The organism is Streptomyces sp. NPDC000594 (assembly GCF_040299965.1).
In the GTDB taxonomy this organism is placed as follows: Bacteria; Actinomycetota; Actinomycetes; order Streptomycetales; family Streptomycetaceae; genus Streptomyces.
In genome coordinates this window covers 57,380-103,791 of record NZ_JBEPCY010000028.1, presented here as the reverse complement: position 1 = coordinate 103,791, position 46,412 = coordinate 57,380, and the positions used below count along the sequence as shown (strand labels likewise).

General features: G+C 71.2%; 40 protein-coding genes (1 of these 40 cut by a window edge). 29 read left to right on the top strand and 11 right to left on the bottom strand.

Features of this window, described 5'->3' with window-relative positions:
- Positions 1–61: 61 nt before the first annotated feature.
- Positions 62–1,492 carry a PAC2 family protein gene (locus tag ABT354_RS28910; RefSeq protein WP_351499072.1) on the bottom strand — a complete coding sequence of 477 codons (1,431 nt, stop codon included), beginning with the start codon at positions 1,490–1,492 and terminating at the stop codon, positions 62–64.
- Positions 1,493–1,788: 296 nt separating this feature from the next.
- On the opposite strand from ABT354_RS28910, the gene ABT354_RS28905 reads away from it, so the two are divergent.
- From ABT354_RS28905 to ABT354_RS28885, 5 genes are all read left to right on the top strand, one after another.
- A complete protein-coding gene (locus ABT354_RS28905) occupies positions 1,789–3,108 on the top strand; it encodes an enolase C-terminal domain-like protein (protein ID WP_351499070.1) in 1,320 nt (439 codons plus the stop codon).
- A complete protein-coding gene (locus tag ABT354_RS28900; protein ID WP_351499068.1) occupies positions 3,105–3,881 on the top strand; it encodes an SDR family NAD(P)-dependent oxidoreductase in 777 nt (258 codons plus the stop codon). The genes ABT354_RS28905 and ABT354_RS28900 overlap by 4 nt, the downstream gene beginning before the upstream one ends.
- A gap of 101 nt (positions 3,882–3,982) precedes the next feature.
- Positions 3,983–5,029: a sugar ABC transporter substrate-binding protein gene (locus ABT354_RS28895; RefSeq protein ID WP_351499066.1), complete on the top strand. Its 1,047-nt coding sequence runs from the start codon at positions 3,983–3,985 to the stop codon at positions 5,027–5,029.
- A complete protein-coding gene (locus ABT354_RS28890) occupies positions 5,026–6,711 on the top strand; it encodes a sugar ABC transporter ATP-binding protein (protein ID WP_351499064.1) in 1,686 nt (561 codons plus the stop codon). Before ABT354_RS28895 ends, ABT354_RS28890 begins: the two co-directional genes overlap by 4 nt.
- A complete protein-coding gene (locus ABT354_RS28885) occupies positions 6,708–7,727 on the top strand; it encodes an ABC transporter permease (protein WP_351499062.1) in 1,020 nt (339 codons plus the stop codon). The genes ABT354_RS28890 and ABT354_RS28885 overlap by 4 nt, the downstream gene beginning before the upstream one ends.
- A gap of 63 nt (positions 7,728–7,790) precedes the next feature.
- Here the strand turns inward: ABT354_RS28885 and ABT354_RS28880 are convergent, their stop codons facing one another.
- From ABT354_RS28880 to ABT354_RS28860, 5 genes are all read right to left on the bottom strand, one after another.
- On the bottom strand, positions 7,791–8,462 hold the full coding sequence (locus ABT354_RS28880; protein WP_351499060.1) for a FadR/GntR family transcriptional regulator: 672 nt from the start codon (positions 8,460–8,462) through the stop codon (positions 7,791–7,793).
- 113 nt (positions 8,463–8,575) lie between these two features.
- Complete coding sequence (locus tag ABT354_RS28875) at positions 8,576–10,186, bottom strand: glycerol-3-phosphate dehydrogenase/oxidase (RefSeq protein WP_351499058.1); 1,611 nt, start codon at positions 10,184–10,186, stop codon at positions 8,576–8,578.
- A 15-nt stretch (positions 10,187–10,201) separates the two neighbouring features.
- On the bottom strand, positions 10,202–11,743 hold the full coding sequence (glpK, locus tag ABT354_RS28870) for a glycerol kinase GlpK (protein WP_351499056.1): 1,542 nt from the start codon (positions 11,741–11,743) through the stop codon (positions 10,202–10,204).
- 62 nt (positions 11,744–11,805) lie between these two features.
- Positions 11,806–12,588, bottom strand: coding sequence for an MIP/aquaporin family protein (locus ABT354_RS28865; protein WP_351499054.1), 783 nt, complete (start codon positions 12,586–12,588; stop codon positions 11,806–11,808).
- A 375-nt stretch (positions 12,589–12,963) separates the two neighbouring features.
- Positions 12,964–13,728 carry an IclR family transcriptional regulator gene (locus ABT354_RS28860; RefSeq protein WP_351499052.1) on the bottom strand — a complete coding sequence of 255 codons (765 nt, stop codon included), beginning with the start codon at positions 13,726–13,728 and terminating at the stop codon, positions 12,964–12,966.
- Positions 13,729–13,968: 240 nt separating this feature from the next.
- Here ABT354_RS28860 and metH point away from each other — a divergent pair, with 240 nt between their 5' ends.
- The 3 genes from metH to ABT354_RS28845 all read left to right on the top strand — a co-directional run bounded on the left by metH (position 13,969) and on the right by ABT354_RS28845 (position 20,563).
- Complete coding sequence (gene metH, locus ABT354_RS28855) at positions 13,969–17,499, top strand: methionine synthase (protein WP_351499050.1); 3,531 nt, start codon at positions 13,969–13,971, stop codon at positions 17,497–17,499.
- A gap of 233 nt (positions 17,500–17,732) precedes the next feature.
- A complete protein-coding gene (locus ABT354_RS28850) occupies positions 17,733–18,470 on the top strand; it encodes an HAD family hydrolase (RefSeq protein WP_351499048.1) in 738 nt (245 codons plus the stop codon).
- 503 nt (positions 18,471–18,973) lie between these two features.
- A complete protein-coding gene (locus ABT354_RS28845) occupies positions 18,974–20,563 on the top strand; it encodes an ABC transporter substrate-binding protein (RefSeq protein ID WP_351499046.1) in 1,590 nt (529 codons plus the stop codon).
- Between the two features lie 97 nt (positions 20,564–20,660).
- Here ABT354_RS28845 and ABT354_RS28840 read toward each other — a convergent pair whose 3' ends face one another.
- Together ABT354_RS28840 and ABT354_RS28835 are read right to left on the bottom strand one after the other, a co-directional pair.
- The gene (locus ABT354_RS28840; protein WP_351499044.1) at positions 20,661–21,335 is read right to left on the bottom strand and encodes a response regulator; all 675 of its coding nucleotides are present in this window, start codon (positions 21,333–21,335) and stop codon (positions 20,661–20,663) included.
- 80 nt (positions 21,336–21,415) lie between these two features.
- Positions 21,416–22,348: a RecB family exonuclease gene (locus ABT354_RS28835; RefSeq protein ID WP_502983519.1), complete on the bottom strand. Its 933-nt coding sequence runs from the start codon at positions 22,346–22,348 to the stop codon at positions 21,416–21,418.
- Positions 22,349–22,392: 44 nt separating this feature from the next.
- Here ABT354_RS28835 and ABT354_RS28830 point away from each other — a divergent pair, with 44 nt between their 5' ends.
- From ABT354_RS28830 to ABT354_RS28820, 3 genes are all read left to right on the top strand, one after another.
- Positions 22,393–23,649 (top strand): site-2 protease family protein, encoded by a 1,257-nt coding sequence (locus ABT354_RS28830; RefSeq protein ID WP_351499040.1) that lies wholly within the window; start codon positions 22,393–22,395, stop codon positions 23,647–23,649.
- 119 nt (positions 23,650–23,768) lie between these two features.
- Complete coding sequence (locus ABT354_RS28825) at positions 23,769–24,659, top strand: tRNA (adenine-N1)-methyltransferase (protein ID WP_351499038.1); 891 nt, start codon at positions 23,769–23,771, stop codon at positions 24,657–24,659.
- A gap of 267 nt (positions 24,660–24,926) precedes the next feature.
- A complete protein-coding gene (locus tag ABT354_RS28820) occupies positions 24,927–25,493 on the top strand; it encodes a hypothetical protein (protein WP_351499036.1) in 567 nt (188 codons plus the stop codon).
- Positions 25,494–25,534: 41 nt separating this feature from the next.
- Here the strand turns inward: ABT354_RS28820 and ABT354_RS28815 are convergent, their stop codons facing one another.
- Positions 25,535–25,846: a ferredoxin gene (locus tag ABT354_RS28815; RefSeq protein ID WP_351499034.1), complete on the bottom strand. Its 312-nt coding sequence runs from the start codon at positions 25,844–25,846 to the stop codon at positions 25,535–25,537.
- 264 nt (positions 25,847–26,110) lie between these two features.
- Between ABT354_RS28815 and arc the strand changes: the two genes are divergently transcribed.
- From arc to prcA, 6 genes are all read left to right on the top strand, one after another.
- Positions 26,111–27,877: a proteasome ATPase gene (gene arc / locus ABT354_RS28810; RefSeq protein ID WP_351499032.1), complete on the top strand. Its 1,767-nt coding sequence runs from the start codon at positions 26,111–26,113 to the stop codon at positions 27,875–27,877.
- A gap of 261 nt (positions 27,878–28,138) precedes the next feature.
- Positions 28,139–29,650 carry a depupylase/deamidase Dop gene (gene dop, locus ABT354_RS28805; protein ID WP_351499030.1) on the top strand — a complete coding sequence of 504 codons (1,512 nt, stop codon included), beginning with the start codon at positions 28,139–28,141 and terminating at the stop codon, positions 29,648–29,650.
- A gap of 179 nt (positions 29,651–29,829) precedes the next feature.
- Entirely contained in the window at positions 29,830–30,048 is a 219-nt protein-coding gene (locus ABT354_RS28800) for a ubiquitin-like protein Pup (RefSeq protein WP_351499028.1), read from the top strand.
- 31 nt (positions 30,049–30,079) lie between these two features.
- On the top strand, positions 30,080–30,355 hold the full coding sequence (locus ABT354_RS28795; RefSeq protein ID WP_351499026.1) for an endonuclease domain-containing protein: 276 nt from the start codon (positions 30,080–30,082) through the stop codon (positions 30,353–30,355).
- Complete coding sequence (prcB, locus tag ABT354_RS28790) at positions 30,307–31,152, top strand: proteasome subunit beta (RefSeq protein ID WP_351499024.1); 846 nt, start codon at positions 30,307–30,309, stop codon at positions 31,150–31,152. The genes ABT354_RS28795 and prcB overlap by 49 nt, the downstream gene beginning before the upstream one ends.
- Before the next feature lie 48 nt (positions 31,153–31,200).
- Positions 31,201–31,986, top strand: coding sequence for a proteasome subunit alpha (gene prcA, locus ABT354_RS28785; RefSeq protein ID WP_351499022.1), 786 nt, complete (start codon positions 31,201–31,203; stop codon positions 31,984–31,986).
- Positions 31,987–32,159: 173 nt separating this feature from the next.
- Here the strand turns inward: prcA and ABT354_RS28780 are convergent, their stop codons facing one another.
- Positions 32,160–33,230, bottom strand: coding sequence for a LacI family DNA-binding transcriptional regulator (locus tag ABT354_RS28780; protein ID WP_351499020.1), 1,071 nt, complete (start codon positions 33,228–33,230; stop codon positions 32,160–32,162).
- Between the two features lie 116 nt (positions 33,231–33,346).
- Here ABT354_RS28780 and ABT354_RS28775 point away from each other — a divergent pair, with 116 nt between their 5' ends.
- The 12 genes from ABT354_RS28775 (at position 33,347) to ABT354_RS28720 (ending at position 45,898) form a co-directional block, all read left to right on the top strand.
- Positions 33,347–34,657, top strand: coding sequence for an MFS transporter (locus tag ABT354_RS28775; RefSeq protein ID WP_351499018.1), 1,311 nt, complete (start codon positions 33,347–33,349; stop codon positions 34,655–34,657).
- A 9-nt stretch (positions 34,658–34,666) separates the two neighbouring features.
- Positions 34,667–36,028 (top strand): Pup--protein ligase, encoded by a 1,362-nt coding sequence (gene pafA / locus ABT354_RS28770; protein ID WP_351499016.1) that lies wholly within the window; start codon positions 34,667–34,669, stop codon positions 36,026–36,028.
- 199 nt (positions 36,029–36,227) lie between these two features.
- Complete coding sequence (locus tag ABT354_RS28765) at positions 36,228–37,187, top strand: FKBP-type peptidyl-prolyl cis-trans isomerase (RefSeq protein WP_351499015.1); 960 nt, start codon at positions 36,228–36,230, stop codon at positions 37,185–37,187.
- Positions 37,188–37,286: 99 nt separating this feature from the next.
- Positions 37,287–37,658, top strand: coding sequence for an FKBP-type peptidyl-prolyl cis-trans isomerase (locus tag ABT354_RS28760; protein ID WP_351499013.1), 372 nt, complete (start codon positions 37,287–37,289; stop codon positions 37,656–37,658).
- Positions 37,659–37,837: 179 nt separating this feature from the next.
- Entirely contained in the window at positions 37,838–38,794 is a 957-nt protein-coding gene (locus tag ABT354_RS28755) for a helix-turn-helix transcriptional regulator (RefSeq protein ID WP_351499011.1), read from the top strand.
- 14 nt (positions 38,795–38,808) lie between these two features.
- On the top strand, positions 38,809–39,810 hold the full coding sequence (locus ABT354_RS28750) for a helix-turn-helix transcriptional regulator (protein WP_351499009.1): 1,002 nt from the start codon (positions 38,809–38,811) through the stop codon (positions 39,808–39,810).
- Between the two features lie 5 nt (positions 39,811–39,815).
- Positions 39,816–40,097: a hypothetical protein gene (locus ABT354_RS28745; protein WP_502983520.1), complete on the top strand. Its 282-nt coding sequence runs from the start codon at positions 39,816–39,818 to the stop codon at positions 40,095–40,097.
- Between the two features lie 9 nt (positions 40,098–40,106).
- Positions 40,107–40,337, top strand: coding sequence for a hypothetical protein (locus tag ABT354_RS28740; protein ID WP_351499007.1), 231 nt, complete (start codon positions 40,107–40,109; stop codon positions 40,335–40,337).
- Positions 40,338–40,656: 319 nt separating this feature from the next.
- The gene (gene tatA / locus ABT354_RS28735; RefSeq protein ID WP_351499005.1) at positions 40,657–40,950 is read left to right on the top strand and encodes a Sec-independent protein translocase subunit TatA; all 294 of its coding nucleotides are present in this window, start codon (positions 40,657–40,659) and stop codon (positions 40,948–40,950) included.
- 61 nt (positions 40,951–41,011) lie between these two features.
- Positions 41,012–41,974 carry a twin-arginine translocase subunit TatC gene (gene tatC, locus ABT354_RS28730; protein ID WP_351499003.1) on the top strand — a complete coding sequence of 321 codons (963 nt, stop codon included), beginning with the start codon at positions 41,012–41,014 and terminating at the stop codon, positions 41,972–41,974.
- Between the two features lie 109 nt (positions 41,975–42,083).
- Positions 42,084–43,025 (top strand): diacylglycerol kinase, encoded by a 942-nt coding sequence (locus tag ABT354_RS28725; protein WP_351499001.1) that lies wholly within the window; start codon positions 42,084–42,086, stop codon positions 43,023–43,025.
- Positions 43,026–43,069: 44 nt separating this feature from the next.
- Positions 43,070–45,898 (top strand): DEAD/DEAH box helicase, encoded by a 2,829-nt coding sequence (locus tag ABT354_RS28720; protein WP_351498999.1) that lies wholly within the window; start codon positions 43,070–43,072, stop codon positions 45,896–45,898.
- A 110-nt stretch (positions 45,899–46,008) separates the two neighbouring features.
- Here the strand turns inward: ABT354_RS28720 and ABT354_RS28715 are convergent, their stop codons facing one another.
- Positions 46,009–46,412 carry the end of a cryptochrome/photolyase family protein gene (locus ABT354_RS28715; RefSeq protein WP_351499080.1) on the bottom strand. Its footprint extends 958 nt past the window's final position, so only the last 404 of its 1,362 coding nucleotides appear in the window; the start codon falls outside the window, past its right edge — the gene reads right to left on this strand; its stop codon occupies positions 46,009–46,011.

Sequence of the window (46,412 nt, the reverse complement as noted above, 5' to 3'; positions counted from 1 at the left end):
GGGGGGGGGGGGGGGGGCGCCCGCCCCCCCCCCCCCCACCACCGCGTTCACCCCCGGGCGGTCAGCCGGCCGGACCGTCCCCGGGGTCCTCGTCCTTCTCCTTGGCCTTGCCGCTCTTCCCGGTGCCCCGGCGCTTCGGCCGGGGTTTGGCGGACTCGGCCGAGTCGGCGGAGGCTGAGGGATCTGCGGGGCCCTTGGCCCCGGTGTCCTGGGCTTCCGGGTCCCGGGCCGGACGGCCCTTGCCGGAGGCACCACCTGCCGGGCCCGCGCCACCTGCCGGGCCCGCGCCACCTGCCGGGCCTGCGCCATCGGTCGGGCCCTGGGCATCGGCCGTGTCGGCGGTGCCGGACGCTTCCGGGACACCCGACGTATCGGGCGCCTGCGGGGCATCGGACCCGTCGGGGACGGGCCCCGGGTCCTGCCCGGCCCCGTCGTCCGCGCGCTGCTCCGGACGGGAGGGCCTGGGCCGCCCCGTACCGCCGTCGCGCAGAAAACCTCCGCCGTCCGTGCCGTCCGTGGCGACCACCGGCCCTGGGCCCGCGCCGCCGCCCGTACCAGGACCGCCCGTACCAGGACCCCCCGTGCCGGGACCGCCCGGACCGAGGCCGCTTCCCCCCGGACCGCCGCCGCCCGGACCTCCCGTACCGGGGCCGCCGTCCCGCCGGCGCAGATACCGCTCGAACTCGCGGGCGATGGCCTCTCCCGACGCCTCGGGCAGCTCCGCGGTGTCCCGCGCCTCCTCCAGCGTCTGGACGTACTCCGCCACCTCGCTGTCCTCCGCCGCCAGCTGGTCCACACCCAGCTGCCAGGCCCGCGCGTCCTCGGGCAGTTCGCCCAGCGGGATCCGCAGTCCGATCAGGTCCTCCAGCCGGTTGAGCAGCGCCAGTGTCGCCTTCGGGTTCGGCGGCTGCGACACATAGTGCGGCACCGCCGCCCACAGGCTCACCGCGGGCACCCCGGCGTGGGTGCACGCCTCCTGGAGGATGCCGACGATCCCGGTCGGACCCTCGTACCGGGTCTCCTCCAGATCCATCGTCCTGGCGAGATCCGGGTCCGAGGTGATCCCGCTGACCGGCACCGGCCGGGTGTGCGGGGTGTCCCCGAGCAGCGCGCCCAGGATCACCACCATCTCCACGCCCAGTTCATGGGCGAACCCCAGGATCTCGTTGCAGAACGAGCGCCAGCGCATGGAGGGCTCTATGCCGCGTACCAGCACCAGATCACGTGGCGAGTCACCGCCCACCCGGACCACGGAGAGCCGGGTCGTGGGCCAGGTGATCTTCCGTACCCCGCCGTCCAGCCACACCGTCGGCCGGTTGACCTGGAAGTCGTAGTAGTCCTCGGCGTCCAGTGCCGCGAACACCTCGCCCTTCCACTCCCGTTCCAGGTGCGCGACCGCCGTGGACGCCGCGTCGCCGGCGTCGTTCCAGCCCTCGAACGCGGCCACCATGACCGGGTCGATCAGCTCGGGTACCCCCGCGAGCTCGATCACCCAGTGCCTCCTTCCGACGTTCCCTCTCGTACGTCCCAACCTTACGGCTTACCAGGCACATCACCGCAGCCCTCGTGCACGGGCGGGTGAACGCCCCGGCCCGGGGCGAGCTGCGGAGCCCTCACGAGTCTCCCCCGCGCGGCGCTGAGGATTCATCCGAGCTGTATACGGAAAGTTCGGGCAAGACCCTGGACCGACTCCCGAGAACGGCGCTATACATCGGATGACCAAAGGTCGGCGAACTTTCACGAAGTGGTCGGATGTTCCTTCCCTCGGAGCCCTTCGGGAGCGAGCGCATGAGTCCCACCGTCACCGGGTTCGAGGTCCACGACATCCGATTCCCCACCTCCGAACAGCTCGACGGCTCGGACGCGATGAACCCGGACCCCGACTACTCGGCCGCCTATGTGGTGATCCGTACCGATGAGGGCTCGGAGGGCCATGGGCTGTGCTTCACCATCGGCCGTGGCAACGATGTCACCGCCGCCGCCATCGCCGCCCTGCGCCCCTATGTCATCGGCCGGGCCGCCCCCATCGCACCCGCCGGTCTCGCCGCCCTCCACCACGACCTCACCCATGACTCCCAACTCCGCTGGCTCGGGCCCGAGAAAGGCGTGATCCACATGGCGGCGGGCGCCGTCGTCAACGCCGCCTGGGACCTCGCCGCCCGCCACGCCGGGCTGCCCGTCTGGGAGTTCCTCGCCGCGATGGAGCCCGAGGAACTGGTCTCCCTGGTCGACTTCCGCTATCTCACCGATGCCCTCACCCGCGACGAGGCCCTCGCCATCCTGCGCGCCGCCCAGCCGGGCCGGGCCGAGCGCGCCGCCCGGCTGCGCGCCCACGGATACCCCGCCTACACCACATCCCCCGGCTGGATCGGCTACAGCGACGAGAAGCTCGTACGCCTCTCCAAGGAGGCCGTCGCCGAGGGATTCGACCAGATCAAGCTGAAGGTCGGCGGCGACATCGACGACGACGTCCGGCGGCTGCGGCTCGCCCGGGACGCCGTCGGACCCACCGTCCGGATCGCCGTCGACGCCAATCAGCGCTGGGACGTGGCGGACGCCGTCCGCTGGATGACCGCCCTCGCCCCGTACCGGCCGCACTGGATCGAGGAGCCCACCAGCCCCGACGACATCCTCGGCCATGCCGCCGTCCGCCGCGGCCAGCCCGTGAAGGTCGCCACCGGCGAACACATCGCCAACCGGGTCGTCTTCAAACAGCTCCTCCAGGCCGGGGCGGTCGACTTCGTCCAGATCGACGCCGCCCGGGTCGCCGGGGTCAACGAGAATCTGGCGATCCTGCTGCTCGCCGCCAAGTACGGCGTACCGGTCTGTCCGCACGCGGGCGGGGTCGGCCTCTGCGAACTCGTCCAGCACCTCGCGATGTTCGACTATGTCGCCGTCTCCGGCAGCTGGGAGGACCGGGTCATCGAGTACGTCGACCATCTCCATGAGCACTTCACCGACCCGGTGGTCCTCACCCGGGGCCGCTATGTCGCCCCCCGGGCCCCCGGCTTCTCCGCCCGGATGCTCCCCGAGTCGATCGCCGCCCACCGCTTCCCCGAAGGGCCCGTCTGGCGGGCCCGCCGGGCCGCGAAGGAGGTCGCCCCATGACGGGCACCCAGGATCTCACCGGACTCGCCGCCCTGGTCACCGGAGGGGCCTCCGGGATCGGCGCGGCCGTCGCCCGGCTGCTCACCCGGTCCGGGGCCCGGGTCGCCGTCCTGGACCGGGACATCTCCGGCGCCCCGGACGGCACCCTCGCCCTCACCGCCGATGTCACCGACGACGACGCCGTCCGGATCGCCGTGGACCGTACCGCCGCCGCCTTCGGGGGGCTGCACACCGTGGTCTCCAACGCGGGGGTCGGCGCCATCGGCACCGTCGCCGACAACGACGACGAGGAGTGGCGGCGGGTCCTCGACATCAATCTGCTGGGCATGGTACGGGTCGCTCGGCACGCCCTGCCGCATCTGCGGGCCGCCGCGACCGAGCGCCCCGGCGCGGTCTCCATCACCCACACCTGCTCCATCGCCGCCACCGCCGGACTGCCGCAGCGGGCCCTCTACAGCGCCAGCAAGGGGGCGGTGCTGGCGCTCACCCTCGCCATGGCCGCCGACCATGTCCACGAGGGCATCCGGGTCAACTGCGTCAACCCCGGCACCGCGGACACCCCGTGGATCGCCCGGCTGCTCGACGCGGCCGACGACCCCGCCGCCGAACGGGCCGCGCTGGAGGCCCGCCAGCCCACCGGGCGGCTGGTCCGCGCGGAGGAGGTGGCGGCGGCCGTCGTCTATCTGGCGGGACCCGCCGCGGCGGCCGTCACCGGCACCGCCCTCGCGGTCGACGGCGGCATGCAGGGGCTGCGGGTCCGGCGCCCTGCCTGAGCGCCTGAGCGCCTGAGCGCCCGAGCCCCGGCATCCGTGCAGGCGTACAGAGCCCGTACGGCCCACCGCACACCGCATCCGATGAGACAAGGACGGGACAGATGAGAGTGCGTACGACCATGGCCGCCGGCTGCGCCGTGCTCCTCGCGGCCACCGTCCTCACCGGCTGCAACCGGGAGTCCGGCGACGGCGGGGACGGGGCGGCCCGGGTGGGCATCGACCTCCCGCGCAGCGACAGCGACTTCTGGAACTCGTACCAGCAGTACATCGAGAAGGGTGTCCGGGACGACGGACCCGCCGCGCTGCCCCTGACCAACTCCCAGAACGACATCTCCCGGCTGGTCGCCCATGTCCGGGCCTTCACCGACCAGGGCGCCCGGGCCGTGGTGATGGCCCCGCAGGACACCGGGGCCGTCGCCGAGTCGCTGCGCACCCTGGAGGAGCGGAAGATCCCCGTGGTCAGTGTGGACACCCGCCCCGACCGGGGGAAGGTCTATATGGTCGTCCGCGCCGACAACCGCGCCTACGGGGAGAAGGCCTGCCGGTTCCTCGGCGAGCGGCTCGGCGGCAGGGGCAAGGTCGCCGAGCTCCAGGGCGATCTCTCCTCCATCAACGGACGCGACCGCTCCGAGGCGTTCAAGCAGTGCATGACCGAGAGGTACCCCCGGATCCGGGTCTTCGAGCTGGCCACCGACTGGAAGGGCGATGTGGCCTCCGCCAAGCTCCAGGCCACCCTCGCCGCCCATCCGGACCTCGACGGTGTCTATATGCAGGCGGGCGGGGTCTTCCTCCAGCCCACCCTGGCCCTCCTCGAACGGAAGGGGCTGATCGAGCCGCCCGGTTCCGCCGGTCACATCACCATCGTCTCCAACGACGGCATCCCCGAGGAGCTGGACGCCATCCGCTCCGGGAAGATCGACGCCACGGTCTCCCAGCCCGCCGATCTGTATGCGAAGTACGCGCTGTTCTACGCGCGGGCGGCCCTCGACGGGAAGACATTCCGCCCCGGGCCGACCGACCACGGCTCCACCATCGTGCGGATCCCGGGCGGGCTGGAGGACCAGCTTCCGGCGCCGCTCGTCACCCGGAAGAACGTGGACGACCCCCGGCTGTGGGCCAACCAGCTGGAGGAGAAGGGACGCCCATGACCGGCCCTGCCACTCCCGGGTCCGACCCCGCCGCCGCTGCCCCGGGCCCTGCCACCGCCGCGCCCGCCACCGTGCCCGGCCTTTCCGTATCGGCGCCGGTGTCGGCGCCGGTGTCGCCGCCCGCCGCCGTCCACGCGGAAGGGATCGTCAAACGCTTCGGACCCACCGTGGCCCTGGACGGCGTCCACCTCACCGTCGCCCCCGGCGAGTCCCATGCGCTCGTCGGCCGCAACGGCGCCGGGAAGTCCACCCTCGTCGGCGTCGTCACCGGGCTGCACCGCCCCGACGCGGGCACCGTCACCTTCGCCGGGGAACCCGCCCCCGCCCCGGGCGACCACGCCGCCTGGCGCGCCCGGGTCGCCTGTGTCCACCAGCGGCCGATGACCGTCCCCGACCTGACCGTCGCGGAGAACCTCTTCCTCGGCCGCTATGAACCCGGCCGCCCCCTCATCGGCTGGCGGCGGCTGCGCCGGCGGGCCACCGAACTCCTCGGCGCCTATGGAGTCACCGTCGACCCCCGTACCAGGGTCCGGGACCTCACCGTCGAGCAGCGCCAGTTCGTGGAGATCGCGCGCGCCCTCTCCTTCGGCGCCCGGCTGATCGTCCTGGACGAGCCCACCGCCCGCCTCGACGCCCCCGGGATCGCCCGGCTCTTCACCCGGCTGCGGGAACTCGCCGCCCGGGGGGTGGCGTTCCTCTTCATCTCCCACCACCTCCAGGAGGTGTACGAGCTGTGCACCACCGTCACCGTCTACCGCGACGCCCGGCATGTCCTGACCGCCCCCGTCGCCGGACTCGGCCGGGGTGACCTCGTCGCCGCGATGACCGGGGACACCGGCACCGCCCCCGCCCACCGGCCCGCCCGGGGCATCCGCCGCCCGGCCGCCGCCCCCGTACTGCGGGCCGAAGGACTCGCCATCGGCGGTGTGTACGGGCCCCTGGACCTCGCCGTCCACCCCGGGGAGGTGGTGGGAGTCGCCGGATCGGCCGCCTCCGGCTCCATCGCCCTGGGGGAGACCCTCGCCGGGCTGCGCACCCCCACCGGCGGGCGGATCACCGTCGACGGCCGTCAGGTGTGCCCGGGGCGGGTGCCCGACGCCCTCGACGCCGGGATCGGCTGTGTCCCCGAGGACCGCCACCGCCAGGGTCTCGTCCCCGGGCGCAGCGTCGCCGAGAACGCCACCCTCACCGTCGCCGGACGGCTCGGGCCCTGGGGTCTGGTGCTGCCCTCCCGGGCGCGGGCGTTCGCCCGGACGATGATCGACTCACTGGACATCAGGACCGAGGGGCCGGGGCAGGATGTCGCCGAGCTGTCCGGCGGCAATCAGCAGAAGGTCGTGGTGGCCCGCGCGCTCGCCCGGGAGCCCCGCGCCCTGATCGCCCTGCGGCCCACCGCCGGGGTCGATGTCACCTCCAAGGAGGCGCTGCTCACCGTGGTGCGGCGGTTCGCCGACGGCGGCGGGGGAGCGGTCGTGGTCTCCGACGAACTCGACGATCTGCGGGTCTGCGACCGGGTCCTCGCCCTCTTCCACGGCCGGGTGGTCGCCCGCTTCGGTGCCGGATGGCGGGACGGGGAGCTGGTCGCCGCGATGGAGGGCGCGACACCAGTGGAGCCACCACCCGCACAGGCGAAGCCTCCGGTTACGCGGCCCGAGCCGCCCTCTCCTCAGGAGCCGCGATGACCGACACCGCGGGTACCCGTCCCGCGCCGAAGCCCTCGCCCGCCCCGCGCCTCGCCCTGGTCCGCTGGAGCGATCTGTCCCTGGTACCCGTGATCCTCGTGCTGATGGTGATCGGCTTCATCGTCTCGCCGGTCTTCCTCACCTCCGGCAATCTCATCAGCGTCGTCCAGCAGTCCTCCGAACTCAGCCTGCTCGTCCTCGGCCAGGCCCTCGTCCTGATCTGCGGACGGATGGACCTCTCGCTGGAATCCACCATCGGGATCGCGCCCGTCCTCGCCATGTGGCTGGTGCTGCCCGCCGAAGGGGGCCGCTTCGCGGGTCTGGAGGCTCTGCCCACCTGGACCGCCGTCCCCGTCTGTCTGCTCGCCGGGGCCGCCATCGGCGCCGTCAACGGCTTCCTCGTCCTGCGGCTGCGGGTCAACGGCTTCATCGCCACCCTCGGCATGCTCACCATGCTCCGGGGGCTCCACATCGGTATCACCGAGGGCAAGTCCATCACCGAGGTGCCCGAGTCCTTCCGCTATCTCGGGAAGACCGACTGGCTGGGCGCGCCCGCCGCCGTCTGGGTCTGTCTCACCCTCTTCGCCGTCGGCGGCGCGGCCCTCGCCTGGCACCGCCACGGTCGGGCGCTGTACGCGATCGGCGGCAACCCCGAGGCCGCGCGGGCCGCCGGTATCCGCACCGACCGGATCACCTGGATCGTCCTCGCCCTGGCGGGGCTGCTCGCCGCCTTCGCGGGGATCCTCTACACCGGCCACTACGGCTCGGTCGCCGCCACCCAGGGCAATGGCTGGATCTTCCAGGTCTTCGCCGCCGCCGTCATCGGCGGGATCAGCCTCAAGGGCGGCCGGGGCACCCTCTTCGGCGCGCTCACCGGGGTCCTCACCCTCCAGCTGGTCGTCAATGTGATGACCCTCGGCGGTGTCCCGGCCCTGTGGAACCAGTTCCTCAACGGGGCCATCATCATCGTCGCCCTGGTCATCTCCCGCTATGCCAGCGGGGAGCGGCAGGACTAGGACGGCGGCAGGACTAGAGCGGGACCGGGGCCGGAGCGGGTCGCTCCGGCCCCGGACTCCCTGCTAGAGCGTCGACCGCAGCCAGTGCTCCACGCTCGCCACATGCACCGTCGCCCAGGAGCGCGCCGCCTCCCCGTCCCGGTCCCGCAGCGCCGCCAGGATCGCCCGGTGCTCCAGGATCGTCCTGCTCACCGCGGACTCCTGGGTCAGCCCCCGCCACACCCGGGCCCGGGTCGTCGGCCCCGAGAGCCCGTCCAGCAGGGAGCACAGCACCGAGTTCCCCGATGCCTGGACGATCCGCCGGTGGAACTCCAGATCCGCCGCCACCAGCTCCTCCACCGAGGGATCGGCGCCCAGGGCGTCCAGCTGCGCGCCGAGCGCGTCCAGCTCCGCCTCCGCTATCCGGTCCGCCGCCATCGCGGTCGCCGCGGGCTCCAGGATCCGGCGTACGGCCAGGAACTCCAGCACCGTGTCGTCGCGGTGGAAGTCCACCACAAAGCTCAGCGCCTCCAGCAGCAGCTGGGGATCGAGACTGGTCACATAGGTGCCGTCGCCCTGCCGGACATCCAGGATGCGGATCAGTGACAGCGCCCGGACCGCCTCCCGCAGGGAGTTGCGGGAGAGCCCCAGCTCCGCGGCCAGCTCGCTCTCCTTGGGCAGCCGGTCGCCCGGCCGCAGCGCCCCCGTGACGATCATGCCTTTGATCTTCTCGATCGCCTCGTCGGTGACCGTCATGCCCGCGCCCCCTCGTACCCCCGCCGCCGGTCGTCAAAGACCCGAGGGTACAGCGTGGGGCGGCCCCTCAGGAGCCGCCCCGCACTACCGTTCGCCGGTCCTTCCGGCCGAGGTCACGCCCTGCCCTGGAGCAGGCCCTCCACCGAGGCGCGGATCTCGTCCGTCGCCAGACCCCGGATGGTCAGCGTGGTCCGGCGGCGCAGTACGTCGTCGGCGGTCTCGGCCCACTCGTGGTCGCGCGCGTACACGACCTGCGCCCAGATCTCGGGGGCGTCCGGGTGGATCCGCTCGGCCAGCGCCGGGTTGTCGTTGGCCAGCCGGGCGATGTCGAACGCGAGCGAGCCGTAGTGGGTCGCCAGATGACGGGCGGTGTCCGCCGCCATCCGGGGACCGGGCGTACCGCCGTCGACGAGCAGCCGGTGCGCCACCGCGTTCGGGTTGGCTATGCCGGGCAGCGGCACCTTCTTCGGCAGCCGGGACATGGGCTCCATGTCCTCGGCCAGCGGCTGTCCGGGCAGCTCCGCCAGCTTGTTCATGATGGTGCGGCCGATGTGGCGGAAGGTCGTCCACTTGCCGCCGGCCACCGAGAGCATGCCCGCCGCGCCCTCGGTCACCACGGTCTCCCGCTTGGCCTTGGAGGTGTCGCCGGGACCACCCGGCAGCACCCGCAGACCCGCGAAGGAGTAGGTGATCAGATCACGGGAGAGCTGCTGGTCCCGGATGGAGAAGGCGGCCTCGTCCAGGATCTGGGCGGTGTCCTTCTCGGTGACGGTCACCTCGGCCGGGTCGCCCTCGAACTCCTCGTCCGTGGTGCCCAGCAGCAGCATGTCCTCCCAGGGGAGGGCGAAGGTGATGCGGTACTTGTCGATCGGGGTCGCCAGCGCGGCCTTCCACGGCGAGGTGCGCTTGAGCACCAGGTGCGCGCCCTTGGACAGCCGGATCGAGGGCGCCGCCTTCGGGTCCTCCATCCGGCGCAGGTGGTCGACCCACGGGCCGGTGGCGTTCAGCACCAGCCGGGCGTCCACCCCGAACTCGGTCCCGTCGAGGCGGTCCTTCAGCTCCGCGCCCGTGACCCGGCCCTGGGTGAAGCGCAGACCGGTGACCTCGGCGTGGTTGAGGACGGTGGCCCCCGCCTCGGCGGCGGCGCGGACCGTCATCAGCGCCATGCGGGCGTCGTTCATCTGGTCGTCGCCGTAGACGGCGACGGCCTTCAGGTTCTCGGTGCGCAGCTCGGGCACGTCGCGCTGGGCCTTGGCCGCGCTGATGACATGGCCGACGCCGTCCCCGAACGCGGAGAGCGCCGAGTAGGCGAAGACGCCCGCGCCGAGCTTGGCGGCGCCGTGCGGGCCGCCCTTGTAGACGGGCAGGTAGAAGGTGAGCGGGTTGGAGAGGTGGGGGGCCACCTCCCGGGAGACCGCACGGCGCTCGAAGTGGTTCTCCGCGACCAGCTTCACCGCACCGGTCTGGAGGTAGCGCAGACCGCCGTGGAGCAGCTTGGAGGAGGCGGAGGAGGTGGCGCCGGCGAAGTCACCGGCGTCCACCAGGGCCACCCGCAGCCCGGACTGTGCCGCGTGCCAGGCGGTGGAGATGCCCAGGATGCCGCCGCCGATCACCAGGAGATCGTACGTCGCCTTGGACAGCTGCTCCCGGGTCTCGGCACGGCTCGGGAGGGAGCCGGATGCCGGGTGCGTCCCGAGGGCGGGAACGCTCTGCAGGGTGGTCATGTGGCTTGCTCCTCGTCAGTCTTCCTCGTCGATCCAGCTCATGGTCCGCTGCACGGCCTTGAGCCAGTCCTTGTACTCGGCCTCGCGCTTGTCGGCGTCCATGCGCGGGGTCCATTCCGCCGCCCGGCGCCAGTTGGCGCGCAGCGCGTCGGTGTCCGGCCAGAAACCGACGGCCAGACCGGCGGCGTAGGCCGCGCCGAGGCAGGTCGTCTCGGCGACCATCGGGCGCACCACGGGTGCGTCGAGGAAGTCCGAGAGGGTCTGCATCAGCAGGTTGTTGGAGGTCATGCCGCCGTCGACCTTGAGCGCGGTCAGCTCGACGCCGGAGTCCTTCGTCATGGCGTCGGTGATCTCGCGGGTCTGCCAGGCGGTGGCCTCCAGTACGGCACGGGCGATGTGCGCCTTGGTGACGTAACGGGTCAGTCCGGCGATCACACCGCGGGCGTCGGAGCGCCAGTACGGGGCGAAGAGGCCGGAGAAGGCCGGGACGAAGTAGGCGCCGCCGTTGTCCTCGACCGAGAGGGCGAGGGTCTCGATCTCGGCCGCGGACTTGATCAGGCCCATCTGGTCCCGCATCCACTGCACCAGCGAGCCGGTGACCGCGATCGAGCCCTCCAGGGCGTAGACCGGGGCCTGGTCGCCGATGCGGTAGCCGACGGTGGTCAGCAGTCCGTTGTACGAGTTGACGGGCGTCCCACCGGTGTTCATCAGCATGAAGGTGCCGGTGCCGTAGGTGGACTTGGCCTCGCCCTCCGCGAAGCAGGTCTGGCCGAAGAGGGCCGCCTGCTGGTCGCCGAGGGCGGAGGCGACGGGGATGCCGTCGAGGACGCCGCCCTTGGCGATGCCGTAGACCTCGGCGGAGGAGCGGATCTCGGGGAGCACCTCGGCCGGGATCTCCATGGAGCTGAGGATCTTGTCGTCCCAGTGGAGCCCGTGGAGGTTCATCAGCATGGTGCGGGAGGCGTTGGTGACGTCGGTGACGTGGACGCCGCCGTCGACTCCGCCGGTCAGGTTCCAGATGACCCAGGAGTCCATGGTGCCGAAGAGGATCTCGCCGCGCTCGGCGCGCTCGCGCAGGCCCTCGACGTTGTCGAGCAGCCAGCGGACCTTCGGGCCGGAGAAGTAGCTGGCCAGCGGGAGGCCGGTCTCACGGCGGAAACGGTCCTGCCCGACATTGCGGCCCAGTTCCTTGCAGAGCGCGTCGGTACGGGTGTCCTGCCAGACGATGGCGTTGTGGACGGGCTCACCGGTGGCCTTGTCCCACATCAGCGTGGTCTCGCGCTGATTGGTGATGCCGATCGCCTTGACGTCGGCGCCGGTGATGCCGGCCTTGTCGAGCGCGCCCGCCACGACCTCCTGGACATTGGCCCAGATCTCGGTGGCGTTGTGCTCGACCCAGCCCGGCTTCGGGAAGATCTGCTCGTGCTCCTTCTGGTCGACCGAGACGATCCGGCCGTCCTTGTCGAAGACGATGCAGCGGCTGGAGGTGGTGCCCTGGTCGATGGCGGCGATGAACGGACCGTGTCCGTGGGTGCCGGTGCTCTGCGTGTCGCTCACGGATTGCTCCTGCTGGTGTCGGTCGGGATACGGCTGTACCTGTGCGGCATACGGATCACCGCTCAGGCGAACGCGAGGTTGTAGATACCCGCGGCGAGTGCGCCACCGGCCAGCGGGCCGGCGACGGGAATCCAGGCGTAGCCCCAGTCGGAGCCGCCCTTGTTGGGCAGCGGCAGCAGGGCGTGGACGATACGGGGCCCGAGGTCGCGGGCGGGGTTGATGGCGTAGCCGGTGGGGCCGCCCAGCGAGAGGCCGAGGCCGACGACGACAAAGGCGGTGATCAGCGCGCCGAGGGTGCTCAGGCCCTGACCCTCGGCGTTGAGGCCCTGGGTGAGCACGGCGAGGACCAGCACGGTGGTGCCGAGGATCTCGGTGGCGAGGTTCTGCCAGGCGACCCGGATCTCGGGGCCGGTGGAGAAGATGCCGAGGACCGGACCGGCCTTGGCGCTGTGCGCGCCCTCGATGGGCTTGTCGGCGTCGTCGCCGATGATCTCGGGGTCGCGCAGATGCGACATGAACTGGCCGTAGTAGGCGACGACGACCAGAGCGGCGCCGATCATGGCGCCGAGGAGCTGGCCCGCGAAGTAGGTGGGGACGTTGGCCCAGGTCCCGTCCTTGATCGCGATGCCGAAGGTGACGGCCGGGTTGAGATGCGCGCCGGACAGGGCACTGGTCATGTAGACGGCCGTCATGACGGCGAAGCCCCACCCGAAGGTGATCGCCAGCCAGCCGGCGCCGCGCGCCTTGGAATTCTTGAGGCTGACGGCGGCGACCACGCCGCCGCCGAGCAGGATCAGAACAGCCGTTCCGATCGTCTCGCCGATAAAGATGTCGGAGCTGGACACCGCGACTCCTTTGTCCTTCGTCCAGGGGAAGGCGGACCCCGGGTCACTCCGGTGGTCCGCGCCCTCAGGTGAGGGCGTTGCCGGCCCTTGGCGCTTGTCACACTCTAGCGGGTATTTCCGGTAGGTGTTCGACAATGCCGACCGATGAACGGCAGTTTTACCCCTGGTAAACACCCCGTCAAGGGTCGTGTGACCGAAAACCTGATCGTTATCGATGATGCGCCCGGAGTGCCCCGATTCCCCGGTGCGGCACCCCGGCAGCCGGGGGACCCGCGCGCCGGGGTCCGCGCGGCCCCGGAAAAGTAGGAAAAGACGGCGCCGCACAGTCGGAGAAGACGGCGCCGCCCCCGAGTCCCGGGGGCGGCGCCAGGGGGCTCAGAAGCGGCCCGCGCCCAGGTCCCGCGAGACCGCGCGGGCGCACTCCCGTACCGACGACACCAGCTCCGAGCGCAGCTCGCGCCCGTCGCACAGCCGCTCCACCGGCCCCGTGATCGCCACCGCGCCCACCGGCATCCGCCGCCGGTCGTGGATGGGGGCGGCCACCGCCGCCACCCCGTCCCAGGTCTCCTCCACATCGGAGGCCCAGCCCCGGGCCCGGGTCAGCGCCAGCGACTCCTCGAAGGCGTCCAGCGCGGTCACCGTCCAGGGGGTGAACGCCTCCCGCTCCCCGTCGACCGCCTCCGTGTGCGCCACCGGGTCGTACGCCGCCAGCACCTTGCCGAGCGCCGTCGAGTGCAGCGGCTGCATCGCCCCCACCTCCAGCACCTGGCGGCTGTCGTCCGGGCGGAAGACATGGTGGACGACGAGGACCCCCTGCTGATGGGTGACGCCCAGATGGACGCTCTCCCCGCTGGAGCGGGCCAGATCGTCCGTCCACACCAGGGCGCGCGCCCGCAGCTCGTGCACGTCCAGATAGCCCGTGCCCAGCCGCAGCAGCTCCGCCCCCAGCTGATACCGGCCCGAGACCGGGTCCTGCTCCACGAACCCCTCCGCCTGGAGGGTGCGCAGGATCCCATGGGCGGTGCCCTTGGCGAGCTCCAGCGAGGAGGCGATGTCCGACAGGCCCAGCCGGCGCTCGCCGCCCGCCAGCAGGCGCAGCATCGCCGCCGCGCGCTCCAGCGACTGGATGTTCTTCGCCATCGGATCGACCCTTCCCCACTGGGATTCGACAATGCTGAACAGTATTGGTCGATGTCGACCATGGTCTGTGTGGAGTGCAGTATCTCGCGGCCCGGCGTTCACAGAAACCCCCAGGCCCCGCGCGTCCGCACGCTGGGACACCCGGGTCGTCCCGTGCCATGCCCGGCTAGGCTGGGGCGGTGCGCCCTCCCACCGGAGGCCGCAAAGCCGACAGCCGTCGCACCCCAGGGAGCACTTTCCATGGCCACGCTGCCGACCTCTCACGCACCGTCCGCCGACCACCGGTCCCGGATCGACGCCCTCCGCGAGGCCCTCGCCACCCGGGTCGTCGTCGCCGACGGTGCGATGGGCACCATGCTCCAGGCGCAGGACCCGACACTGGAGGACTTCCAGAATCTGGAAGGCTGCAACGAGGTCCTCAACATCACCCGCCCGGACATCGTCCGGACCGTCCACGCGGCCTACTTCGAGGCCGGTGTCGACTGCGTCGAGACCAACACCTTCGGGGCGAACCACTCCGCGCTCGGTGAGTACGACATCCCCGAGCGCGTCTTCGAGCTGTCCGAGGCCGGTGCCCGGATCGCCCGTGAGAGTGCCGACCACTTCACGGAGACCACCGGCGCCCAGCGCTGGGTCCTCGGCTCCATCGGCCCCGGGACCAAGCTCCCCACCCTCGGCCACGCCCCGTACACCGTCCTCCGCGACGCCTTCCAGCAGAACGCCGAGGGGCTGATCGCGGGCGGCGCCGACGCCCTCCTCGTCGAGACCACCCAGGACCTCCTCCAGACCAAGGCCGCCGTCCTCGGCGCCCGCCGCGCCCTGGACACCTCCGGCCTCGCCCTGCCGCTGATCGTCTCCGTCACCGTCGAGACCACCGGCACCATGCTCCTGGGCTCCGAGATCGGCGCCGCCCTCACCGCCCTGGAACCCCTCGGCATCGACCTCATCGGCCTCAACTGCGCCACCGGCCCCGCCGAGATGAGCGAGCATCTGCGCTATCTCGCCCGCCACTCCCGGATCCCGCTCTCCTGCATGCCCAACGCCGGTCTCCCGGTGCTCGGCAAGGACGGCGCGCACTACCCGCTGGGCCCCCAGGAGCTGGCCGACGCCCAGGAGACCTTCGTCCGCGAGTACGGGCTCTCCCTCATCGGCGGCTGCTGCGGCACCACCCCCGAACACCTCCGCCAGGTGGTCGAGCGGGTGCGCGGCCTCACCCCCACCCCCCGCGACCCCCGCCCCGAGCCCGGCGCCGCCTCCCTCTACCAGACGGTCCCGTTCCGCCAGGACACCGCGTACATGGCCATCGGCGAGCGCACCAACGCCAATGGCTCCAAGAAGTTCCGCGAGGCCATGCTGGCCGGCCGCTGGGACGACTGCGTCGAGATGGCCCGCGACCAGATCCGCGAGGGCGCCCATATGCTCGACCTCTGCGTCGACTATGTGGGCCGGGACGGTGTCGCCGACATGGAGGAGCTGGCCGGCCGCTTCGCCACCGCCTCCACCCTCCCCCTCGTCCTCGACTCCACCGAGGTCCCGGTCATCCGCGCCGGACTGGAGAAGCTCGGCGGCCGGGCCGTCATCAACTCCGTCAACTACGAGGACGGCGACGGCCCCGAATCCCGCTTCGCCCAGGTCACCCGGCTCGCCCAGGAACACGGCGCCGCCCTGATCGCCCTCACCATCGACGAGGAGGGCCAGGCCCGTACCGTCGAGCACAAGGTCGCCATCGCCGAACGCCTGATCGCCGACCTCACCGGCAACTGGGGCATCCATGAGTCCGACATCCTCATCGACACCCTCACCTTCACCATCTGCACCGGCCAGGAGGAGTCCCGCAGGGACGGCATCCACACCATCGAGGCCATCCGCGAACTCAAGCGCCGCCACCCCGATGTCCAGACCACCCTCGGTCTCTCCAATATCTCCTTCGGCCTCAACCCCGCCGCCCGGATCCTCCTCAACTCCGTCTTCCTCGACGAGTGCGTGAAGGCCGGACTCGACTCCGCCATCGTCCACGCCTCCAAGATCCTGCCGATCGCCCGCTTCGACGAGGAGCAGGTCACCACCGCGCTGGACCTCATCCACGACCGCCGGGCCGAGGGCTACGACCCGCTCCAGAAGCTGATGCAGCTCTTCGAGGGCGCCACCACCTCCTCCCTCAAGGCGGGCAGGGCCGAGGAGCTGGCCGCGCTGCCCCTGGAGGAGCGGCTGCGCCGGCGCATCATCGACGGCGAGAAGAACGGCCTCGAAGCCGATCTGACGGAAGCCCTCCAGGAGCGCCCCGCCCTCGACATCGTCAACGACACCCTCCTGGAGGGCATGAAGGTCGTCGGTGAGCTGTTCGGCTCCGGCCAGATGCAGCTGCCGTTCGTCCTCCAGTCCGCCGAGGTGATGAAGACCGCCGTCGCCCATCTCGAACCCCATATGGAGAAGTCCGAGGACGGCGGCGGCAAGGGCACCATCGTCCTCGCCACCGTGCGTGGCGATGTCCACGACATCGGCAAGAACCTCGTGGACATCATCCTCTCCAACAACGGCTACAACGTGATCAACCTCGGCATCAAGCAGCCCGTCTCCGCCATCCTGGAGGCCGCCGAGGAACACCGCGCCGATGTCATCGGCATGTCCGGCCTGCTGGTGAAGTCCACAGTGATCATGAAGGAGAACCTTCAGGAGCTGAACCAGCGCAAGCTCGCCGCCGACTACCCCGTCATCCTCGGCGGCGCCGCCCTCACCCGGGCCTATGTCGAACAGGACCTCCACGAGATCTACGAGGGCGAGGTCCGCTACGCCCGCGACGCCTTCGAGGGACTGCGCCTCATGGACGCCCTCATCGCCGTCAAGCGCGGTGTCCCCGGCGCCACCCTGCCCGAGCTGAAGCAGCGCCGGGTGCGCCCCGCCGCCACCGCCGTGACCGAGGAGCGGCCCGACCCCGCCGAGGGCTCCGTCCGCTCCGATGTGTCCATCGACAACCCCGTCCCCGAGCCCCCCTTCTGGGGCACCCGGGTCGTCAAGGGCATCCAGCTCAAGGAGTACGCCTCCTGGCTGGACGAGGGCGCCCTCTTCAAGGGGCAGTGGGGACTGAAGCAGAACCGCGCGGGCGACGGCCCCGACTACGCCGAACTCGTGGAGACCGAGGGACGGCCCCGGCTGCGCGGCTGGCTCGACCGCCTGCACACCGGCGGCCTGCTCGAAGCCGCCGTCGTCTACGGCTACTTCCCCTGTGTCTCCAAGGGCGACGACCTGATCCTCCTCAACGAGGACGGCACCGAGCGCACCCGCTTCTCCTTCCCCCGGCAGCGCCGGGGGCGGCGCCTCTGCCTCGCCGACTTCTTCCGCCCCGAGGAGTCCGGCGAGACCGATGTCGTCGGCCTCCAGGTGGTCACCGTCGGCTCCCGGATCGGCGAGGCCACCGCCGAGCTGTTCGCCTCCGACTCCTACCGCGACTACCTCGAACTCCACGGCCTCTCCGTGCAGCTCGCCGAGGCCCTCGCCGAGTACTGGCACGCCCGGGTCCGCTCCGAACTCGGCTTCGCGGGGGAGGACCCCTCGGAGGTGGAGGACATGTTCGCCCTCAAGTACCGGGGGGCGCGCTTCTCGCTGGGGTACGGGGCCTGCCCCGATCTGGAGGACCGCGCCAAGATCGCCGACCTGCTGCGGCCGGAGCGCATCGGGGTCCAGCTCTCCGAGGAGTTCCAGCTCCACCCCGAGCAGTCCACCGACGCCATCGTGATCCACCACCCGGAGGCGAAGTACTTCAACGCACGGTGACCGAACGGCCACCCCCGGGTGCCCGGCCGTCCCTACTCCGGGGCGGCCGGGCATCCGTGTGCCGGGGGCGGGCCCGCCCGCCCCCGCGGGGCCCATCGGGGGCCCATCCGTCCCGGAAGGCACCCGCGCCGCACCCGTCGTACACTGGTCGGTCCAGCACAGGCCGGTCGCCTGCCCCGGGAGCACCCACGGGAAAGGGGGCCGGCCTTCTCGTCCCTTCCGGAGGTGTGCCGATGACCAGCACGGTCCCCGCGTCCCTGACCCGTGCCGTCCCCATCGAGGAGGACCGCCCCGGGCGCCCGGCGCACACCACCCCCGGCCTCCAGGCCGTCCTCCTGGACATGGACGGCACCCTCGTGGACACCGAGGGCTTCTGGTGGGACGCCGAGGTGGAGGTCTTCGCCGACCTCGGGCACCGGCTGGACGAGTCCTGGCGCGACATCGTGGTCGGCGGCCCCATGAGCCGCAGCGCCGGATACCTCATCGAGGCCACCGGCGCCGCCATCACCCTGCCCGAGCTGACCGTGCTGCTCAACGACCGCTTCGAGGCCCGGATCGCCCGAGGTGTCCCGCTGATGCCCGGCGCCGCGGAACTCCTCGCCGAACTCTCCGCCCACCGCGTCCCCACCGCCCTGGTCTCCGCCTCCCACCGGCGGATCATCGACCGGATCCTCGCCTCCCTCGGCCCCGGGAACTTCGCCTTCTCGGTCGCCGGTGACGAGGTGCCCCGTACCAAGCCCCACCCCGACCCCTATCTCCTCGCCGCCCACCGGCTCGGCGCCGACCCCGCCCGCTGTGCCGTGGTCGAGGACACCGCCACCGGGGTCGCCTCCGCCGAGGCCGCCGGGTGCCGGGTGGTGGCCGTGCCCTCCGTATCGCCCATCACCCCCGCCGAGGGCCGGCTGGTCGTCCGCTCCCTCGAAGAGGTCGACCTCGGGGTGCTGCGCGCCCTGGTCGCCCCGGACGCCTGACCCCAGCGCGCCACCGCCCGACCCCACCGGCCGCCCGCATCGCCGGGTGGCCCGGATGGCCGACGAGACCTCCCGCACCGGCCTGAACTGCGCGGATCCGGTCGCTTCCGGTGGATCCCCCGCGTGACTTTCATCACCGCGCCCCCTCCCGGCCGGTCCATTCCCCGGACGCTCCGGCCCTGGTGGATCACCCCGGGAGGGGGGTTGTGTCCGCATTCATAGGGTGCTGTACGAAACGTTCTCCGAGCGCGCCATCCACTTGTCGATACGGCCGATCACCCAGCGAATACACCCCCCGAACGGCCCGGTGAAAGCCTCCGCCGCACGCCGACTAGTGTCATCGCGGGTCTTCGCCGCACCCCGACGCGCCCCTCGGTCGTACAGCCGCCGTGAACAGGGCCGACCGCCCTGCCCCACCGGTCCCACCGGACCACCCCCCACGGCAGCGGCGGAGCCTCCCGTACAGCCTGAAATCCCGGTGCCGGATGAGGAGAACGTCCAGGATGAACCGTAAGACTCTGGTGGTGCCGGCCGTGGTGGGCCTGCTCGCCCCCGTCCTCGTCGCCTGCGGCGCGACGGACAGCGGCAGCGGCGGCGGCGACGCCATGGTCGTGGGCACCACGGACCAGATCGTCGCCAACAAGCAGGGCCCCGCGCCCCTCGACCCGGCGTTCGCCTATGACACCGGCTCCTGGAACGTCCTCCGCCAGACCCTCCAGACGCTGATGCACGCCCCCCGGGGCGGTGGCGCCCCCGTCCCCGACGCGGCCCAGTCCTGCGAATTCACCGACAACGCCTCCCAGAGCTACCGGTGCAAGATCCGCGACGGGCTGAAGTTCTCCGACGGCACCGAGGTCACCGCCGAGGACGTCAGGTTCTCCATCGAGCGCATCCTCGACATCAAGAACCCCAACGGTGCCGCCGCCCTGCTGACGAACATCGACGCCGTCGAGGTGAAGAACGAGCGCGAGATCGTCTTCCATCTGAAGACCCCGGACGCGACCTTCCCGTTCAAGCTCTCCACCCCGGCCGCCGCCATCGTCAGCAAGAAGAAGTACGACGGCAAGAAGCTCCGCGACGGCTTCGAGGTCGACGGCTCCGGCCCGTACACCATGAAGGCCGAGACCGAGAACGGCCGGGTCACCAAGGTCGTCTTCAGCCGGAACGCGTCGTACACCGGGGACGTCAAGCTCCAGAACGACAAGATCGAACTGCGGATGTTCGACGACTCCGGGGCCATGACCAAGGCGCTGGAGAAGGGCGACATCGACATCGCCACCCGGGAGATGTCCGCCGCCCAGATCAAGGGGATGCTGGACAACCCGAACAAGGACATCCAGCTCACCGAGCTGCCCGGACTCTCCATCCAGTACCTGGCCTTCAACACCGACCACCCCTCGGTCCGTGACAAGGCCGTCCGCCAGGCCATGGCCACCCTCATCGACCGGGGCCAGATCGCCGGACAGGTCTACAGCGCCACCGCCGAGCCGCTCTACTCGCTCATCCCGGCCAGCATCGGCGCCCACAAGAACGCCTTCTACAACAAGTACGGCGACCCGGACCTCAAGCGGGCCAAGAACCTCCTGGCGAAGGCCAACATCACCACCCCGGTGAAGCTCACCCTCCACTTCGCGGAGGACCGGTACAACGTCAAGGAGTACGAGCTGATCCGCGATCAGCTCAACCGCTCCGGGCTCTTCGAGACCTCCATCAAGAGCGCCGAGTGGGACGAGTTCCGGGACGCCGGACAGCGCGGTGACTACGCCGTCTACGGCCTCGGCTGGGTCCCCGACTTCCCGGACCCGGACAACTACATCGCCCCCTTCCTGGAGAAGGACAACTTCCTCGGCTCGCCGTACTCCAACTCCGAGGCGCTCAAGCTGATACCGCAGTCCCGCCGTGAGGCCGACCGCACCGCCGCCAACGACACCTTCGCCCGCCTCCAGGACATCGTCGCCGAGGACGTTCCGGTCCTCCCGCTCTGGCAGGGCAAGCAGTACGTCGCCTCCCGCAAGGGCATCAACGGCGTCGAGCGCCTCCTCAACGGAAGCTCCGACCTCCAGCTCTGGGAGCTGAACAACAGCCGCCGCTGATCCGCCCGACAGCGGCCGGAACGACAGCGGCGGCGGTGATCCCCCAGGGGGACCACCGCCGCTGCTGTCGTAGCGCCGTACGGCCCGTGCCGGGTGGCTACTGCTGGCCGCCCGGACGGACCAGACCGCTCTCGTACGCGTACACCGCCGCCTGGACGCGGTCCCGCAGCCCCAGCTTGGTCAGCACATGGCCCACATGGGTCTTCACGGTGGTCTCGCTGACGAACAGATCCGCCGCGATCTCCGCGTTCGACAGGCCCCGGGACACCAGCTTCAGCACCTCCACCTCACGGTCGGTGAGGGTGTGCAGGGTGTCCGGCACGGGCTCCTCGCCCGACGGCAGATGCCCCGCGTACTTGTCCAGCAGCCGCCGGGTGATGCTCGGGGCGAGCATCGCCTCGCCCGCCGCCACCACCCGGATCGCCTGCACCAGCTCATGCGCCGGGGCGTCCTTCAGCAGAAACCCGCTCGCCCCCGCGCGCAGCGCCTCCACCACGTACTCGTCCAGATCGAAGGTCGTCAGCACCAGCACCTTCGCCGGGCCGTCCCGCTCCGGGCCGGTGATCTGGCGGGTCGCCTCCACGCCGTCCATCCGGGGCATCCGGATGTCCATCAGCACCACATCGGGCTGGAGCGCCCGCACCTGGTCCAGCGCCTGAAGGCCGTCCCCGGCCTCCCCGACGACCGCGATGTCCTGCTCGGCCTCCAGGATCATGCGGAAACCGGTACGCAGCAACGGCTGGTCATCGACCAGCAGAACGCGGATGGCCACGGGCAACTCCTCACAGTCGGTCGCCCCCCATTCTGCCCTGATCCCCCGGGCCGCCGTCGGCCGGGGAAACCGGGAAACGATCACTCCCCGGGGGCGGGCCCGCCCCCGGCCACCACCGGCAGCGGATAGACCGGCGGTGTCCCCCCGAACTCCGGACAGACCGCCTGGTGGTCGCACCAGCCGCACAGCTTGGTCGGCCGGGGCCGCCAGTCGCCCGTCTCCGTCGCATGCCGGATCGCCTCCCAGAGCGCCAGCAGCTTCCGCTCCACGCGCTCCAGATCCGCCGGCACCGGGTCGTACGTCAGCACATCGCCGCTCCCCAGATAGACCAGCTGCAACCGGCGCGGCACGACCCCCTTCAGCCGCCAGATCACCAGCGCGTAGAAGTGCATCTGGAAGAGCGCGCCCTCGCTGTACTCCGGACGCGGCGCCTTCCCCGTCTTGTAGTCGACGATCCGGACCTCGCCCGTCGGGGCCACGTCCACCCGGTCGATCACGCCCCGCAGCCGCAGCCCCGACGCCAGATCCACCTCCACGAACATCTCCCGCTCGGCCGGCTCCAGGCGGGTCGGATCCTCCAGCGAGAACCACCGCTCCACCAGCGACTCCGCCTCCGCGAGCCACCCCGCGAGCCGGTCGCCGCCGCTCCCGGCCGTGCTCCCGGCCGTGCTGTCGTCCGGGCCGAACAGCCCGGCCAGCTCCGGACGCTCCGCCAGCAGCCGGTCCCACTGGCCCGGCACCAGCGACCGCGCCCTGCTCGCCGTGCGCTCCGCCGCGGGTACGTCGAAGAGCCGCTCCAGGACCGCGTGCACCAGCGTGCCCCGGGTCGCGGCGGGGCTCGGCTGCTCCGGCAGCCGGTCGATCACCCGAAACCGATACAGAAGCGGACACCGCATAAAGTCGCTCGCCCGCGACGGCGACAACGACGCCGGCGGCGTGCCCGTCGCCACCCCTTCACCCGTACTCATGACCACGACCCTACGGCCCGCCACTGACAGCGAGCGCAATACCATCGACGGAAGAGGACAGCGCACCCCCCGCACCCCGAAGGGAACCCGTGAACGAGGACGGCACACGAGACGAGCGCGCCCGCGCCGAGGCCCAGGGAAGCGACCCCCAGGGTCACCAGGGCCCCGACCCCGGACGCAAACGCCCCGACGGGCCCGGCGGCGGCATCCTCATGGGCCGCCCCTTCGGTGTCCCCGTCTACGTCGCCCCCAGCTGGTTCCTCGTCGCGGCCCTGATCACCTGGGTCTTCGGCGGCCAGCTCGACCGGGTCCTGCCGGAGCTGGGCAATCTCCGCTATCTCGTCTCCCTCTTCTTCGCCGTCGCCTTCTACGCCTCCGTCCTCGTCCACGAGCTGGCCCACACGGTCGCCGCCCTCCGGTTCAAGCTCCCCGTACGCCGTATCCAGCTCCAGTTCTTCGGCGGGGTCTCCGAGATCGAGAAGGAGAGCGAGACCCCCGGCCGCGAGTTCATCCTCGCCTTCGTCGGGCCGCTGCTCTCCCTCGTCCTCGCCGGCGTCTTCTACCTCGGCATGCAGGCGGTCGAGCCGGGCACCGTCCCCGGTGTCCTGCTCGCCGGGCTGATGATCTCCAACCTGATCGTCGCCGCCTTCAATCTGCTGCCCGGCCTCCCGCTCGACGGCGGCAGAATGCTCCGCGCCGTCGTCTGGAAGATCACCGGCAACCCCATGACCGGCACCGTCGCCGCCGCCTGGGTCGGCCGCGGCCTCGCCATCGCCGTCCTCATCGGCCTCCCCCTCCTCACCCACACCGGCGCCCTCGGCAACCCCGCCCAGGACATCGGCGGCACCGAGACCGTCACCGACGCGCTGCTCGCCGCCATCCTCGCCGCCATCATCTGGACCGGCGCCGGAAACAGCCTCCGCATGGCCCGGCTGCGCGAGCACCTCCCCGACCTCGCCGCCCGCACCCTCACCCGGCGGGCCGTCCCCGTCCAGGGCGACACCCCCCTCTCCGAGGCGCTGCGCCGGGCCAACGAGGCGGGAGCCCGTGCCCTGGTCGTGGTCGACGGACAGGGCGAGCCCACCGGCCTGGTCCGCGAGACGGCCATCGTCTCCGTCCCCGAGCACCGCCGCCCCTGGGTCGCGGTCAGCGGGCTCGCCCAGGACCTCACCGACGGCATGCGGGTCCCCGCGGACCTCGCCGGCGAGGCCCTCCTCGACCGGCTGCGCTCCTCGCCCGCCACCGAATACCTCGTGATCGAGAAGACCGGGGAGATCTTCGGCGTCCTCGCCACCGCCGATGTCGAGAAGGCCTTCGTGGACGCCATGGCCCGCCACCACCACTGACCGGGCGGGCCGCCGCCCCGGCCCCCGCGACCCGGCCCCGGTCCGGTCCCGGCCCTGGTCCCCGCCCACCCGGACCGCCCACGTCCACACCCCGCCCCCACGCCCGGTACCCTGGTCACATGTCCGAACCGACCGGTGCCGCCCGCCGACGCGGGCCCTTCAAGGTCGGGGACCAGGTCCAGCTCACCGACCCCAAGGGACGCCACTACACGTTCACGCTCGAAGCCGGGAAGAACTTCCACACCCACAAGGGTTCCTTCCCGCACGACGAGCTGATCGGCTCCCCCGAGGGCAGTGTTGTCCGAACCACGGGAAACGTCGCCTACCTCGCGCTGCGCCCCCTGCTCCCCGACTACGTCCTGTCCATGCCCCGCGGCGCCGCCGTGGTCTACCCCAAGGACGCGGGGCAGATCCTGGCCTTCGCCGACATCTTCGCGGGCGCCCGCGTGGTCGAGGCGGGAGTGGGTTCCGGCTCCCTCAGCGCCTTCCTGCTGCGCGCCATCGGTGACCACGGCATGCTCCACTCCTACGAGCGCCGCGCCGACTTCGCCGAGATCGCCCAGCAGAATGTGGAGCGCTACTTCGGCGGCCCCCACCCGGCCTGGCAGCTCACCGTCGGCGATCTCCAGGACAATCTGAGCGACACCGAGGTCGACCGGGTCATCCTCGACATGCTCGCCCCCTGGGAGTGCCTGGACGCCGTCTCCAAGGCGCTCGTCCCCGGCGGCATCCTCTGCTGCTACGTGGCCACCACCACCCAGCTCGCCCGGACCGTGGAGTCCATCCGCGAGATCGGCTGCTTCGCCGAGCCGCAGCCGTGGGAATCCATGATCCGTAACTGGCATGTCGAGGGACTCGCCGTCCGCCCCGATCACCGCATGATCGGGCACACCGGCTTCCTCGTCACCGCCCGCCGTCTCGCCGACGGGGTGGAGCCGCCCATGCGCCGCCGCCGCCCCGCCAAGGGCGCCTACGGCGACGACTACGAAGGCCCCAACAAGAGCAGCTGAACACCCCGCCCCGGGACGGGGCCACGACCGTCACCGGTACCGTGACCGCCACCGGGGCCCGCGCAACACCTGGACGCCGCCGCCGACTTCCCCCACCCTGGGGGGAACTCGACGGCGGCGTCCGTACGTTCACTCACCGACGGTTACACAACCCTGACACGGAAGGGCCGCTCCGGCGGCTCCCCGCACCCGCGAGCTGTGGCACGATGCAGATCTCCCGCCCGGCAGCCACCCACAGGCCACACCTGTCCCAGGAGATCCCCACCCGTGCAGCCCGCCGACGCCCCGGACCTCGCACACACCCGGACCCGCCCCGCGCACTGGATCACCATCGCCACCGCCACCGCGGCGGTCGTCGCCCTCGCCGGACTGCTCCAGCCCGACCCCGCCACGGCCACCGCGCCACGGCCCGGTCCGGCGCCCCGGACCACCGCGGCGCCCGATCCCGCCCGGGTGACCCTGCCCCTGGACTGCGGGCAGATCACCAGCGTGATGACCGACCGGGCCACCGGGGACATCGACGGCGACGGCGCCCCCGAGACGGTGGTCGCCGCCCGCTGTGACGCGGGCTCCGGCACCCCGCCCACCGGTGTCTATGTCCTGACCACCGGCCGTGACGGCGCCCCCCGGGTCGTCGCGACCCTGCTCGCCCCCGACCTCGGGCTCACCGCCCGGCAGCTCGCCGTGCGCGACGGAGCCGTCACCGCGACGCTGCTCGGCTACTCGTCCCCCGAGGTCCCCCGTTGCTGCCCCGACCAGGAGGAGAAGGCGCACTGGAGCTGGCAGGACGGCACCTTCGTCCGCAGCGCCGACGAGCCCTCCCGCGCGCTGTGACCGACGGGCCCTCCCGGGCCCGTGATCTCCGGCCGGCGGCCCTACCCGGCGTCCGGGCCGTACACCTCGACCCTGTCCGAAACCCGCCGTACATGGATACAGTCGCCCGGACACTCCTTCGCCGAGTCCACCACATCCCGCAGCAGGGGCAGCGGGACCCGTGTGGTCGCCCCCGGATCCTGCAACAGCTCGTCCTCCGGGCTCTTCACATACGCCAGACCGTCGATGTCCAGCTCGAACACATCCGGGGCGTACTGCGCGCAGATGCCGTCCCCGGTGCAGAGGTCCTGGTCGATCCAGACCTCCAGGTCCTCGGCCGCACCGTCGGACGGGGCCTCGTGCTGCACGCTCATCTCTCCTGCCGTTTCCTGCGCGGGGCCTGACCGTGCCGACCCGCTCCCAAGCAAGTCGTGCCAGCCCTGACGGGTGTTGAACACTTCGACCTTACAACCGCCCGCTTTCCGATGTTGCTGGGTGGGTATTCCCCTGGCGTGAGGGAGAGCGCAAGGGTGAAGATCGGACACACCCCCATTGTCTTTCTGATCTAGGGGTTTCAATCACCACCCACCCAGGTAGGGTCAGAAAGCGTCCAGCTCCCCTTGGAGGAGGTGAGGACCGTGGCAGCCCACGACGACGACATCAACCGCGGCATCCGGCCGGGGCGGGGGTCCGAAGACCCCGCCGGCCAGGTCGCCTACCTGGAGCAGGAGATCGCCGTCCTGCGCCGCAAGCTCGCCGACTCTCCGCGCCATACGAGGATTCTCGAAGAGCGCATCGTCGAGCTTCAGACCAACCTGGCCGGCGTGTCCGCACAGAACGAACGACTCGCGAACACACTCCGTGAGGCCCGCGACCAGATCGTGGCCCTCAAGGAGGAAGTCGACCGCCTCGCCCAGCCCCCCGCCGGCTTCGGTGTCTTCCTGCACGCCAACGAGGACGGCACCTGCGACATCTTCACGGGAGGCCGCAAGCTCAGGGTCAATGTCAGCCCCAGCGTCGAGCCCGACGAACTGCGCCGCGGCCAGGAAGTCATGCTCAACGAGGCACTCAATGTGGTCGAGGCCATGGCCTTCGAGCGCGCCGGGGACATCGTCACCCTCAAGGAGATCCTGGAGGACGGCGAGCGCGCCCTGGTCGTCGGCCACACCGACGAGGAGCGTGTCGTCCGCCTCGCCGAACCCCTGCTGAACACCGTCATCAGGCCCGGCGACGCCCTCCTCCTCGAACCCCGCTCCGGCTATGTCTACGAGGTCGTCCCCAAGAGCGAGGTCGAGGAACTCGTTCTGGAGGAGGTCCCCGATGTCGACTACGAGAAGATCGGCGGCCTCGGGGATCAGATCGAGCTCATCCGCGACGCGGTCGAGCTGCCCTATCTCCACCCCGACCTCTTCAAGGAACACGAGCTGCGCCCGCCCAAGGGCATCCTGCTCTACGGTCCGCCCGGCTGCGGCAAGACACTGATCGCCAAGGCCGTGGCCAACTCCCTCGCCAAGAAGGTGGCCGAGGTCACCGGCCAGCCCGCCGGCAAGAGCTACTTCCTGAACATCAAGGGCCCCGAGCTGCTCAACAAGTACGTCGGCGAGACCGAGCGGCATATCCGCCTGGTCTTCCAGCGGGCCCGGGAGAAGGCGAGCGAGGGCACCCCCGTCATCGTCTTCTTCGATGAGATGGAGTCCCTCTTCCGCACCCGCGGCTCCGGGGTCAGCTCGGACGTGGAGAACACCATCGTCCCCCAGCTGCTCGCGGAGATCGACGGCGTCGAGGGCCTGGAGAACGTGATCGTCATCGGTGCCTCCAACCGTGAGGACATGATCGATCCCGCGATCCTCCGGCCGGGCCGTCTCGATGTGAAGATCAAGATCGAGCGCCCGGACGCCGAGGCGGCGCGGGACATCTTCGCCAAGTACCTCACGGCCACGCTCCCGCTCCATGCCGACGATCTCGCGGAGCACAACGGCTCCAAGGCCGGCGCCGCTCACGCCATGATCCAGTCGGTGGTCGAGCAGATGTACGCGGAGACCGAGGAGAACCGCTTCCTGGAGGTCACCTATGCCAACGGTGACAAGGAAGTCCTCTACTTCAAGGACTTCAACTCCGGAGCGATGATCCAGAACATTGTGGACCGGGCCAAGAAAATGGCCATCAAGGCATTCCTCGACCATGACCAGAAAGGCATCCGGGTCTCCCACCTCCTCCAGGCGTGCGTGGACGAGTTCAAGGAGAACGAGGACCTGCCCAACACCACCAACCCGGACGACTGGGCCCGTATCTCCGGCAAGAAGGGCGAGCGGATCGTCTTCATCCGTACCCTGGTCACCGGAAAGCAGGGCGCCGACACGGGCCGCTCCATCGACACGGTCGCGAACACCGGCCAGTACCTGTAAAGCACACCGGCTGCGGGTGTCCCGGCCCCGGGGCACCCGCAGCCGGTGTCTTTCCCCCTACCGGCCCACCGGTCCCGCCGACCGCGTCAGCCACACCGCGACAAAGACGAAAACGATCTCCCCAGCAGCGCGGAGCCGTTCTAGGCTCTTCGGTACCGCCGGACCGCGCACCGCGGGGACGGGCACCGCATGCGCACCGGAGCACCAGCGGTACTTGAGCGTCACCCCCGGACGGGGGCGACGCAGGGCAAGGAGGGCCGCATGACCGTACGGCGAGTAATGGGTATCGAGACGGAGTACGGCATCTCCGTCCCGGGCCACCCGAACGCCAATGCCATGCTCACCTCGTCCCAGATCGTCAACGCCTACGCGGCGGCGATGCACCGGGCGCGACGCGCCCGCTGGGACTTCGAGGAGGAGAATCCGCTGCGGGACGCCCGCGGCTTCGACCTCGCCCGCGAGGCCGCCGACTCCAGTCAGCTCACCGACGAGGACATCGGTCTGGCCAATGTGATCCTCACCAATGGGGCCAGGCTCTACGTCGACCACGCGCACCCCGAGTACAGCTCCCCGGAGATCACCAACCCCCGGGACGCCGTCCTCTGGGACAAGGCGGGCGAGCGGATCATGGCCGAGGCCGCCGAGCGGGCGGCCCAGCTCCCCGGCGCCCAGCCCATCCATCTCTACAAGAACAACACCGACAACAAGGGCGCCTCCTACGGGACGCACGAGAACTACCTGATGAAGCGGGAGACCCCGTTCTCCGACATCGTGCGCCACCTCACCCCGTTCTTCGTCTCCCGCCAGGTCGTCACCGGCGCCGGACGCGTCGGCATCGGCCAGGACGGCCGTGAGAACGGCTTCCAGATCAGTCAGCGGGCCGATTACTTCGAGGTCGAGGTGGGTCTGGAGACCACCCTCAAGCGCCCCATCATCAATACCCGCGACGAGCCCCACGCGGACGCGGAGAAGTACCGGCGGCTCCATGTGATCATCGGGGACGCCAATCTCTCGGAGATCTCGACCTATCTCAAGCTGGGCACCACCGCACTGGTCCTCTCCATGATCGAGGACGGCTTCATCGCCGTCGACCTCGCCGTCGACCAGCCCGTACGCACCCTCCACCACATCTCCCACGACCCCGGTCTCCAGTACCTGGTCACCCTGCGCAGCGGCCGGACACTCACCGCGGTCCAGTTGCAGATGGAGTACTACGAGCTGGCCAGGAAGTATGTGGAGGAGCGGTTCGGGGCCGACGCCGACGACCAGACCCGGGATGTGCTCACCCGCTGGGAGGACACGCTCAACCGGCTGGAGAACGACCCCATGAGCCTCGCCGGCGAGCTGGACTGGGTGGCCAAGAAGGAGCTGATGGAGGGGTACCGCCGCAGGGACGGCCTGGACTGGGACGCCGCCCGGCTGCATCTGGTCGATCTCCAGTACGCCGATGTACGGCCCGACAAGGGCCTCTACAACCGTCTCGCCGCCCGGGGCCGGATGAAGCGGCTGCTGGACGAGGAGGACGTCCTCGCGGCCTGCACCCGGCCGCCCGAGGACACCCGCGCCTACTTCCGGGGCCGCTGTCTGGAGCAGTACGCCGACGATGTCGCCGCGGCCTCCTGGGACTCGGTGATCTTCGATCTCCCGGGCCGGGACTCCCTCCAGCGGGTGCCGACCCTGGAGCCCCTGCGCGGTACCCGGGCCCATGTGAAGGAGCTGCTCGACCGCTGCCGGACCGCCGAGGATCTGGTCCGGGTGCTCTCGGGCGGCTAAAAGACCCCGGGCCGGGAATCATCTCCGGTAACCCGGAAATCTCCAGCGGCCACCGGGAACTATCGGCACGGTCCCCGGACGTTGAGGAAAGTACGAGGCCGATGTCGGACCTGGCTTGTAGGGTCTGATCTCAAGAGGAACGAACTCACGTCAGGGCGATACCGAGCGGGGTGAGGGACATGGCGACCAACGAAACCGGTGGCGGTCAGCAGAAGGCCACGCGTTCCACTGAGGAGACCGAGGAGCAGGCGCAGGATGCGCAGGTTTCCGAGGACCTCAAGGAAAGGCAGGAAAAGCTCTCCGAGGACGTCGATTCCGTGCTGGATGAAATTGACGATGTCCTGGAAGAAAATGCCGAGGACTTTGTGCGCTCCTTTGTCCAAAAAGGTGGGGAATAGGGAGACATGTCCGGCTTGATGTCGGGAGATCGTGCCCGGCGTATCGGCGGCCCGGCCGTCGTTCCGCGCCCGGCCGGCCGGCGGGCGGATCGGCGTGCGCCGGGTCCGTCCGGCGGCCCGGCCCGCGCATGTGGATCACCGCCCCAGGGCGGGTAGGGTCCCTGGCGTACTGTGCTTCAACTGCGATTCGGCCATCGGCACGTTGGGAGAGGATCCCAGCACCGTCCGCCGGGCTGCCGCCTACATGGAAGGAAACCCGTGGAAGCCAATACCCGTGGCACCGGGCGTCTGCCAGCTGCCTTCCTGACGCCTGGCTCCTCCTCCTTCATGGATTTCCTGGGGGAGCACGTTCCGGAGCTGCTGCCGGGACGGCGCACGCTCCCGCAGACCCAGGGAGTCTTCGAGGCGCCGCACGGGACGACGATCGTCGCGGCGAGCTATCCCGGCGGTGTGGTCCTGGCCGGTGACCGCCGTGCCACGATGGGGAACATGATCGCCCAGCGCGACATGGAGAAGGTCTTCCCCGCCGACGAGTACTCGGCCGTGGGCATCGCGGGCACCGCCGGTCTCGCGGTGGAGATGGTGAAGCTCTTCCAGCTGGAGCTGGAGCACTTCGAGAAGGTGGAGGGCACCCAGCTCTCCCTGGAGGGCAAGGCCAACCGCCTGTCGGCCATGATCCGGGGCAATCTCGGCATGGCCATGCAGGGGCTCGCCGTGGTCCCCCTCTTCGCCGGGTACGACGTGGACCGGGGCAAGGGCCGGATCTTCTCGTACGACGTGACCGGCGGGCGCTCGGAGGAGCAGGGCTTCGCCGCCACCGGCTCCGGTTCGGTCTTCGCCCGGGGCTCGCTCAAGAAGCTCTACCGCGACGACCTCACCCAGGAGCAGGTCACCACGCTGGTGGTGCAGGCGCTCTACGACGCCGCGGACGACGACTCGGCGACCGGCGGGCCGGATGTGGCCCGGCGGATCTATCCGCTGATCACGGTGATCGACGAGGAGGGCGCGCGACGGCTCACCGCGGAGGAGTCCTCCCGGATCGCGCGCGCGGTCGTGGATCATCGCCTGGAGCAGCCCGACGGCCCGCGTGCCGCGCTGCTCTGAGCCATGCGGATGTTTCCCCAGCCATTGACAGAAAGGGACGGATAGCCGGTGACGACGCCGTTCTACGTTTCGCCCGCACAGGCCATGCAGGACCGGGCGGAATACGCTCGGAAGGGCATCGCCCGTGGTCGCAGCCTGGTGGTGCTGCAATACGCCGATGGCATCGTCTTCGTCGGTGAGAACCCGTCCCGCGCGCTGCACAAGTTCAGCGAGATCTACGACCGGATCGGTTTCGCCGCGGCGGGCAAGTACAACGAGTACGAGAATCTGCGGATCGGCGGGGTGCGCTACGCCGATCTGCGCGGGTACACCTACGACCGCGACGATGTGACCGCCCGCGGTCTGGCGAATGTGTACGCACAGACGCTGGGCACCATCTTCTCCAGTGCGGCGGAGAAGCCGTACGAGGTGGAGCTGGTGGTGGCCGAGGTCGGCGCCACTCCGGAGGGTGACCAGATCTACCGGCTGCCCCATGACGGATCCATCGTCGACGAGCACGGCTCGGTCGCCGTCGGGGGGAGCGCGGAGCAGATCAGCGCCTTCCTGGACCAGCGGCACCGGGACGGGATGACGCTGGCGGAGGCGCTCAAGCTGGCGGTGCAGGCCCTGTCCAACCAGGCCAATGGCGCGGACCGGGAGATCCCCGCCGACCGCCTGGAGGTCGCGGTACTGGACCGTACCCGTCCGCAGAAGCGGAAGTTCAAGCGCATCGTGGGCGGTCAGCTCACCCGGCTGCTGGAGGGCGACGCCGGTGCGGCCGAGTCGTCCCCGGAGGACGAGCCGGGTGCGGACGGGACCGAGAAGAGCGAGGAGAGCGGGGCGAGCGGGGAGTAGCCCGTTCGGCCGTGCTTCCCGGTGGTGCCCCGGATCCGCTCGTGGTCGCGAGCGGATCCGGGGCACCACTGTGTTCCGGGGCCGGGGCCGGGGCCGGGGCCGGGGCGAGGGCGTGGGCCGGGGCTGGAACCGGGGCCGGGCGCGGGTCGGCCCGGCGGGCTGGGAGGCGCCGGTCAGCCGGTCGTGCCGGCGGGGGCGGGGCCGGTGGAGCCCCGGAGGACGAGTTCCACGGGCAGGTCGCCCCGGGCGGGCGCCCGGTGGTCCAGCACATCGAGCAGGGCCCGCATCCCCCGTTCGCCGACCTCCTCGGCGGGGAGCCGGACCGTGGTCAGCTCCGGCTCGACGGCGGTGGCCAGGGCGAGGTCGTCGAAGCCGCTGACGGAGAGGTCCCCGGGGACCCGCAGCCCGAGACGGCGCGCGGCCTTGCAGGCCCCCGCCGCCAGGATGTCGCCGTCGCAGACGACGGCGGTGGGCCGGGGCCCGGGGCCGGTGAGCGCGGCCTCCGCGGCCTCCCGCGCGGCGGTCACGTCGAAGGCCGCCCGGACGGTCCGCAGCGAGGTACCGGGGGCGGCGCCGAGCGCCTCGCCGAGGGCCCGGTGGCGCAGCCGGAAGGTCCAGGAGTCCACCTCGGAGGCGAGGTGGAGGAAGTCCCGGTGGCCCAGGCCGAGGAGATGGCCGGCGACCTGGCGGATGCCGTCGGTGATGTCCAGATTCACATGGGCGGCGGCGCCCGGCTCCGCGGGATCGCTGTCGAGCATGACCAGGGGGAGGCCGCTGCCGTGCAGGGCGGTCAGGGCGGAGGTGGCCATGGAGGAGGCGATCACCCCGTCGAGGGCGGCGCGGGCCGAGGGGAAGGGGTCCTTGGCGGGCCCGGTGCCGTCGGGGGAGGGGTAGACGACGACACCGAAGCCATGGCGGTCGGCGACCCGGGCGGCGCCGGTGTAGACCCGGGCGAAGAACTCGTTGGTGAGCGCGGGGATGACCAGCAGGGCGGTCCGGGTGCGGCCCAGGCGCAGATTGCGGGCGGCGAGGTTGGGCCGGTAGCCGAGGGCCCGGGCGGCCTCGCGGACGGTCTCCGCGGTGCGCTCGGAGACCCGGCCGCGCCATTTCTCCCCGAGGACGAGGGAGACGGTCGCCTGCGAGACCCCGGCCGCGCGGGCGACATCCCGGCTGGTGGGGCGGGCGGCCCCGGGGGACCCTTCGCCGTGGTCCTGCCGCGGCCGGGCGGTGGCCCCGTCGGTCATATGCGCTCTCTCCGTGCCGTGGCCCCGTGGACCCGCGGCCTCCGTTCATGGTACGTATGACCTCGCCAAGTTATACGTAACACCTCGGCCGGGGCCGGGGAGGAATGGGGTGGCACATGGGTGCGGGGGTCACCGGGGGCGCCGGGAGCGCCGGATACGCCGACGTCCTGCGGACGCCGTATGCCCTGCGGCTGCTCACCGGCACCCTGGTGGGCCGGCTGCCGCATGCGACGGGTCCGGTGGCCCTGGTGCTGTTCACCCGGGCCGAGGGCGGCGGCTACGGCCTGGCCGGCGGGCTCGCGGCGGCCTATGGCATCGCCACGGCGGTGGGCCAGCCGCTGCTGGGCCGGGCGGTGGACCTGCGGGGGCAGCTGAGGGTCCAGCTGCCCGCCGCCGTGGTGTCGGCGCTGGCCATGGCGGTGCTGGCGGTGGCGGGCGTGGGCTCGCTGCCGCTCGCCTATGCGGCGGTGGCGGTGGCCGGGCTCTTCACCCCGCCGCTGGAGGGCGGGCTGCGGGCGCTCTGGCCCGCGGTGCTGGTCCACCGGGACCGGGTGCACCGGGCGTACGCCCTGGACGCGGTGGCCCAGGAGGTGATGTTCACCGTGGGCCCGCTCATGATCACGCTCTTTGTCTCCTGGTGGTCGGCGGGGGCGGCGCTGCTGGTGATCAACGCCATCGGGTTGGCGGGCGCGCTGGCGGTGGTGACCTCGGCGCCGTCGCTGGCCTGGCGGTCGGCGCCCCGGGAGGCGCACTGGCTGGGGGCCCTGCGCTCCGGCGGGCTGCTGGCGCTGCTGGGGTCGTTCTTCTTCGTGGGGCTCGCCCTGGGGTCGATCACGGTGGCGGGCGTCGCGTACGCGGACGACACCGGCCGCGAGGAGGTGTACGGCTGGCTGCTGGCGGCCCTGAGCTTCGGCGCCCTGGTGGGTGGTGTGGTGTACGGGGCGCGCCCGTGGGCCGGTGCCCCGGAGCGGCGGCTGCGGGTGCTGATGGCGCTGCTGGCGGCCGGATATCTGCCGCTGGCGCTGACCCCGGGGGTGGTGCCGATGCTGGCGCTGTCGGTGGTCTCCGGGCTGTTTCTCGCTCCCGCCCTCGCCTGCGGGTTCGTGGTGGTGGACCGGCACGCCCCGGAGGGGACGGTGACGGAGGCCTTCTCCTGGCTGGTGACGACGTTCGGGGTGGGCACCGCCGCCGGTACGGCGGTCGCGGGCCCGGTGGTGGAGGGGGCCCCGACCTCCTGGGGTTTCGCGGTGGCGGGCGCGGGCGGGGTCGCGGCGCTGCTGGTGCTGACGGCGACCCGGCGGGTCCTCGCCGCGCCCGGTCATGGCCGGGAAGTGGCGGGTTCGGCGGAGCACGGTTCGGGCCGGTCAGCGGAAAATGATCGTAATGGGGCCGCCGAACCCGGTTTCAGCTGCGGTTCCGAGGCGTAATGTTCAGACATGGACCGCCGCATTTTCGGGCTGGAGAACGAGTACGGCGTCACGTGCACATTCAGGGGTCAGCGTCGGCTGTCCCCTGATGAGGTGGCGCGCTACCTCTTCCGCCGAGTCGTGTCATGGGGCCGCAGCAGCAATGTGTTTCTGAGGAACGGTGCCCGTCTGTACCTCGATGTGGGATCGCATCCGGAATACGCCACACCGGAATGCGACAACGTGACGGAGCTGGTCACGCACGACAAGGCCGGTGAGCGGATTCTTGAGGGTCTGCTGGTCGACGCCGAGCGGAGGCTGCACGAGGAGGGGATCGCGGGAGACGTCTATCTCTTCAAGAACAACACCGATTCGGCGGGGAACTCCTACGGCTGCCATGAGAACTATCTGGTGGCACGGCACGGGGAGTTCTCCCGGCTGGCGGACATCCTGATCCCCTTCCTGGTGACCCGGCAGCTGCTGTGCGGGGCGGGGAAGGTGCTCCAGACGCCACGGGGCGCGGTCTACTGCGTCAGCCAGCGCGCGGAGCACATCTGGGAGGGCGTCAGCTCGGCCACGACCCGGTCGCGGCCGATCATCAACACCCGGGACGAGCCGCACGCGGACGCGGAGCGCTATCGGCGGCTCCATGTCATCGTGGGCGACTCCAATATGTCCGAGACGACCATGCTGCTGAAGGTCGGGGCGACCGATCTGGTGCTCCGCATGATCGAGGCGGGCACGGTGATGCGGGATCTGACGCTGGAGAACCCGATCCGGGCGATCCGCGAGGTCAGCCATGACATCACGGGCCAGCGCAAGGTCCGGCTGGCGAGCGGCCGGGAGGCGTCCGCGCTGGAGGTCCAGCGGGAGTACTACGAGAAGGCGGTGGACTTCGCGGAGCGGCGGGGCATCCGGACCGGCACCGTGGAACAGGTGCTGGAGCTGTGGGGCCGCACGCTGGACGCGATCGAGGCGCAGGATCTGGCCAGGATCGGTACGGAGATCGACTGGGTCATCAAGTACCAGCTGATCGAGCGCTACCGGGCGAAGCACAATATGACGATGTCGCACCCCCGGGTGGCGCAGATAGATCTCGCGTACCACGACATCCACCGGCGCCGCGGGCTCTACTACCTGCTGGAGCGGAAGGGGCAGGCGGCCCGGATCTGCAACGATCTGAAGATCTTCGAGGGGAAGTCGGTACCGCCGCAGACCACCCGGGCGCGGCTGCGGGGCGACTTCATCCGCCGGGCGCAGGAGCAGCGGCGTGACTTCACGGTCGACTGGGTGCATCTGAAGCTGAACGACCAGGCGCAGCGGACGGTGCTCTGCAAGGACCCGTTCCGCTCGGTGGACGACCGGGTGGAGAAGCTGATCGCCGGCATGTGAGCGGCGGGCGGGCCGCGGGCGGGTGACGCGGCGGGGCGGTGCGGGGACCCGGGGCTCGTGCGGGTGTCCGCATCCCGTCCGTCCGTACCCTCCCCTCAGGTGGGAACGTCGCCGGGGCCCCGTGCGTTTCTCGTGCGGTGCCCGGCTCACGTCCTAGAGTGTCGGGGATCCCATCCGACATCTGAGATCTGAGGAATACGTGCGCCGAATCGCCGGCCTTCTTCTCGTTCCCGCGCTGCTGCTGACGACGGCCGCGTGCGGTACCGACGAGGACAAGGGCTCCGACTCCAACCCGTCCACGAACAGCGCCGCGTCCGGCGGGCTGCCCGCGATCACCAAGGGGGCCAAGTTCGGCGAGAAGCCGACGCTGGCCAAGGGCGAGGGCGCCCCGCCCAAGGAGCTGAAGATCGAGGTGATCTCGGCGGGCAAGGGCCCGGTCCTGAAGAAGGGGGACCAGGCGAAGGTCCACTACCTCGGCCAGGTCTGGGACGGCACCAAGCCCTTCGACAACAGCTTTGACCGGAAGCAGCCGTTCGATGTGTCCATCGGCGGCCAGGGTGTGATCCCGGGCTGGCAGAAGGCGCTGGACGGACAGAAGGTCGGCAGCCGTCTCGAAGTGTCGATCCCGCCGGCCCTCGGCTACGGCGACCAGGCACAGCCGGGGATCAAGGCGAACTCGACGCTGGTGTTCGTGATGGACATCGTCGAGAGCAAGACCATCCCGCTCTCGGCCAAGGGCACCGAGGTCCCGCAGAGCGACAGCGCGCTGCCGAAGGTGGGGACCAACACCGACGGCAAGGCGCCCTCCGTGACGATCCCGAAGTCGGAGGCTCCGCCGAAGGAGCTGGTGTCGAAGTATGTGCTGGAGGGCTCGGGCCCGGAGCTGACCGCCAAGGACAGTGTGATGGTGCGCTACCAGGCGTACCTGTGGAAGGACGGGAAGCAGTTCGACAGCACCTACCAGACCCAGATGACCCCGACCTGGCCGCTGGAGCAGGTCACCCTCAAGGGTCTGAAGGAGGGTCTGATCGGCAAGAAGGAAGGCAGCCGGGTGCTGCTGGTGATCCCGCCGGACAAGGCCTTCGGTGAGAAGGGGCAGAACGGCATCCCGAAGGACTCCACCCTGGTCTTCGTGGTGGATCTGCTGGCGAAGGGCTGATCCGGGCCCGTCCGGCCGGTCCGTGCCGGGGCGGTGTGCGACCCCCGGAGGTGGCAGACTGTCCCGGTTGCCCGTACGCATTTTCTGAGGAGCGCTGCAGTGAGCATCGAGAAGCCCCTGATCGACTTCCCCGAGGGCCAGCCGCCCGCCGAGCTGGAGATCAAGGACATCTGGGAGGGCGACGGCGAGGAGGCCCGTGCGGGCCAGCTCGTCCAGGTCCACTACGTCGGTGTCGCCTTCTCCAGCGGTGAGGAGTTCGACGCCTCGTGGAACCGCGGTGAGGCGTTCCGCTTCCCGCTGGGCGCGGGCCGCGTCATCGCGGGCTGGGACCAGGGTGTCGTGGGCATGAAGGTCGGCGGCCGTCGTCAGCTGACCATCCCGCCGCACCTGGGCTACGGCGACCGCGGCGCGGGCGGCGCGATCAAGCCGGGCGAGACCCTGATCTTCGTGGTCGACCTGCTCGGCGTCTGACCGCGCCCGTACCGTACCGACGTGCCCGTCCGGTCTCCTCGCCGGGGCCGGCCGGTGCCACCGGGAGGCCCGTGTTCCACCGGAGCACGGGCCTCGGCTTTTGTCCGGGGAGCCGTGGGCGGTACGGTCGTCCGGGGCGGAAGGCTCGATCAGAAGATCAGAAGAGGTGCGGGGCGTCGATGGCCATTGCCAAGGCCGAGCGGCTGATGAATCTGGCGCTGTGCCTGCTGGGAACGAGGCGGCCACTGAGCAAGCGTGAGCTGCGCGGATCCATCGAGGCCTATCTGGAGGCCGCGTCCGACGATGCCTTCAACCGGATGTTCGAGCGGGACAAGGACGATCTCCGCGAGCTGGGTCTGGTGATCGAGACCGTGGAGAACCTCGACGGCGAGGTGGGCTATCTGGCCCGCCGGGACAGCAACCGGCTGCCCCCGATCACCCTGGACGCCGAGGAGGCCGCCGCCCTCGGTCTGGCGGCCCGGGTCTGGCAGCAGGCGAGACTCGCGGGGGCCGCGAGCGGCGCCCTCCAGAAGCTGCGCGCTGCCGGTATGCCGGAGGCGGAGGACGCCTTCGACGACCGGCCCAGCGCCCTGGAGCCCCGTATCCCCGTCCATGAGGCCGCCTTCGAACCCCTGATGCTGGCCTGCCGGGACCGCCGGCCGGTCGTGTTCGACTACCGCAAGTCCACCGCCGCCCGCCCCGAGGAGCGCCAGGTGGAGCCCTGGACCCTGGAGTGCTGGCGGGGCCACTGGTATCTGGCCGGCTGGGACCGCGTCCGCGGCGCCGAACGCGTCTTCCGGCTCTCCCGGATCACCGGGCGGGTGCGCTCCCGCGCGGGGGCGTTCACCGCGCCGGTGCCCGATGTGTCCACGGTCCGCGAGACGGTGGAGAGCTGGGCCGGGGAGACGGCCACCCGGACCGCGCGGATCCGGCTCCGGGCCGGCGCGGGCTATCCGCTGCGCGCCCGCGCGGCCTCGGTACGGGAGCTGGGCGACGGCTGGGAGGAGCTGGAGATCCCCTACGGCCATGGCCTGGACGCCTGGCTGGTGGAGTTCGGCCCGGATGTGGTCGTGGTGGAGCCCGCGGATCTGCGGGCCGAGGTACGGGACCGGCTGCGCGCCGTGGCCGAGGGCTGAGGGGAAGGACGACCATGGCCGCCAACGCCATTGACCAGACCCGGCGGATGCTGTCGCTGGTGACCTATCTGCGGGAGCGCCCCGGTGCCCGGGTGGGCGATGTCGCCCGCGCCTTCGGGATCTCCGAGGACGAGCTGATCTCGGACCTCGATGTGCTGCCGATGTGCGGGACCAGTTTCCGCGGCGGCGATCTGCTGGACATCGACACCGACGGCGACCGGATCTGGTGGCACAACCCGGACGATGTGGCCGAGCCGCTGCGGCTCGCCGCCGACGAGGCGACGGCGCTGCTGGTCGCCGCGCGCGCGGTGGCGACCCTGCCCGGCCTCCGCGAGGGGGACCGGGACGCCCTGCTGCGGGCGACCGCCAAGCTGGAGGCCGCCGCCGGGGAGGCGGCGGGCGCCTCGGCCCGGCTGTCGGTGACCTTTGAGTCGGAGGGCGGCGTCTTCGCCGAGGTGGACCGGGCGATCTCGGAGCGCCGGCGGCTGTGGGTGCGCTACTACTCCCCGGCCCGGGACGAGCTGACCGAGCGGGAGGTCGACCCGATCCGGCTCTTCGCGGTGGGCCACACCTATATGGAGGCGTGGTGCCGTCTCTCTGAGGCGCGCCGTACCTTCCGGCTGGACCGGGTGGCCGAGATCCGGCTGCTGGACGAGGCGTCCGCACCGCCCGAGATCGAGCTGCGGGATCTGTCGGCCGGGCTGGTGCAGCCGTCGGCGGACGACCCCGAGGTGATGGTCGAGGTGGGCCCGGCCGGCCGCTGGGTCGCCGAGTACTACCCGCACGACCGCGCCGAGGAGCTGCCGGACGGCGGCCTGCGGATCACCCTGCGCACCTCGTCCCCGGCGTCGCTGCGCCGGCTGGCGCTGCGGCTGGGCGGGGACGGGCGGATCGTCGCCCCGGCCGAGCTGGCCGTGAGTGCCCGCCGGGCCGCCCAGGAGGCGCTGGCGGCCTACGACGAGCAGGTTCTTCCCGCGGCGGACGGTCCCCGCGGCTCCTCCTCCCAGGGGGCGTGAACGCGGTGTCGCCGATATCGAGGATCTCGGGGATAGCGGAGCTGGCCGCCTCGGTGGGGCCGGTGCTGTTCAAGGCGGCGTGCCCGGACTGCCGGGCCCACTGCGAGCTGTCCGCCGAGGCGCTGCGGCTGGCGATCGGCGCCAGCCGCCGTACCACCTTCTACTCCTTCACCTGCCCCGAGTGCGGCGTCCCGGTGCGCAAGCCGGCGGGGGAGCGGATCGTGGAGCTGCTGACCGGCGGCGGGGTGCGGACCCTGCGGCTCACCCCCGGCTCCGGGACGGTCTAGGCTCCTCGTATGTTCTGGTCCATGCTCGCCGTCGCCCTGGGATTCCTCGGGATCGCCGTCCTCGGGGTCCTGGGGATCCGGGTCTTCGTGGAGGCCCGCCGGCTGGGCCGGGAGGTCGCCCGGACCGCCGAGCGCATCAACCGCGCCGCCGAGGAGCTGGAGCGGTCGGCGGCCGGTCTGGCGCGTGACGCCCGGAGCGCGCCGGGCGCCGGGTCGCTGCGGGACGAGCAGCACGGCTGACCGGCGTCATGGCCGACGGGCTGCCCGCCGACCGGAGCCACGCCGACCTGATCCCTGGCTGACCGGATCCGCGCGGTCGGTGTCCGTCGAAGGCCGGTAAGCCCGTGGCCGAAAAAAACATGGCAGATCCACAGGACGGAACCTCCCGCCGATTTTCAACGTCTGCCCAGGTGGCGGGCGCCTTGGCCGCAAGGTGGAGGATGCATGGGCATTGCCCTGTGTTTACTCCCCCGGGTTACGATCGCTGACAGCACGATGGCCGGGCGCCTGTCCGGCCGCCAGCCACACACCAGCCGCCTCGGTGAGAAGGTACACACTTATGTTCGGTGGACGGATCGGCGCTCCTGAGATCATTTTGATCCTCGTCGTCATCATCCTTCTGTTCGGTGCGAAGAAGCTTCCGGACATGGCCCGTTCGCTGGGCAAGTCGGCCCGCATCCTCAAGAGCGAGGCCAAGGCCATGAAGTCCGAGGGCCAGCAGACCGCTCCCGCGGACCCCCCGACCCCCGGTCAGGACAGCCAGCAGCCCGCGCCGCGCACCATCAAGGCCGCGCCGGGCGATGTGAGCAACGCCCGTCCGGTCACCGAGCCGACGGACACCACCCAGCGCTAGACAGGGCCGCCCACAGGCCCTGTCACCGGCAGGGGCCTGCCGCATGAGATGAGGACGTGGGTTGCTCAAGTCTGCCCGCAAGGAGAAGGACCCCGAGGGGCGGATGCCCCTGGTCGAGCATCTGCGTGAGCTGCGCAACCGCCTCGCCAAGGGTCTGCTGGCGATCGTCGTCGTCACCGTCGTCGCCGCCTTCTTCTACAACGACATCATCAACCTCTTCACCCGGCCCGTGCTGGACTCGGTGGGCTGCTCCGAGTCCTTCTCGGAGCTGGCGAAGAAGGACGAGGGAAGCTGCGCCGAGATCACCATCAATGGTCTGCTGACGCCGTTCACGCTGGCCCTGAAGGTGTCGCTGATGGCGGGCGTGGTCCTCGCGTCGCCGGTCTGGCTGTACCAGGTGTGGGCGTTCCTCGCGCCCGGACTCCACCGGGCCGAGAAGAAGTACGCCCTGTGGTTCGTCGCCGCCGGATTCCCGCTCTTCCTCTGCGGCGGCTGGTTCGCGTACAAGGTGCTGCCCACCACGGCCGAGGTGCTCATCGAGTTCACCCCCATGGACGTGGACAACCTGCTGCCCCTGGACGAGCTGCTCGACCTGGTGACCCGCATGGTGGTCGTCTTCGGTCTCGCCTTCGAGCTGCCGCTGCTGCTGGTCATGCTCAACCTCGGCGGAGTGATCACCGGGCGGCGGATGCTCGGCTGGTGGCGCGGCATGATCATGGGCATCACCGTCTTCTCCGCGGTCGCCACCCCCAGCACCGAGCCGATCACGATGATGCTGCTCGCGGCGCCGATCGTGGTGCTCTACTTCATCGCCACCGGCTTCTCCCTCCTCAACGACCGGCGCCGGGAACGGATCGCCGCGGCCGGACCCGGTGACGACGAGGCCGCCGAGCTGGACCTCACCCCCGAGGAGATCGGCGAGATCGAGCCGGTCTCCGCCCGCCGCAGCCTGCCCGGACAGTCCACCGGGGAGACCGACGGCTCCCGGGCCCACCGGCAGAGCGGCTACGACGACATCACCTGAGCCCGACCCGGCCGGCCGCCGGTCGGCCGTCGGTCGACCTCCGGCCGGCTCCCGATACGAAGATCCAAAAGGCTGATCGGCCACCCTGCGGTGGAGTAACGTCACGCGGATGACCAGCGAGATCACCCTCTTCGTCAATCCGGCCGCCGGGCGCGGCCGGGGCGCGCACGCCGCCGCGCCCGCCGCGCGGGAGCTGCGGGCGGCCGGATTCACCGTCCACGCCGTCGTCGGCGAGGACGCCCCCGACGCGCTGCGCCGGGCCCGCCGGGCGGTGGACGCCGGCACCGGCGCCCTGGTGGCCGTCGGCGGCGACGGCCTGGTCTCGCTGGCCCTCCAGGCGGTCGCCGGAGGCACCACCCCGCTCGGGGTGATCGCCGTCGGCACCGGCAACGACTTCGCCCGCACCCTCGGACTCCCGGTGGGCGACCCCGCCCGCGCCGGACGGCTCGCCGCCGCCGCGCTGAAGGCGTCCCCCGCCCCCGCCATCGACCTGGGGCGGGCCGGTGACCGCTGGTTCGGCACCATCCTCGCCTCCGGCTTCGACTCCCGGGTCAGCGACCGGGGCAACCGGATACGGCTCCCCGTCGGCCGCCTCCGCTACGACCTCGCGATGCTCGCCGAACTCGCGGCGCTGCGCCCCGTCCCGTACCGGATCTCCCTGGACGGCGGTCCCGTGCGCGAGATCGAGGCCACCCTGGTCGCCGTCGGCAACGGGCCGATGTACGGGGGCGGCATGCGGATGTGCGCCGGGGCGCGGACGGACGACGGGCTGCTCGATGTCGTCGTGGTCGGCGCCGTCTCCCGCCGGACCCTGCTGCGGGTCTTCCCCCGGGTCTACCGGGGCACCCACCTCGGCCACCCCGCCGTCACCGTGGAACGGGTCCGCTCCCTCACTCTGGAGGCGCCGGGGACCACCGCCTACGCCGACGGGGAGCCGCTGGGACGGCTGCCGCTGACCGTGCGCTGTGTGCCCGGGGCGGTACGGGTGCTCGGCGCGGTGCGGCCCGTACCGGAGGCTCCCGGCGGGGGTCCGTACGAAGCGGACCATTAACCCCGCGCTGACTGTCGTACCTCTTGGGTAGGCTCGACAACAAGATGACCGAGGATCTCTCCCCAGCCGAGCGCTACGCCGCAGCTCGCAGACGCGCAGCCGAGGAGGCCACCGCGCTGGCCCCCTTCCGCGACATGTACGAATTCGATCTCGATCCGTTCCAGATCGAGGCGTGCCGGGCCCTGGAGGCGGGCAAGGGCGTGCTCGTCGCCGCGCCCACCGGCTCCGGCAAGACCATCGTCGGCGAGTTCGCCGTCCACCTGGCTCTGCTCCAGGGCCGCAAATGCTTCTACACCACGCCGATCAAGGCGCTCTCCAACCAGAAGTACACCGATCTCGCCAAGCGGTACGGCGCGGACAAGGTCGGCCTGCTCACCGGCGACAACAGCGTCAATTCCGATGCGCCCGTGGTGGTCATGACCACCGAGGTCCTGCGGAACATGCTGTACTCGGGCTCCCAGTCACTGCTGGGGCTCGGCTATGTGGTCATGGACGAGGTCCACTACCTCTCCGACCGCTTCCGGGGCGCCGTCTGGGAGGAAGTGATCATTCACCTCCCCGAGTCGGTGACCCTGGTGTCGCTCTCCGCGACCGTGTCCAACGCCGAGGAGTTCGGCGACTGGCTCGACACCGTGCGCGGCGACACCGAGGTGATCGTCTCCGAGGACCGGCCCGTTCCGCTCTGGCAGCATGTGATGGCCGGGCGCCGGATGTACGACCTCTTCGAGGAGGAGACCGACCACGGCGGGCGCGGCACCGGACGCCGTGAGGTCAATCCCGACCTCGTCCGGCTCGCCCGCATGGAGAACCAGGGCGGTTACAACCCCCGTGACCGCCGCCGGGGCAAGATGGTCCGCGAGGCGGACCGGGAGCGGGAGCGCCGCAGCCGCAACCGGATCTGGACCCCCGGCCGCCCCGAGGTGATCGAGCGGCTGGACGCCGAGGGGCTGCTGCCCGCGATCACCTTCATCTTCAGCCGCGCCGGGTGCGAGGCCGCCGTCCAGCAGTGTCTCCACGCCGGGCTCCGGCTCAACGACGACACCGCCCGGGCCCGGGTCCGGGAGCTGGTCGAGGAGCGGACCGCCGCCATTCCCACCGAGGATCTGCATGTCCTCGGCTACTACGAATGGCTGGAGGGTCTGGAGCGGGGCATCGCCGCCCACCACGCGGGCATGCTCCCCACCTTCAAGGAGGTCGTGGAGGAGCTGTTCGTCAAGGGGCTGGTGAAGGCCGTCTTCGCCACCGAGACCCTGGCGCTCGGCATCAATATGCCCGCCCGCTCGGTGGTCCTGGAGAAGCTCGTCAAGTGGAACGGCGAGCAGCACGCGGACATCACCCCCGGTGAGTACACCCAGCTCACCGGCCGGGCCGGCCGGCGCGGTATCGATGTCGAGGGCCATGCCGTGGTGCTGTGGCAGCGGGCCATGGACCCGGCCGCGCTGGCGGGCCTCGCGGGCACCCGTACCTATCCGCTGCGCTCCAGCTTCAGGCCCTCGTACAACATGGCCGTCAATCTTGTGCAGCAGTTCGGGCGGCACCGCTCGCGCGAGCTGCTGGAGACCTCGTTCGCCCAGTTCCAGGCGGACCGCTCGGTGGTCGGCATCTCCCGTCAGGTGCAGAAGAACGAGACCGGTCTGGAGGGCTACCGCGAGGGGATGACCTGCCACCTCGGTGACTTCGAGGAGTACGCGCGGCTCCGCCGCGACCTCAAGGACCGGGAGAGCGATCTGGCCAAGCAGGGCGCGGCCCAGCGCCGGGCCGCCGCGGCGGTCTCCCTGGAGCGGCTGAAGCCGGGCGATGTGATCCATGTGCCGACGGGCAAGTTCGCCGGTCTGGCGCTGGTGCTGGATCCGGGCGTCCCGGCGGGCCGGACCAACCGCCATCGGGGGCTGGAGCAGCACGACGGGCCCCGGCCGCTGGTACTGACGGCGGAGCGCCAGGTCAAGCGACTGGCCTCGATCGACTTCCCGGTGCCGGTGGAGCCGCTGGAGCGGATGCGGATCCCCAAGTCGTTCAATCCGCGCTCGCCGCAGTCACGGCGGGATCTGGCGTCGGCGCTGCGGACCAAGGCCGGGCACATCGTGCCGGAGCGGCACCGCAGGGAGCGGGCGGCCGCCGCGGACGACCGGGAGATCAGCCGGCTCCGGGCGGAGCTGCGGGCGCATCCGTGCCATGGCTGCGACGAGCGGGAGGACCACGCCCGCTGGGCCGAGCGGTACCACCGTCTCCAGCGGGACACCCGGCAGCTGGAGCGCCGGATCGAGGGCCGGACCAATACGATCGCCCGGACCTTCGACCGGATCGTGGCGCTCCTCACCGAGCTGGACTACCTCCGGGGCGACGAGGTCACCGAGCACGGCAGGCGGCTGGCCCGGCTCTATGGAGAGCTGGATCTGCTGGCGAGCGAGTGTCTGCGGGACGGCGTCTGGGAGGGGCTGAGCCCGGCGGAGCTGGCGGCGTGTGCCTCGGCGCTGGTGTACGAGGCGCGCCAGTCCGATGACGCGGTGCCGCCGAAGGTGCCCGGGGGCGCGGCGAAGGCGGCGCTGGGCGAGATGGTCCGCATCTGGGGCAGGCTGGACGCCCTGGAGGAGGACTTCAAGATCAACCAGGCGGAGGGGGTGGGCCAGCGGGAGCCGGATCTCGGCTTCGCCTGGGCCGTCCATCAGTGGGCGTCGGACAAGAGCCTGGACGAGGTGCTGCGGGAGGCGGAGATGCCCGCGGGTGACTTCGTCCGCTGGTCGAAGCAGGTGATCGACGTCCTGGGGCAGATCGCGGCGGCGGCTCCGGCGGAGAGCGGCACGGTGGCGCGCAATGCGCGCCGGGCGGTGGACGCGCTGCTGCGGGGTGTGGTGGCGTACAGCTCGGTGGGCTGACCCTCTCTCTTTCCTCTTCCCCGCTGTCCTTTTCCGTGCCCGTCCGCTCCGGTGGACGGGCACGGGGCGTTTGCGTGGCCGGTACGGGTGGGCCGGCCCGGGCTGGGGGCTCAGTCCAGGCCGCGGGCGCGGGCGAAGCGGGCGCGGCCCTCGGCGGGGTCGATCAGCGGGTCGGGGTAGTCGAGCGCGGCCCGCCGCTCCGGGGCGAGGCTCTCCGGGCGATGGATCTCCGGGCCGCTCAGCCCGGCCAGCTCCGGGACCCAGCGGCGTACATAGTCGCCCCGGGGGTCGAATCTCTTCGCCTGGGCGAGCGGGCTCAGGACCCGGTTGGGCCGGGTGTCCGTCCCGGTGCCCGCCACCCACTGCCAGTTGAGCTGGTTGTTGGCGAGGTCGCCGTCGACCAGCAGCTCCAGGAAGTGACGGGCGCCCACCCGCCAGTCGGCGTACAGGGTCTTGGTGAGATAGCTGGCGGTCAGCAGCCGGGCGCGGTTGTGCATCCACCCCTCGTGGAGCA

What these genes read in the sequence shown, in the direction of transcription:
- ABT354_RS28905 (WP_351499070.1), top strand. Translation starts at nt 1,789, where the DNA reads ATGAGTCCCACCGTCACCGGGTTCGAGGTCCACGACATCCGATTCCCC.
- ABT354_RS28900 (WP_351499068.1), top strand. Translation starts at nt 3,105, where the DNA reads ATGACGGGCACCCAGGATCTCACCGGACTCGCCGCCCTGGTCACCGGA.
- ABT354_RS28895 (WP_351499066.1), top strand. Translation starts at nt 3,983, where the DNA reads ATGAGAGTGCGTACGACCATGGCCGCCGGCTGCGCCGTGCTCCTCGCG.
- ABT354_RS28890 (WP_351499064.1), top strand. Translation starts at nt 5,026, where the DNA reads ATGACCGGCCCTGCCACTCCCGGGTCCGACCCCGCCGCCGCTGCCCCG.
- ABT354_RS28885 (WP_351499062.1), top strand. Translation starts at nt 6,708, where the DNA reads ATGACCGACACCGCGGGTACCCGTCCCGCGCCGAAGCCCTCGCCCGCC.
- ABT354_RS28880 (WP_351499060.1), bottom strand. Translation starts at nt 8,462, where the DNA reads ATGACGGTCACCGACGAGGCGATCGAGAAGATCAAAGGCATGATCGTC.
- ABT354_RS28875 (WP_351499058.1), bottom strand. Translation starts at nt 10,186, where the DNA reads ATGACCACCCTGCAGAGCGTTCCCGCCCTCGGGACGCACCCGGCATCC.
- ABT354_RS28860 (WP_351499052.1), bottom strand. Translation starts at nt 13,728, where the DNA reads ATGGCGAAGAACATCCAGTCGCTGGAGCGCGCGGCGGCGATGCTGCGC.
- metH (WP_351499050.1), top strand. Translation starts at nt 13,969, where the DNA reads ATGGCCACGCTGCCGACCTCTCACGCACCGTCCGCCGACCACCGGTCC.
- ABT354_RS28850 (WP_351499048.1), top strand. Translation starts at nt 17,733, where the DNA reads ATGACCAGCACGGTCCCCGCGTCCCTGACCCGTGCCGTCCCCATCGAG.
- ABT354_RS28845 (WP_351499046.1), top strand. Translation starts at nt 18,974, where the DNA reads ATGAACCGTAAGACTCTGGTGGTGCCGGCCGTGGTGGGCCTGCTCGCC.
- ABT354_RS28835 (WP_502983519.1), bottom strand. Translation starts at nt 22,348, where the DNA reads ATGGTATTGCGCTCGCTGTCAGTGGCGGGCCGTAGGGTCGTGGTCATG.
- ABT354_RS28825 (WP_351499038.1), top strand. Translation starts at nt 23,769, where the DNA reads ATGTCCGAACCGACCGGTGCCGCCCGCCGACGCGGGCCCTTCAAGGTC.
- ABT354_RS28815 (WP_351499034.1), bottom strand. Translation starts at nt 25,846, where the DNA reads ATGAGCGTGCAGCACGAGGCCCCGTCCGACGGTGCGGCCGAGGACCTG.
- dop (WP_351499030.1), top strand. Translation starts at nt 28,139, where the DNA reads ATGACCGTACGGCGAGTAATGGGTATCGAGACGGAGTACGGCATCTCC.
- ABT354_RS28800 (WP_351499028.1), top strand. Translation starts at nt 29,830, where the DNA reads ATGGCGACCAACGAAACCGGTGGCGGTCAGCAGAAGGCCACGCGTTCC.
- ABT354_RS28780 (WP_351499020.1), bottom strand. Translation starts at nt 33,230, where the DNA reads ATGACCGACGGGGCCACCGCCCGGCCGCGGCAGGACCACGGCGAAGGG.
- ABT354_RS28775 (WP_351499018.1), top strand. Translation starts at nt 33,347, where the DNA reads ATGGGTGCGGGGGTCACCGGGGGCGCCGGGAGCGCCGGATACGCCGAC.
- pafA (WP_351499016.1), top strand. Translation starts at nt 34,667, where the DNA reads ATGGACCGCCGCATTTTCGGGCTGGAGAACGAGTACGGCGTCACGTGC.
- ABT354_RS28755 (WP_351499011.1), top strand. Translation starts at nt 37,838, where the DNA reads ATGGCCATTGCCAAGGCCGAGCGGCTGATGAATCTGGCGCTGTGCCTG.
- ABT354_RS28750 (WP_351499009.1), top strand. Translation starts at nt 38,809, where the DNA reads ATGGCCGCCAACGCCATTGACCAGACCCGGCGGATGCTGTCGCTGGTG.
- ABT354_RS28740 (WP_351499007.1), top strand. Translation starts at nt 40,107, where the DNA reads ATGTTCTGGTCCATGCTCGCCGTCGCCCTGGGATTCCTCGGGATCGCC.
- tatA (WP_351499005.1), top strand. Translation starts at nt 40,657, where the DNA reads ATGTTCGGTGGACGGATCGGCGCTCCTGAGATCATTTTGATCCTCGTC.
- ABT354_RS28725 (WP_351499001.1), top strand. Translation starts at nt 42,084, where the DNA reads ATGACCAGCGAGATCACCCTCTTCGTCAATCCGGCCGCCGGGCGCGGC.
- ABT354_RS28720 (WP_351498999.1), top strand. Translation starts at nt 43,070, where the DNA reads ATGACCGAGGATCTCTCCCCAGCCGAGCGCTACGCCGCAGCTCGCAGA.